Annotated in this window: 56 protein-coding genes (1 of these 56 cut by a window edge); 28 read left to right on the top strand and 28 right to left on the bottom strand. The window is 46.2% G+C overall.

The annotated features are described in order from the left end of the window. The 4 genes from FTU67_RS10160 to acnD all read right to left on the bottom strand — a co-directional run. On the bottom strand, positions 1-155 hold the 5' portion of the coding sequence (locus FTU67_RS10160) for a hypothetical protein (protein ID WP_005175863.1). Its footprint begins 67 nt before the window's first position; the window shows 155 of its 222 coding nt (coding positions 1-155); its start codon is at positions 153-155; the stop codon falls past the left edge of the window. A 286-nt stretch (positions 156-441) separates the two neighbouring features. Next, entirely contained in the window at positions 442-585 is a 144-nt protein-coding gene (locus FTU67_RS10155; RefSeq protein ID WP_075167893.1) for a zinc ribbon-containing protein, read from the bottom strand. Positions 586-710: 125 nt separating this feature from the next. Beyond that, a complete protein-coding gene (locus tag FTU67_RS10150) occupies positions 711-1,865 on the bottom strand; it encodes a DUF3800 domain-containing protein (RefSeq protein WP_104490811.1) in 1,155 nt (384 codons plus the stop codon). Between the two features lie 168 nt (positions 1,866-2,033). Then, on the bottom strand, positions 2,034-4,640 hold the full coding sequence (gene acnD, locus FTU67_RS10145) for a Fe/S-dependent 2-methylisocitrate dehydratase AcnD (RefSeq protein WP_127800825.1): 2,607 nt from the start codon (positions 4,638-4,640) through the stop codon (positions 2,034-2,036). Positions 4,641-4,894: 254 nt separating this feature from the next. Here acnD and FTU67_RS10140 point away from each other — a divergent pair, with 254 nt between their 5' ends. Then, complete coding sequence (locus tag FTU67_RS10140) at positions 4,895-5,620, top strand: folate-binding protein YgfZ (protein ID WP_160241570.1); 726 nt, start codon at positions 4,895-4,897, stop codon at positions 5,618-5,620. Positions 5,621-5,936: 316 nt separating this feature from the next. Beyond that, the gene (locus tag FTU67_RS10135) at positions 5,937-6,749 is read left to right on the top strand and encodes a tetratricopeptide repeat protein (protein WP_005175859.1); all 813 of its coding nucleotides are present in this window, start codon (positions 5,937-5,939) and stop codon (positions 6,747-6,749) included. A gap of 58 nt (positions 6,750-6,807) precedes the next feature. Here FTU67_RS10135 and FTU67_RS10130 read toward each other — a convergent pair whose 3' ends face one another. The 8 genes from FTU67_RS10130 to otsB form a co-directional block, all read right to left on the bottom strand. Beyond that, complete coding sequence (locus FTU67_RS10130) at positions 6,808-7,743, bottom strand: AEC family transporter (RefSeq protein ID WP_016659830.1); 936 nt, start codon at positions 7,741-7,743, stop codon at positions 6,808-6,810. Between the two features lie 59 nt (positions 7,744-7,802). Further along, positions 7,803-8,927 (bottom strand): NADH:flavin oxidoreductase/NADH oxidase, encoded by a 1,125-nt coding sequence (locus tag FTU67_RS10125; RefSeq protein WP_016659829.1) that lies wholly within the window; start codon positions 8,925-8,927, stop codon positions 7,803-7,805. Between the two features lie 173 nt (positions 8,928-9,100). Then, positions 9,101-9,781: a glycosyltransferase family 2 protein gene (locus tag FTU67_RS10120; RefSeq protein ID WP_180006858.1), complete on the bottom strand. Its 681-nt coding sequence runs from the start codon at positions 9,779-9,781 to the stop codon at positions 9,101-9,103. Further along, positions 9,778-10,392: an SAM-dependent methyltransferase gene (locus FTU67_RS10115; RefSeq protein ID WP_087662250.1), complete on the bottom strand. Its 615-nt coding sequence runs from the start codon at positions 10,390-10,392 to the stop codon at positions 9,778-9,780. The genes FTU67_RS10120 and FTU67_RS10115 overlap by 4 nt, the downstream gene beginning before the upstream one ends. Then, on the bottom strand, positions 10,373-11,167 hold the full coding sequence (locus FTU67_RS10110; protein ID WP_005175842.1) for a PIG-L deacetylase family protein: 795 nt from the start codon (positions 11,165-11,167) through the stop codon (positions 10,373-10,375). The genes FTU67_RS10115 and FTU67_RS10110 overlap by 20 nt, the downstream gene beginning before the upstream one ends. Further along, positions 11,155-12,132: a hypothetical protein gene (locus FTU67_RS10105; RefSeq protein ID WP_016659825.1), complete on the bottom strand. Its 978-nt coding sequence runs from the start codon at positions 12,130-12,132 to the stop codon at positions 11,155-11,157. The genes FTU67_RS10110 and FTU67_RS10105 overlap by 13 nt, the downstream gene beginning before the upstream one ends. A 193-nt stretch (positions 12,133-12,325) precedes the next feature. Further along, complete coding sequence (locus FTU67_RS10100; protein ID WP_180006859.1) at positions 12,326-13,756, bottom strand: trehalose-6-phosphate synthase; 1,431 nt, start codon at positions 13,754-13,756, stop codon at positions 12,326-12,328. Continuing rightward, positions 13,707-14,546, bottom strand: a complete 840-nt coding sequence (otsB, locus tag FTU67_RS10095) for a trehalose-phosphatase (protein WP_168398938.1) — start codon at positions 14,544-14,546, stop codon at positions 13,707-13,709. Before otsB ends, FTU67_RS10100 begins: the two co-directional genes overlap by 50 nt. 274 nt (positions 14,547-14,820) lie before the next feature. On the opposite strand from otsB, the gene mutM reads away from it, so the two are divergent. Together mutM and FTU67_RS10085 are read left to right on the top strand one after the other, a co-directional pair. Further along, complete coding sequence (gene mutM, locus FTU67_RS10090; protein ID WP_160241577.1) at positions 14,821-15,681, top strand: bifunctional DNA-formamidopyrimidine glycosylase/DNA-(apurinic or apyrimidinic site) lyase; 861 nt, start codon at positions 14,821-14,823, stop codon at positions 15,679-15,681. Between the two features lie 5 nt (positions 15,682-15,686). After that, entirely contained in the window at positions 15,687-15,971 is a 285-nt protein-coding gene (locus tag FTU67_RS10085) for a peptidylprolyl isomerase (RefSeq protein WP_005175832.1), read from the top strand. 113 nt (positions 15,972-16,084) lie between these two features. On the opposite strand, the gene mscL is transcribed toward FTU67_RS10085, so the two are convergent. Both mscL and typA read right to left on the bottom strand, forming a co-directional pair. Next, positions 16,085-16,522, bottom strand: coding sequence for a large conductance mechanosensitive channel protein MscL (gene mscL, locus FTU67_RS10080; protein ID WP_005175830.1), 438 nt, complete (start codon positions 16,520-16,522; stop codon positions 16,085-16,087). Positions 16,523-16,696: 174 nt separating this feature from the next. Continuing rightward, positions 16,697-18,529, bottom strand: coding sequence for a translational GTPase TypA (typA, locus tag FTU67_RS10075; RefSeq protein ID WP_180006860.1), 1,833 nt, complete (start codon positions 18,527-18,529; stop codon positions 16,697-16,699). A gap of 173 nt (positions 18,530-18,702) precedes the next feature. Here typA and FTU67_RS10070 point away from each other — a divergent pair, with 173 nt between their 5' ends. The 3 genes from FTU67_RS10070 to FTU67_RS10060 all read left to right on the top strand — a co-directional run bounded on the left by FTU67_RS10070 (position 18,703) and on the right by FTU67_RS10060 (position 22,636). Next, the gene (locus tag FTU67_RS10070; protein WP_016659820.1) at positions 18,703-20,073 is read left to right on the top strand and encodes a uracil-xanthine permease family protein; all 1,371 of its coding nucleotides are present in this window, start codon (positions 18,703-18,705) and stop codon (positions 20,071-20,073) included. 65 nt (positions 20,074-20,138) lie between these two features. Beyond that, positions 20,139-21,173 (top strand): class I SAM-dependent methyltransferase, encoded by a 1,035-nt coding sequence (locus FTU67_RS10065; protein ID WP_016659819.1) that lies wholly within the window; start codon positions 20,139-20,141, stop codon positions 21,171-21,173. After that, the gene (locus FTU67_RS10060; protein WP_005175817.1) at positions 21,173-22,636 is read left to right on the top strand and encodes an amino acid permease; all 1,464 of its coding nucleotides are present in this window, start codon (positions 21,173-21,175) and stop codon (positions 22,634-22,636) included. Before FTU67_RS10065 ends, FTU67_RS10060 begins: the two co-directional genes overlap by 1 nt. An 80-nt stretch (positions 22,637-22,716) precedes the next feature. Here the strand turns inward: FTU67_RS10060 and FTU67_RS10055 are convergent, their stop codons facing one another. Next, positions 22,717-23,247: a peptidase C39 gene (locus tag FTU67_RS10055; protein WP_180006861.1), complete on the bottom strand. Its 531-nt coding sequence runs from the start codon at positions 23,245-23,247 to the stop codon at positions 22,717-22,719. A gap of 98 nt (positions 23,248-23,345) precedes the next feature. Continuing rightward, positions 23,346-24,392, bottom strand: coding sequence for an outer membrane protein Omp38 (omp38, locus tag FTU67_RS10050; RefSeq protein ID WP_005175810.1), 1,047 nt, complete (start codon positions 24,390-24,392; stop codon positions 23,346-23,348). 377 nt (positions 24,393-24,769) lie between these two features. On the opposite strand from omp38, the gene FTU67_RS10045 reads away from it, so the two are divergent. Together FTU67_RS10045 and FTU67_RS10040 are read left to right on the top strand one after the other, a co-directional pair. Beyond that, entirely contained in the window at positions 24,770-25,294 is a 525-nt protein-coding gene (locus tag FTU67_RS10045) for a GspH/FimT family protein (RefSeq protein WP_016659816.1), read from the top strand. A gap of 122 nt (positions 25,295-25,416) precedes the next feature. Continuing rightward, positions 25,417-26,592, top strand: coding sequence for an acetyl-CoA C-acyltransferase (locus tag FTU67_RS10040; protein ID WP_104470652.1), 1,176 nt, complete (start codon positions 25,417-25,419; stop codon positions 26,590-26,592). A 209-nt stretch (positions 26,593-26,801) separates the two neighbouring features. On the opposite strand, the gene FTU67_RS10035 is transcribed toward FTU67_RS10040, so the two are convergent. The 4 genes from FTU67_RS10035 to FTU67_RS10020 form a co-directional block, all read right to left on the bottom strand. Continuing rightward, positions 26,802-27,788 carry a diaminopimelate dehydrogenase gene (locus FTU67_RS10035; protein WP_005175800.1) on the bottom strand — a complete coding sequence of 329 codons (987 nt, stop codon included), beginning with the start codon at positions 27,786-27,788 and terminating at the stop codon, positions 26,802-26,804. 242 nt (positions 27,789-28,030) lie between these two features. Next, positions 28,031-28,516 (bottom strand): DUF934 domain-containing protein, encoded by a 486-nt coding sequence (locus FTU67_RS10030; protein WP_168398942.1) that lies wholly within the window; start codon positions 28,514-28,516, stop codon positions 28,031-28,033. Next, complete coding sequence (locus FTU67_RS10025; RefSeq protein WP_016659814.1) at positions 28,509-30,152, bottom strand: nitrite/sulfite reductase; 1,644 nt, start codon at positions 30,150-30,152, stop codon at positions 28,509-28,511. The genes FTU67_RS10030 and FTU67_RS10025 overlap by 8 nt, the downstream gene beginning before the upstream one ends. A 277-nt stretch (positions 30,153-30,429) precedes the next feature. Further along, positions 30,430-31,548 (bottom strand): CaiB/BaiF CoA-transferase family protein, encoded by a 1,119-nt coding sequence (locus FTU67_RS10020; protein ID WP_016659813.1) that lies wholly within the window; start codon positions 31,546-31,548, stop codon positions 30,430-30,432. A gap of 217 nt (positions 31,549-31,765) precedes the next feature. Between FTU67_RS10020 and FTU67_RS10015 the strand changes: the two genes are divergently transcribed. The 4 genes from FTU67_RS10015 to FTU67_RS10000 all read left to right on the top strand — a co-directional run bounded on the left by FTU67_RS10015 (position 31,766) and on the right by FTU67_RS10000 (position 36,816). Further along, the gene (locus FTU67_RS10015) at positions 31,766-32,776 is read left to right on the top strand and encodes an AraC family transcriptional regulator (protein ID WP_034597576.1); all 1,011 of its coding nucleotides are present in this window, start codon (positions 31,766-31,768) and stop codon (positions 32,774-32,776) included. A gap of 181 nt (positions 32,777-32,957) precedes the next feature. Then, positions 32,958-34,163: an acetyl-CoA C-acetyltransferase gene (locus tag FTU67_RS10010; RefSeq protein ID WP_180006863.1), complete on the top strand. Its 1,206-nt coding sequence runs from the start codon at positions 32,958-32,960 to the stop codon at positions 34,161-34,163. A gap of 11 nt (positions 34,164-34,174) precedes the next feature. Further along, the gene (locus FTU67_RS10005) at positions 34,175-36,307 is read left to right on the top strand and encodes a 3-hydroxyacyl-CoA dehydrogenase NAD-binding domain-containing protein (protein WP_180006864.1); all 2,133 of its coding nucleotides are present in this window, start codon (positions 34,175-34,177) and stop codon (positions 36,305-36,307) included. A gap of 176 nt (positions 36,308-36,483) precedes the next feature. After that, positions 36,484-36,816, top strand: coding sequence for a hypothetical protein (locus FTU67_RS10000; RefSeq protein WP_016659810.1), 333 nt, complete (start codon positions 36,484-36,486; stop codon positions 36,814-36,816). Between the two features lie 37 nt (positions 36,817-36,853). Here the strand turns inward: FTU67_RS10000 and FTU67_RS09995 are convergent, their stop codons facing one another. The 3 genes from FTU67_RS09995 to FTU67_RS09985 are packed head-to-tail and all read right to left on the bottom strand — an operon-like array spanning position 36,854 to position 39,248. Next, a complete protein-coding gene (locus FTU67_RS09995; RefSeq protein ID WP_180057406.1) occupies positions 36,854-37,570 on the bottom strand; it encodes an endonuclease/exonuclease/phosphatase family protein in 717 nt (238 codons plus the stop codon). Positions 37,571-37,575: 5 nt separating this feature from the next. Next, positions 37,576-38,004 (bottom strand): GNAT family N-acetyltransferase, encoded by a 429-nt coding sequence (locus tag FTU67_RS09990; RefSeq protein ID WP_180057403.1) that lies wholly within the window; start codon positions 38,002-38,004, stop codon positions 37,576-37,578. A 23-nt stretch (positions 38,005-38,027) separates the two neighbouring features. After that, positions 38,028-39,248, bottom strand: a complete 1,221-nt coding sequence (locus FTU67_RS09985) for an SAM-dependent methyltransferase (RefSeq protein WP_180061711.1) — start codon at positions 39,246-39,248, stop codon at positions 38,028-38,030. A gap of 107 nt (positions 39,249-39,355) precedes the next feature. Between FTU67_RS09985 and FTU67_RS09980 the strand changes: the two genes are divergently transcribed. From FTU67_RS09980 to FTU67_RS09970, 3 genes are all read left to right on the top strand, one after another. Then, on the top strand, positions 39,356-39,997 hold the full coding sequence (locus FTU67_RS09980; protein WP_160241586.1) for a hemolysin III family protein: 642 nt from the start codon (positions 39,356-39,358) through the stop codon (positions 39,995-39,997). Positions 39,998-40,138: 141 nt separating this feature from the next. Then, positions 40,139-41,458 (top strand): MFS transporter, encoded by a 1,320-nt coding sequence (locus FTU67_RS09975; protein WP_075167916.1) that lies wholly within the window; start codon positions 40,139-40,141, stop codon positions 41,456-41,458. A gap of 140 nt (positions 41,459-41,598) precedes the next feature. Further along, positions 41,599-42,003: a hypothetical protein gene (locus FTU67_RS09970; RefSeq protein WP_005175774.1), complete on the top strand. Its 405-nt coding sequence runs from the start codon at positions 41,599-41,601 to the stop codon at positions 42,001-42,003. Positions 42,004-42,020: 17 nt separating this feature from the next. Here the strand turns inward: FTU67_RS09970 and FTU67_RS09965 are convergent, their stop codons facing one another. Further along, a complete protein-coding gene (locus FTU67_RS09965) occupies positions 42,021-43,031 on the bottom strand; it encodes a metallophosphoesterase (protein ID WP_104470660.1) in 1,011 nt (336 codons plus the stop codon). 161 nt (positions 43,032-43,192) lie between these two features. Between FTU67_RS09965 and FTU67_RS09960 the strand changes: the two genes are divergently transcribed. After that, complete coding sequence (locus FTU67_RS09960; RefSeq protein ID WP_168382188.1) at positions 43,193-44,773, top strand: phospholipase D family protein; 1,581 nt, start codon at positions 43,193-43,195, stop codon at positions 44,771-44,773. 21 nt (positions 44,774-44,794) lie between these two features. On the opposite strand, the gene FTU67_RS09955 is transcribed toward FTU67_RS09960, so the two are convergent. Next, positions 44,795-45,610, bottom strand: a complete 816-nt coding sequence (locus FTU67_RS09955) for a 1-acyl-sn-glycerol-3-phosphate acyltransferase (RefSeq protein ID WP_034597361.1) — start codon at positions 45,608-45,610, stop codon at positions 44,795-44,797. 367 nt (positions 45,611-45,977) lie between these two features. On the opposite strand from FTU67_RS09955, the gene hflX reads away from it, so the two are divergent. The 6 genes from hflX (at position 45,978) to FTU67_RS09925 (ending at position 50,164) form a co-directional block, all read left to right on the top strand. After that, on the top strand, positions 45,978-47,336 hold the full coding sequence (gene hflX, locus FTU67_RS09950; protein WP_180061710.1) for a ribosome rescue GTPase HflX: 1,359 nt from the start codon (positions 45,978-45,980) through the stop codon (positions 47,334-47,336). A gap of 35 nt (positions 47,337-47,371) precedes the next feature. Further along, a complete protein-coding gene (locus FTU67_RS09945; protein WP_045794996.1) occupies positions 47,372-47,743 on the top strand; it encodes a hypothetical protein in 372 nt (123 codons plus the stop codon). A gap of 11 nt (positions 47,744-47,754) precedes the next feature. Continuing rightward, positions 47,755-48,429 (top strand): LrgB family protein, encoded by a 675-nt coding sequence (locus tag FTU67_RS09940; RefSeq protein ID WP_016659801.1) that lies wholly within the window; start codon positions 47,755-47,757, stop codon positions 48,427-48,429. A 91-nt stretch (positions 48,430-48,520) separates the two neighbouring features. Next, entirely contained in the window at positions 48,521-48,967 is a 447-nt protein-coding gene (locus FTU67_RS09935; RefSeq protein ID WP_075167922.1) for a DUF2147 domain-containing protein, read from the top strand. A 153-nt stretch (positions 48,968-49,120) separates the two neighbouring features. Next, complete coding sequence (locus tag FTU67_RS09930) at positions 49,121-49,570, top strand: DUF2147 domain-containing protein (RefSeq protein ID WP_016659799.1); 450 nt, start codon at positions 49,121-49,123, stop codon at positions 49,568-49,570. Between the two features lie 144 nt (positions 49,571-49,714). Next, positions 49,715-50,164: a DUF2147 domain-containing protein gene (locus FTU67_RS09925; protein ID WP_016659798.1), complete on the top strand. Its 450-nt coding sequence runs from the start codon at positions 49,715-49,717 to the stop codon at positions 50,162-50,164. 77 nt (positions 50,165-50,241) lie between these two features. Here the strand turns inward: FTU67_RS09925 and FTU67_RS09920 are convergent, their stop codons facing one another. From FTU67_RS09920 to pdxA, 3 genes are read right to left on the bottom strand one after another with little or no spacing between them, the layout of a single operon-like run. Then, positions 50,242-51,084 (bottom strand): symmetrical bis(5'-nucleosyl)-tetraphosphatase, encoded by an 843-nt coding sequence (locus FTU67_RS09920; RefSeq protein WP_160243508.1) that lies wholly within the window; start codon positions 51,082-51,084, stop codon positions 50,242-50,244. A 7-nt stretch (positions 51,085-51,091) separates the two neighbouring features. Next, positions 51,092-51,904: a 16S rRNA (adenine(1518)-N(6)/adenine(1519)-N(6))-dimethyltransferase RsmA gene (gene rsmA / locus FTU67_RS09915; RefSeq protein ID WP_180006868.1), complete on the bottom strand. Its 813-nt coding sequence runs from the start codon at positions 51,902-51,904 to the stop codon at positions 51,092-51,094. Between the two features lie 30 nt (positions 51,905-51,934). Then, positions 51,935-52,903, bottom strand: a complete 969-nt coding sequence (pdxA, locus tag FTU67_RS09910) for a 4-hydroxythreonine-4-phosphate dehydrogenase PdxA (protein ID WP_180006869.1) — start codon at positions 52,901-52,903, stop codon at positions 51,935-51,937. Between the two features lie 330 nt (positions 52,904-53,233). Between pdxA and rplM the strand changes: the two genes are divergently transcribed. From rplM to FTU67_RS09885, 5 genes are all read left to right on the top strand, one after another. Continuing rightward, positions 53,234-53,662, top strand: a complete 429-nt coding sequence (gene rplM, locus FTU67_RS09905; RefSeq protein ID WP_004857442.1) for a 50S ribosomal protein L13 — start codon at positions 53,234-53,236, stop codon at positions 53,660-53,662. A gap of 12 nt (positions 53,663-53,674) precedes the next feature. Continuing rightward, positions 53,675-54,061 carry a 30S ribosomal protein S9 gene (gene rpsI, locus FTU67_RS09900; RefSeq protein WP_004785251.1) on the top strand — a complete coding sequence of 129 codons (387 nt, stop codon included), beginning with the start codon at positions 53,675-53,677 and terminating at the stop codon, positions 54,059-54,061. Between the two features lie 323 nt (positions 54,062-54,384). Continuing rightward, positions 54,385-55,038, top strand: coding sequence for a glutathione S-transferase N-terminal domain-containing protein (locus tag FTU67_RS09895; RefSeq protein ID WP_168384832.1), 654 nt, complete (start codon positions 54,385-54,387; stop codon positions 55,036-55,038). 9 nt (positions 55,039-55,047) lie between these two features. Next, positions 55,048-55,476, top strand: coding sequence for a ClpXP protease specificity-enhancing factor (locus FTU67_RS09890; RefSeq protein WP_005175725.1), 429 nt, complete (start codon positions 55,048-55,050; stop codon positions 55,474-55,476). A gap of 21 nt (positions 55,477-55,497) precedes the next feature. Further along, positions 55,498-56,151 (top strand): hypothetical protein, encoded by a 654-nt coding sequence (locus FTU67_RS09885; protein WP_005175723.1) that lies wholly within the window; start codon positions 55,498-55,500, stop codon positions 56,149-56,151. The last annotated feature ends 1,054 nt before the right edge of the window (positions 56,152-57,205 follow it).

Genomic DNA, 57,205 nt, shown 5'->3' with positions numbered 1-57,205 from the left:
AGCTGTTTCATATTCTCGACATGCTGCACACCGGCGCTGGCATAGCTATAAGTATAGACCCTGCTATTTTTACGGAACTGAACCCGAATAAACTCTTGACCAATTTCATAATTGGCCACACCAGAGTCATGGTTAAGATCAAGATAATGTTGCAAAGACTGCACCTGAAATATGCTATATGTCTTATTCAACATGGGGATTAATGGCTAATTTTTAAACAGATTCAAGTAATAAACACCTTAATTTTTATTATTCATTTTCAATAAGATAGAGCCTTAAATCCAACCAATTTGTATCTCGATTTTGTGCTTTCTTTTTGTAGGGCTTCAACTGTTCTAACACCCTGAAAATTCAGCATATTTTTATTGATCCCATTAAAAAGCCCTATCGTGTGATAGGGCTTTCATTCAAAACAGAGGGTAACTGTTTGAGTGCTGTTGCTTAGGCATTCTTATTGTTAAATTGATTGCCTTGGCATTTGGTACACGGGGGTAAACGGTCTGTACCAATTTCTAAGTAAACGCGATGTCCGCATTGGACACAAAAATAGAAGCCTGTTCCTGGCTTGTCGCCTGCAGTTACCATCTTTGTTCTCCGTATGATTTAGAAATGGTCTATTCAGTATAACCAATCTGTGATGATTGTCTATTGTCCATTTCGACGAGTGATGATGGCGTTTGGGCGAAGAGTACTAATTTATAACCAATACTTTAATTTAAATCATTAATAGGTAATGATTTATAATATTCTTCAACATGTTTTTTCCTCATCAACTCTTCTTTTTGTTTCATTTGCTTTGCCATCAACTCTTGCTCGTATGTAATATTAGGCAACTCTTGCATCCAAGTAGCAAAACGCTCTGTAGTAGCCTCAATAGATACTTCATCACAATAAACTTTATTTGCCTGAGATTTTACAAAATCAATTAGCAAAGAGTTAGATAAGTTACCTTCCAAATATCTTTTAAATAGCCATAAATAAATATCAACTATTTCTAAACCAACCGATTTTTTTGAGCTTTGAAATTTTGGGATAATCGTAGGTATATCTCTAAAATCCATACCACCTAAACCGAAATCATGTTTATAGTAAAAACCTTCAGCATTTCTATAAATCTGCAATAAATAATCTTGTGTGGTATTAAACTGATCTTGTTGATCTACGATTATTCCCAATACTTTTTTATTTTTCTTCTTTGCCCTCTTAGTTATTCCCCAATAAACGGATTGAAATCCAATAAGATTAGGAGAAATAAATTTTTTATCCCTTTTTGATTTAGCATTAAAAATTAACTGTCTCACATTATTTTTAGCCCAAACCAAAACATCTAAAAATAACTCTCGTGATCTAGAGTCATCTAACCGTCCCAAACGAGTTATTAACTGCTCACAAATATATATAACTTTTGTATCAGCCTCCTTATCCCTTGAACACAACCTAGCTTCCCACGCTAATTTTTTTAGTTCCCTACTAAAAAGGAAATTCAATTTTGCCAATAGTACATATCTTAATGGCGTCCAATATCCAGACCATGTCATCGCTGGATTTATTCCTTGATCAAATACTTGATCAAAAAAACATATAACAGGATAGTCGTCTTTTTTTACTCGATAAAAGTCAAAAGTTAAAGAAAATTTCTTTGATAATTTTTTAAAATCTGCAACTAAATCAATTAACTTGTATTCTCCCAATTCTGCTGCATGCAAGCGATCAACATCAAAAATTTTTCTTATTTTTGAAATCTCTTCTTTAGCTAAAATATCCAAATTAACTGTAGAACCAATAACACCATAATACAAATATGGCTGGGTTATATCGAATAAGTTATTACCCGTATGACCACTTTCATCAACATAAAAGAACATTAAATATCCAAAACAAAAACACCCTACTTCACAGTAGGGTGTTTTTTAAACAATATCAATAACTTTAATCCCCCTTACGAAGCAATGCTTCTCACCTTTAAAAAAGGAGGGAGTTCCCCTCTTTTCTAAAGAGGGGCTAGGGGATATTTATACGAGCAACTAGAAAAGTTAAGCCACATTCCCTTCCAAGAAGTCCTGCGCAAAGCGTTGTAATACCCCACCCGCTTCATACACAGAAACTTCTTCTTCAGTATCCAGTCGGCAGGTTACTGGCACTTCCAGAATCTGGTTTTTACCATCAGCCGTGGAACGCTCAATCACAAGTGTTAAAGTCGAACGAGGTGCAATATTACCAATCACGCTATAAAGTTCAGTACCATCCAAACCTAGAGTTTTACGGTCTGTGCCCGGCTTAAACTCAAGCGGCAATACACCCATCCCAACCAGGTTAGTCCGGTGAATACGCTCAAAACCTTCTGCCACAATCGCTTCAACACCAGCAAGGCGTACACCTTTAGCCGCCCAGTCACGGCTTGAGCCTTGGCCGTAGTCTTTACCGGCAACAATAATCAGCGGCTGTTTACGATTCATGTAGGTTTCAATCGCTTCCCACATCCGCATTACTTCGCCTTCAGGCTCGACACGCGCTTTGGAACCTTGCTTAATGGTACCGTCAGAACGTACCACCATTTCATTAAACAATTTCGGGTTGGCCAGCGTTGCACGTTGTGCCGTCAAGTGATCACCCCGGTGGGTGGCATAGGAGTTGAAATCTTCCTCAGGCAAGCCCATTTTCGCCAGATATTCACCTGCCGCCGAATCCAGAATAATTGCATTCGATGGTGATAAATGGTCAGTGGTAATGTTATCGCCCAAAATTGCCAGCGGACGCATATTGGCTAATGTACGCGGTGCAGCCAGCGCGCCTTCCCAATATGGTGGACGGCGAATATAAGTACTTTGCGGACGCCAGTCATATAGCGGACTTGCCGCCTGCTCCACTTCGCCCAAGTCAAACATTGGAATATAGACTTTCTGGAACTGCTCAGGCTTCACCGAGGTTTTCACTAATGCATCAATTTCTTCATCCGACGGCCAAATGTCTTTCAGATAAATTGGATTACCGTTCTGGTCGGTGCCCAACGCATCTTTTTCGATGTCAAAACGGATGGTACCGGCAATTGCATAGGCAACCACGAGTGGCGGAGATGCCAGGAAAGCCTGTTTTGCATACGGATGGATACGACCATCGAAGTTACGGTTGCCCGACAGCACCGCAGTCGCATACAGGTCACGGTCAATAATTTCCTGCTGAATCTTTGGATCAAGCGCGCCTGACATCCCGTTACAAGTCGTACATGCATAAGCGACGATGCCAAAACCGAGTTTTTCTAAGTCTTTCAGTACACCCGCTTCTTCCAAATACAGCGCAGCTGCTTTAGACCCCGGTGCAAATGACGATTTCACCCAAGGTTTACGCACAAGACCGAGCTCATTGGCTTTACGTGCCAGCAAACCTGCCGCAACGGTATTACGTGGGTTTGAGGTATTGGTACATGAGGTAATCGCGGCAATGATGATGGCACCATCTGGCATCAAACCATCGGTACGCTGTTCAACAATACCGGCAATGCCTTTTTCTTTTAAGTCACTTGTGGATACACGTGCATGTGGGTTCGACGGCCCTGCAATATTACGGGTTACCGTTGATAAGTCGAAACGCAGCACACGTGGATATTCCGCCTGTGTCATGTCAGATGCCCAAAGCCCAATTTCTTTGGCATAGGTTTCAACCAGTTTGACTTGTTCAGGCTCACGACCGGTCAGGGTTAAATAGTCGATGGTGTTCTGATCAATATAGAACATCGCAGCGGTTGCACCATATTCAGGGGTCATATTGGAGATGGTGGCACGATCACCCACTGACATGCTGTCCGCACCTTCACCAAAGAACTCTAAATAGGCACCGACCACACGCTCTTTACGCAGGAATTCAGTTAACGCCAAGACGATGTCCGTCGCAGTAATGCCCGGCTGACGCTGACCAACCAATTCTACCCCAATAATGTCCGGCAGACGCATCCAAGATGCACGACCCAGCATCACATTTTCAGCTTCAAGACCACCCACACCGACTGAAATCACGCCTAGCGCATCGGTATGCGGGGTATGCGAGTCTGTACCCACGCAGGTATCTGGGAATGCTACGCCATCACGGTTTTGAATTACCGGTGACATTTTTTCCAGGTTAATTTGATGCATGATGCCGTTGCCTGCCGGAATTACATCGACATTTTTAAAGGCTGTTTTGGTCCATTCAATAAAATGGAAACGGTCTTCATTACGACGGTCTTCGACTGCACGGTTTTTCTCAAATGCATCCGGATCAAATCCACCGTATTCCACCGCCAGTGAGTGATCGACAATCAGCTGGGTTGGCACCACCGGATTGACTTTGGATGGATCACCGCCCTGATCGGCAATGGCATCACGCAGACCGGCAAGATCGACCAGTGCCGTTTGCCCCAAAATATCATGACAGACTACACGTGCTGGATACCATGGAAAATCATGCTCCTGCTTGCGTTCAATCAGCTGGCGTAAGGACTGCTCTAAAATGGCTGGATCACAACGACGCACCAACTGCTCGGCCAGCACTTTGGAGGTATAAGGAAGTTTGGCATATGCGCCTGGCTGAATATCTTCAACGGCTTGTCGCACATCATAATATTCTAGCGGGGTGCCTTGCAGCGGTTTACGGTAGTTGTTATTCATAGCGTACCTGCCTTGTTCTGACTTCTTCTTTCAAAGTTTTGTTGTTTAACATTCATGCTGCTTGGCATTGTACGCTGCCCGAAGCCTATTTCCCAAATTTCATATATTTCATAAACTTAAGTTTAAAATAATACATTTTTGAAAAATTTGGTTACATCTAATAGAAAATTCTGGCCAGAAATATGATTTTTTATGAAAAATAGCGCAAAATTAACCTCATTCTTTAGTATTAGATACGGTTTCGAGATTAGAACATGAGTAATCTGACTTTCTCTGCATTCACTTTAAACGGTGTAGATGCGCAAAAATTCTTACAAGGTCAAGTCACGGTAGATGTCGAAAAACTGCCGCAAACCGAAACCCGTTATACTGCAATTTGTAGCCTGAAAGGCCGTATTCTGTTTGGTTTATGGCTGACCAAACAGAATGCTGAACAGTTTGAAATTGTAGTAACGGCCGATCAAGCTGAAGACTTTGCCAAACACATTAAAAAGTTTGGTGCTTTCTCGAAAATGAAACTGGAAGAAGCCGGTCAGGTTTATCCGGTCGTAAACGGTCTAAACACCCAGTTCACAAGTACTGAACAGGATATTCAAGCATGGCAATTAAAGGCGCTTGAAAGTGGTCAGGCCTGGATTCAGGCCAGCACCGCGGAACTGTTCCAGCCACAGGAACTGCGCCTGCATCAGCGTGAAGGCATTCATTATGACAAAGGCTGTTATTTGGGTCAGGAAGTGATTGCCCGTTTATGGTTTAAAGCCAAGCCAAAACACTGGCTGCATCTGATTCAGGGTACAGGCGATGCTCCGGCTATCGCCAGCAAACTGAACAATGATGTAGAAGTAGTGAATAGCCTGGCTATTGATAGCGGTTATCAAGCTTTGGTGGTAGCAAAACCGGATGCCTTAGCCGAGATGGATGTAACGGTTCTGGATTTACCTGAAGCTTTAAGCGGTGATGTGGCGCGGCCGCAAAATTAAGCGTGTCACTAGCAGATCTATGAAAAACAGCCCAAGTGACACGTGTAACTTGGGTTGTTTTTTTATCCGTCAAAAAAACCACCTTAGAGTGAAGATTTTCATCTAAATACGCAAAAAACGAGACTGATTTACAAATTGAAGCAATCCTTAAATTCAGGATTTTTTTATTATTGTTCCTACGTGGTTTGAAAAAATTACCGGATTCCGATACATCTATATTTACATTCTTTGATTTCATCTTATGATGATGAGTGACAATTTATTCCCCACACATAAATGGAATTATGTGGTTATTGATACAAGGTTTTATACAACGATGAAAAAACTGATTTTGGCAAGTCTGGTTGCCCTTTCGACACAATTTACCCTCGCCAACAGCAATAACAGTATTCCGACCGATCCGGCTTTCGCCAAAATTGAAGCCATGGTCAAAGCCAACAACCTGAGCGGTGCCTATCAGGAATTAGACAAACTGGCCAAAACCGGTAATCCGCAAGCGATTTATAATCTGGGTTATTTGACCCAAACCGGCCAAGGTACGGCCAAAAATGAAAAGAAAGCCATCGAGCTATATGAGCAGGCCGCGAAAAAAGGCTATCCGGTGGCGAATTATGTACTCGGTAAAAACCATCTGACCGGCACTTTGGGTCTAAAACAGGATACCAATAAAGCCAAACAGTATTTGCAAAAAGCTTCATCACAAGGCTTTCATGATGCCACCATTGATTTAGCGGTGGTGTATTTCTCTGAAAACAAAGCCGATTCAGATAAAAAAGGCCTGCAATTACTGGAACCCCTCATTAAAAAAGGCAACAATCAGGCCATTCATGCCAAAGCCTTATATGACATTAGCCTGGGCTTTAAAAACAAAAATGAAGCACCCATTCAGCAAGGCTTAAAGAGCATTCAGGATTTAGCACAAAAAGGCTATATTCCAGCGCTGATGGCGGTCGGCAATATGTTTACCAATGGCAACATCGTGCCACAAAACCTGCCGGAAGCGAAAAAGATTTTCTCTGCCCTAGCCAAGGAAAATGTCCCGCAAGCCAAAGAATCGCTGGCTGTGGTGGACAAGATGATTGCCGATCAAGCCAAGAATCCACCAAAAGCAGCAGCCAAGAAAAGCTAATGCGGCTGACCGAAAAAAGCCCGATGACCGGGCTTTTTTATTTGGGATACATAAAGATTTAAAGAAAATGCGATGACTGACTTAACCAGAAAGCCACCCCGATTAAACCCAGGACCGTACTCATAATTAAAGGCTGGAGTGCCTGTTCATTCAGGCCATAATTCTGGCCAAAAATCCCAAAGGCCACAGGCATCGGCAATGCCGCCAGCAACGTACCAACAAACAGCATTTCTGAGCTGACATTGGGCAAACTCCACAACAAGGTGAAAATAACCAGCGGCATCAGCAGGACTTTCATCCCGACCAGCAGCACACTTTGCAGATTGACCGAATGCAGGCGCATTCCGACCAGACTGCCGCCAATCACAAATAAAGCCAACGGCGAGGCAGTTTTGCCGAGCATCTCCAGAATCTGATTGATGCTGTCCGGTAGTTTTAAATTGAGCAAGACACAGGCCATCCCGGCAATAATCGACAGAATCACCGGATTTTTTAGCAAACTTTTTAAGGTTTTCAGATATAACGCCGAAAGATGATGGTTTTGCTTTTGCAAACCGGCTTCGGCCAGAAACAGCACCATCGCCACAATAATCAGGTTTTCAATAATTAGAGTTAATGACAGATAAATGGCGGAATGACTGCCAATCAGCAGGGTTAAAATAGCCGTGCCAATAAAGCCGGTATTGGACATCGACGCGCCCATCGACAGCACACTGGCGTGGGTCAGGCTATGCCGGAAATAGGTTTTATAAATGACTAACGCCAGAAAAAACAGGATCAGCGAGCCCAGTCCATAACCAATAAAATAACCGGGATGCCAGATTTCGGCCAGGTCTTTACTGGCCAGGGCATACAGTAAAAAGGCTGGCAGTGAAACCTTCATCACAAACTGGCTCAGGGCCTGAATATGCGTGGCCGCCAGAAAATTGGTACGTACGCTGCTATAGCCCAGCGCCAGTACTGCCACCAAGGGCAGTAAAATATTCAGCAACAAAAGTGCCTTCCTTCTCTAGAACGAGATCTAAAATGCATCATCCCTGATGCTGCTGTTGCTTATTCCTGAACAGGAAATGGATGGAACAAATCTTTCAAGCCATGCGGCTGACAGCGCAAGTATTGCGGCGCGATGGCAATCTGCCCGCCCAGTTCAGCGGCGGCATGCCACGGCCAACGTGGATCATAAAGCATCGCTCGTGCCAGACCAATGGCATCTGCATACTGATTTTGCAGAATTTCTTCAGCCTGCACCGCTTCGGTAATCAGGCCCACAGAAATCACCGGAATACGATGCACCGCCTGTTTAATGGCATGAGCAAAAGGCACCTGATAGCTTGGCCCGATCTCGATACTCTGCTGGGCATGCAGACCGGCACTGGACACATGAATATAAGCCGCACCCAACTGTTCCAGCGCTTTAGCCACCCCAACCGTAGACTGGATATTCCAGCCGCCCTGCGCATCCATCCAGTCGGTAGCAGACAGACGCACCCCAATCGGATAACCTTCTGGCACCACCTGTTTCATGGCCTGGAATACCTCCAGGGTTAAACGAATCCGGTTTTCAAAACTGCCGCCATATTCATCATCGCGGACATTGGATAACGGCGACATAAACTGATGCAACAGATAGCCATGGGCAGCATGGATTTCAATTAAATCAAAGCCGGCATCCACTGCACGTACCGCAGCACTGGCAAAGTCGGCAATCACCTGTTCAATTTCATTCAGACTTAGTGCATGAGGGGCATGATCGGTCGGGTTAAACGGCAAATTACTGGCCGATACGGTTTGCCAGCCCTGGGCATGATCCGGCGCAAACTGGTCCTTGCCCAGCCACGGTTTATCGGTAGATGCCTTACGTCCGGCATGTGCCAGCTGCACCGCAAATGGCATTGGTGACAAGGTTTTGACTTTGGCCAGCAAGGCTTTCATCTGCGCACGCTGCAAATCATTCCAGAGGCCTAAATCGGCATAGCTGATCCGCCCTTCTGGCTGCACCGCCGTGGCTTCAATAATACATAAACCGGCACCCGACAAGGCATAGTTGGCCCACTGCTGCTCATGCCAATAGCTGAGCTCGCCTTTGTCATTAGCCGAATATTGGCACATGGGGGCAATAATAATTCTGTTGTCTAATTCAAGCGTGCCAAAATGGATAGGTTCAAATAATAATGCCATGGGGCGATCCTGCCTTATGATTTTCATGAAAATTATTCTAACCGAGATAGACGGCCGAATTGGCTAAAAGCTGTTTATTTTTACCGCTTTATGTAACTGAATTAAACTGTGGCGTTGATCAAAATACGCTGCGTTTTTGTCAGGCCGATGACAGCCATTTTTTGCACGATCGCTCACACTTCAGACGCAGCGCGACAAGCCTGTTCCAGCCGGTTCAAATAGGCGGCAAAACCATCACTGACCCGGCTGTCCAGACGACTGCTGGTGGTGACCCGTACCTGGTTGCTCCAGACAATCGGCAGGTTTAAGCACTGCATCTGCTCGACCAGCTGCACATCTTCATGACAGCTGCTGGCCTGAAAACCACCGGCTTTTAAATAGGCCGCAGCAGAAAAACTGAGATTGGCCCCATGCACATGCCGATGGTCCATTTTATCCTGATAATGGCGCAGATATTTCTGCCGGGCGGCCGCAGATAAAGGCGACCAGTCTTTAATTTCAACCACGCCACAAATCAGTGCTGCCGGCTGATGGGCATATTGTGCAGATAACCACTGCGCATCAACCTGGGTATCGGCATCGGTACAGGCAATCCAGTCAGCACCTTTGGCAATCATGGCGCGCACGCCCAAATCCCGTGCCTTACCAACACAGCGTACTTCACAACACAAGTAGTCGATTCCGGCCTGTTGTACAATTTCAACAGACTGATCATCACAACTGTCCAGCACCACCAGCACCTTGACTTCAGACACAACGGGCGGTAATTGTGCAATGGCGTGCTGAATAGCCGCCAGACAGGCGCCCAGCGTTTCGGCTTCGTTATAGGCAGGCACCACCACCGCCATCCTCATATCAGTCCCTCCCGCGCAGCCACAGATTGTGCATCTTGAGTCCAGAGATCGAGCAGAAAATCCGGATCATTCATCTGCAAATAATGATGCAGCACCAAGTGTTGCCTTAAACAGGCATGTACCTGATCGCCATTCAGCTCAAAGCCTGCAATCGGGTAACGCCAGTGACAGGCCAGCAGCGTACCGTCTGCACTTAAACACTGCTGCAGCTGCTGCATTAGCTGCACTAATTCGGCCGGACGCAGGTAATAGGCCACTTCACTGAGAATAATCAGATCAAATAGACTATCATTTTCCAGCGCCAGATGGGTTTCAGGGACACGTTGTTGCCTCACCTGCACATGCGCAAACCTCGCCAGACGGGCCTGTGCCAGTTCAACCGCACGACGGTTGGCATCTACACAGATGAGCTGCTGACAACGCGGAGCCAGCAATTCACTGAAGATGCCATTGCTACAGCCAATTTCCAGTACCCGCTGAAACCGCGCCTGCGGCAAGGCCGCCAGACACAGCTGCCGTTTACGCTGCTCATACCAGCGCTGCTGATAGTGCCAGGGATCATCATTGTCCTGATACAGCTGGTCAAAATAGTCATCCGTGTTCAGTCGCATCAATATAGACCTCGTACGGGATTAAGAGTCGTGAAATGGTTTTTGCCGATAAAATTGGCGGCTGGTGAATAGTGTCATCAGCCTCGATCTGAGTTTTAAAACACTGAATCGCCTGCTGTTTTAAAGCCAGCTGCTGTGCAGTTAAACGGAGTTTTCGTGCCTGCGCCCAGGGAATCCGTGCATCTGCCGGTATGGCCCAATGCCAGGCCCAAATCAGCACCTGATAACAGCGCTGCCGGTGCTGTCTAGCCCAATGCTGCACCACCCGTCCGGTGGCTTCATGATCGGGATGGCCATCTTGAGCGAAGGTGGTCACCAGAATATCCTCAGGCTGCACCCAGTTTTGTAGCTGCTGCAACAGTTCGGATTCAGCCTGCATCACCTGGCCATCTGCAATGTTCAGGGCAATGCGCTGGACCTTATGTTCCAGTCCCAGCACCGCCAAGGCATTCAGACTTTCTTGTGGCCGCAGCACATTCAGCTGCTCAACGCTATAACGTTTTGACCGAGGATGGCTGCCGGTACCATTGGTTACTGCAACCAGCAGCAGTTCACGCCCTGCCGCGGCCAGTTGCTGCATCAGACCCGCACAACCGAGAATTTCATCATCGGGATGTGGCGCGAAAATTAGTACCCGGCCACGCTCAGGAAAGTGCTGCGTCAGATTCAAATCCGGCAGCCCGGTCAGTCCGGACCAATTGAGCCACTGCGCCTGATCGGTACCGCTACCATAGATTTTCCGGTCACCGACTACCGGATCGATCAGAGTTGCCATGTTTGCCCCTCCTGTAGCGATAAGCGGCCAATTGCAGCCAGATCAAAAGCAGCATGACTCTGGCGCAAAAATACCGGCAAGTCGGCAGCCAACCGGGCAAAATGTGCCTGCTCGCAAAAAGGTCGTGCGCCTAGCGCTTTTCCGACCTTTTCCAGTACCAATAGCGCAGTATCCTCAACTTGGGCGCGTAACATCCGGATGATCAGTTCATGGCTGTGTGCCGGCGCTGCATCTATCTGGGCAGCCACATGGGTAAAAAACTGTCGTGTCACGGCCAGTCGGGTACTGACTTCGCCCAAGTACAATTCATGATAGGCATGGGTTTTCTGCTGCACATGCTGCTGTAAATATTCAGCCAGACGTACTGTAGCACCATACCAGCAGGCCGCAACACCGGCTGCACCATGCCAGAAGCCCGACCGATTCAGATAATCTCCGGGTTGTGCAATGCGTGTGGCTGGAGTGTGCTGAAAATGAACAGTTGCTGTGGCCGTCTGCTGCATACCGATGGCTTGCCAACTGCTATCATCTACTTGGATTGAAGGCTGCTGCATCTCGACCATCAATAATTGTGACTGGCCATCTGCACCGCGATAAGTCATTAAACCAAAATCCACCGCATATGCCGCCGAGCACCAAGCCTTATAACCGGAACAATAGCCCTGCTCATACTGTACAGGTTGTGGATGGCCTTCCGCGGCCCAGACTGCCCACCAGCCCGCCGGAACGGACTGAATCTGTAGTTCGTTTAAAATACTCAGCGCATCGAAATGTGATTCCAGCCATTTCACCAAAGTTAAATCGGTGGCCGCAACTTTGGCCAGCAGTTGCCAGCGCAGCAGGGTTTGCCCCCTGCCCGGATGAGGAAATTCAGGTGATACTGCCAGCAAACGGCGTAGTGTGGTGACGTAATCTTCGGCGGTAGGCGCTGTCTGCTGTTCAAATTCAGCCAGAATCTGGTCCATAGTGGTTCTATATTCCAAATATATAATTGTTCTCAATCTATCCGGTTGTCATCATTGCCAGCACAGTGACCACAAGCGGGCATGAGTAGCCAAACTTGCAGTCACAGTACGGCGATGTTGATGTTTTTAACTGATGACCCTGTTTAGATTTAGCACGTGGCTGGGCAGATAAATATTGAAAATTGTTAACGTATTAGTGAATCACCGGCGAGACCTGGGCGCGAAGCGGCATCTTGTAGTGATACAGGAAGCTGTTATGGCGCAGATCATTTAAGAAAGTAGTATGCCAGTCGGCAATATCAAATTTTTTCAGACCATCCATTAAGCGACTGTAACGCTGTATCCGCTCTGCTCGCGGCATCTCCAGTGCCTGTTTCAGGGCTCGCGTCATGGCCTCGCGGTCATGTGGATTCACAATCAGCGCATCCGGCATCTGGTCTGCAGCACCAGCTTTATCGGACAAAATCAGCACGCCCGGATCATTGGCATCCTGAGCGGCAATATATTCTTTGGCCACCAAATTCATACCGTCTTTTAAAGAAGTGACCCAGCAAATATCCGACTGGCGGTAAATTTTCATCAGCACTTCATGTGCCAAGGTCTGATGACTGCAATTCACCGGCAACCAGTCTGCTGTAGCATATTGGCTGTTAATGGCGGCAATCTGGTCTTCTAAACGCTGGTACAGGCGCTGATAGGCGGGAATATCCATGCGGCATGGACAGGCAATTTGCAGGTCCACCACCTGCTGGTGATATTCAGGATAAGAAGCCAGGAAATGGGCAAAAGCATCAAAACGTTCTAGCAGCCCTTTGGAATAATCAATCCGGTCAACGCCGATAATAGTTTTTTGTTGGGCCAGGGAGTCAAAATCAAAGATATCTTGGGTGCTCGTTAAGGGCTGAGCGGCCGCGTGCTGGATGAGGTCTGGATTCACCCCAATGGGGTAACTCTTCATCATGGTCAGCTTATTCTGATAACGTAGGATATAAGGATGAATTTCCTCACCACTGAGCATGGTCTGGCAAATGCGCATACATTGCTGCTGATCGCGCTGGGTTTGCAGTCCAACTACATCATATTCACAGAGGTCTTGCAGTAAACGTGATGCCACCGGAATTTCCCGCCACACCGCTTCATGGGCAAAAGGAATATGCAGGAAAAAACCAATCTTGTTATGCATGCCTAACTGGCGGCAATGCCGGGCGATACTGAAAAAATGATAATCATGCACCCAGATCACATCATCCGGCTCAGCAATCGCCTGTAGCTGTTCGGCAAACATGCGATTGACTTCCTGATAAGTCAGATATTCGTCTGTGGAGTATTCAATTAAATCGCTGCGATCATGCATGGCCGGCCACAAGGCATTGTTGGCAAAGCCACAGTAATATTGCTGGTACTGCTGTTCAGTTAAGGGGCTGGTCAGATATTCCACCCCCTGATGCTGCACCGAGTCGAATTTCAGCTGGGAAAATTGCTCGACTCTTTCACCATTCCAGCCCACCCAGACCCCGCCAATATCATGCAGTGCATCTTGCATGGCCACCGCCAGACCACCTGCGGCTTTTTTTTCAGGATTCGGTAAACTGACCCGATTGGATAACACGATTAGCTTTGACATTTTTACCCTCACATCCTCTTTTGATGGTCATTGCTCCTGTTTCGCAATGTATTTTTATTAAATGCAGCAACTCCGCCACCGCTTGGGTATTGGCCAGCCGATAGCGGGCCAGTGTCTCGCCTTCACCAACTTTAATACTCAAACCCTGATGCTGATTGACCACGGCAAATCCATCTTCATCCGTCACATCATCACCAATAAAAATGGGAAAAGTGCTGTTTTCTGGCATTGCTTCCAGTAAGCGACTAATTGCAAAACCTTTACTCGCTTGCTGAGGCAAAAGCTCGACCACACACTTGCCCTGCTTGAGCTTAAGTTGAGGATAACGCACTTGCAGCACCGCCATAATCTGCTGTGCAACCGGCGCAAGCTCTGGATATTCCCGGTAGTGCAGGGCTACCGAAAACTGCTTATCCTCAATACGTAAATTCGGGTAGGCGCGACAGGCCTGACTCAGGTCTGCCCGGAGCTGCTTATAATTAATATGACTTAAATCAAGTTGTAATTTCTTTGTACTATTCCACCAAATTTGTAATCCATGTAACTCAGCAATCGGCAGCGGTAACTGCTGTAACAGCTGTCTGGCCATCTCAATGGAACGGCCAGTAACCACACTCACCGGAATCCCCAACTGCAATAATTCGGCCAGGGTGTTTAAAGTCGAGGTAGGAATAAAACTGTGCTGCGGGTCAAGCTGAAAATCGGCCAGAGTGCCGTCTAAATCGAGAAACAGACTTAATTGACGTTGCTGCTGCTGACAGATCTCGATGATGTGTTGCGGCGTATGCATGTTGCTCCTCATCTGGATAACTCATTTTTGTTTTGCCCTATCTTGGCGTTTTTTTGTGGGCGGCATGTGATTTTCAACATTAATGATGTGCAGGCTTACATTTTTTTACCTGGACGCTGAATCGCTTTTATTTTTCTGTGAATGTTCAGTTTGAGCCGCAAGACTGATCCGGCTGCGCGGTACGGCAATTCACTTTATAATGCAGCCTTGCTCTGTCTTGTATTTTTCAAGATTCAACCCGATATTAGCTGCATCCTCATGCCGAAGCCTGTCCATGCCTGAATTACCTGAAGTTGAAACCACCAAAACCAGTTTATTGCCGCTGCTAGAACAGCGCGTGCATTCCGTGCAGGTACGCCAGTCCAGCTTACGCTGGCCAATTCCAGACGATCTACAAAAACTGGTCGGGCAAAAACTGCTGAACCTGACCCGTCGCTCCAAATATATTCTGGCCCAGTTTGAACAGGACAGCATGCTGTGGCATCTGGGCATGTCCGGCAGCTTCCGCCTATGTGAACCCGAGGCCGAACTGCGCAAACATGACCATCTGATTATCCAGTTTGATGATATTCAGTTGCGCTACCACGACCCGCGCCGTTTTGGCTGCATTCTCTGGCTAGATGAAAACTCGCAAAGCAAACTGATTGATACGCTCGGGCCTGAACCTTTAAGTGATGCTTTCAATGCTCACTATCTGGCCGATAAACTGAAAAACAAAAATGTCGGCATTAAAATTGCAATCATGGATAACCATGTGGTGGTGGGCGTGGGCAATATTTACGCCACAGAAAGTCTGTTTAATCTGGGCATTCACCCGGCACAACCGGCGTCGAGCTTAAGTCTGGAACAGATTGAGCAGCTGACCCTGGAGATCAAACGGATTTTAAAACAGGCCATTGATTTGGGTGGATCGACCTTACGCGACTATAGCAATGCCATGGGTGAAAATGGCTATTTTCAGCAAACCCTGCTGGCCTATGGTCGTGCCGGTGAAATGTGTGTCAACTGTGAAACCACACTGGAAAACCTCAAGCTTGGTCAGCGCGCCTCAGTGTTTTGCCCGGAGTGCCAACCGCTGAAGAAAGTCAAACTGGCTCGTCCTAAAACCAGCAAGCCAAAACATACAGCGAGGTAATACCCATGAAAACGGCCATCGTCCGTCATATTCTGGTGAAAGATAAAGATACTGCCGAGCAGCTAAAAAAGAAGCTGCAAGCGGGAGCAGACTTTGCCAAAATTGCCAAACAGTATTCCACTTGCAACTCAGCCAAACGTGGCGGTGAACTCGGTGAAGTGAAAAAAGGCCAACTGGTCCCAGTGATTGATAAACTGGTCTTTACGGCTGCTGAACGGGTGTTGCATGGCCCGGTCAAAAGCCAGTTTGGTTTTCATTTGGTGGAAATTAAATTCCGGATGGATTTTTAATCCCTCTAAATCCCCCTTTAGCAAAGAGGGACTTCTCCTCTCTTTATTAAAGGGAGGTTGGGAGGGATTCTATAAAAAAACGGCGCCTTTGCGCCGTTTTCTTTTGCTTTCAATTACGCCTGCGGACGTTTTTTCAATTCGTCACGAATTTCACGCAGTAATTCAATATCTTCTGGAGTTGCTGCCGGTTCTGGCTCTGCTTCCTGCTTACGGCGCATTTTGTTCATCAGTTTCACCAACCAGAACACCACCCAGGCCAATAACAGGAAGTTAATGAAGATGGTCAGGAAATTACCATAATGGAAAATGTTCAGACCGGCTTCCTGGGCAGCAGCCAAGGTTTGGACATTGTTCGGGTTATCACCCAGAATCAGGAATTTATTGGTGAAATCGACATCACCACCTAAAATCCATGAAATCAGCGGCATGATCACATCTTTTACCAGTGAATCAATAATCTTACCGAATGCACCACCAATGATGACACCGACTGCCAGGTCCATCATGTTGCCTTTAATGGCAAACTCTCTAAATTCTTTTAAAATGCTCATATGCGCTCCAGAATATATCTTTATTTATGTGATGAAGTATACATAATTACTAGGATTTGATTTCTGCTTAATGTACGCTTTTTTCAATTATTTCCAAGTAGTTTTAGAACATTTAATACAAAAAAAACCGCCAAGTGGACCTGGCGGTTTCTTTTTTCTTCTTAATTTTAAAAATTAAGATTTGTTACGCTTACGTTCGTTTTCAGTCAGGTAACGCTTACGGATACGGATTGACTTCGGCGTTACTTCAACCAGCTCATCATCTTCAATGAATTCAAGTGCTTGTTCAAGTGTGAATTCAATTGCAGGAACCAGAGTTAACGCATCATCCGTACCAGATGCACGTACGTTGGTTAACTGTTTCGCTTTGGTTGGGTTCACCACCATATCGTCTGAACGAGAGTTAATACCCACGATCATACCTTCGTAAACTTCTAACTGAGGTTTAGCGAATAGACGGCCACGGTCTTGCAAGCTGAACAGTGCATAGCCCAAGCAAGTCCCTTGAACCATAGAAATCAGTACACCGTTTTGACGTTTTGCTACAGAACCCTGTTTCATTGGACCGTAGTGCGAGAAGCTAGAGGTCATGATACCGGTACCAGACGTCATGGTCATGAATTCAGAACGGAAACCAATCAGGCCACGTGAAGGAACAGTTGCTTCAATACGGATACGGCCTTTACCGTCCACTTCCATATTGGTCATCTCACCTTTACGGTTACCCATTTGTTCCATCACAGCGCCTTGGTGCTGTTCTTCAACGTCAAACGTTACGTTTTCGTACGGTTCTTGCATTTCGCCGTCAATCTCTTTCAAGATCACTTGCGGACGAGATACACCCATCTCGAAACCTTCACGACGCATGTTTTCAATCAGAACTGAAAGATGAAGTTCACCACGGCCAGACACTTTGAAACGGTCAGGACTGTCAGTATCTTCAACGCGCAGTGCAACGTTGTGAATCAATTCGCGGTCTAGACGTTCACGGATGTTACGTGAGGTCACGAACTTACCTTCTTTACCCGCGAACGGCGAGTTGTTGACCTGGAATGTCATAGACACGGTTGGTTCGTCTACAGAAAGCGGTGGTAATGCTTCAACATTTTTCGGATCACAGATAGTGTCAGAAATATGCAGCTCGTCCATACCGGTTACACATACGATGTCACCCGCAGATGCAGAATCTACATCAATACGCTCTAAACCGTGGTAACCCATGATTTTTAAGATACGGCCGTTACGTGTTTTACCGTCTTTGTCGATGACAGTTACAGGTGTGTTCAGTTTTACAGAACCACGCTGGATACGACCAACACCGATTACACCCACGAAGCTGTTATAGTCCAGTGAAGACACTTGCATCTGGAATGGACCATCAACGTCAACTGCTGGTGGTTCAACGATGTCTACGATGGTTTCAAACAACGGTGTCATATCTTCAGCCAGTTCTTCTGGAGATGGACCAGCCACACCACGTAAACCAGACGCATATACCACCGGGAAGTCTAGCTGCTCGTCAGTACCACCCAGGTTGTCGAACAAATCGAATACCTGGTCAATCACCCAGTCAGGACGCGCGTTTGGCTTGTCGACCTTGTTGATGATCACGATTGGCTTCAAACCACGTGCGAACGCTTTTTGTGTTACGAAACGGGTTTGTGGCATTGGACCTTCTTGTGAGTCAACCAGAAGAAGTACGCAATCCACCATCGACATGACACGTTCAACTTCACCACCGAAGTCGGCGTGTCCCGGGGTATCCACGATGTTGATACGGTATTCAGTATAGGTACGTTTATCTAACCATTTGATTGCAGTGTTTTTTGCAAGAATGGTAATACCACGTTCACTTTCAATAGCGCCTGAATCCATGACACGCTCAATCTCGCCCGCTCGTTCACCGAGAGCACCTGATTGTTGTAAAAGTTTATCTACAAGAGTGGTTTTACCGTGGTCAACGTGCGCGATAATCGCGATGTTGCGGAGAGTTTTAATATCTGACATGTAAATTCGATACGCTTTAAATTTGAGGGCAAATTATACAGAAAAATACTCTCATTTAGTAGTGACACTTTATTGACAATCGAACTTTTTTCGACAGAAGCGACGATTTAAAGTTTGTAAAGACGTGTAACTCGATTAGAATACCGCCACCTAGCCTAATTTGCTTTTGACTTATGTCTGAATTTAATTCATCTCCTGATCAAAAACCGCAACTGGATTTGGTCTATGGTCTGAATGACCGTCCTAAACCGTTTATTGCTTTTCTTGCTGCCTTCCAACACTTATTGGCCATTATTGTCCCGATTGTGACACCAGGTCTGTTGATCTGTCTGGCCTTGGGTGTTTCCAAAGAAGACACCAACATGATTTTATCGATGTCTTTGGTGATTTCGGGGATTGCAACCTTCCTGCAAGCTAAAAAAGTAGGTCCTTTTGGTGCCGGACTGTTAATTGTTCAGGGCACCAGCTTTAACTTTATTGGCCCAATCATCGGGATTGGTTCTGCAATGGTCGCAGCAGGTACACCAGTTGAGTCGGTTATGGCTGCTATTTTTGGTGTGGTGATTGCCGGTTCATTTATCGAGATGGGTGTTTCACAAATTCTGCCATGGGTTAAAAAACTGATTACCCCGCTGGTGACCGGGATTGTGGTCCTGCTGATTGGTTTAACCTTAATTAAAGAAGGTTTAATCAGTATGGGCGGTGGCTATCAGGCCATGTCGGACAAGACTTTCGCCAATGCCGATAACCTGATCATGTCTTGTACCGTTTTAGCGTTAATCATTATCCTGAACCGGATTAATGTGACCTGGATTAAAAGCTCCGCCATCCTGATTGCCCTGATCGTGGGTTATATTGTGGCTGGTTTTATGGGTCATCTGGACTTCTCTGGTCTGCAGGAAGCGCCACTGGTACAAGTGCCAACTCCAATGCACTTTGGTCTGGAATTCTCCTGGAGCCTGTTCATTCCAATGGCCTTTATTTACCTGGTCACGTCTTTAGAAGCGATTGGTGACATCACTGCAACCTCAAAACTGTCGAACCAGCCCGTGGATGGTCCAAAATGGATGGAGCGTATTAAAGGTGGTGTGCTGGTCAATGGTGCCAACTCATTCCTGGCCGGTATCTTCAACACCTTCCCAAGTTCGGTATTTGCACAAAACAACGGTGTGATTCAGTTAACCGGTGTGGCTAGCCGTTATGTCGGAATCTGGATTGCCGCGATGCTGGTGATTTTAGGTTTATTACCGGCTGTTGCGGGCGTGATTCAGGCTGTGCCTCAAGCCGTTCTGGGTGGTGCAGTGATGGTTATGTTTGGTGCGGTAGCCGCATCGGGAATTAACATTTTATCGGGTATTCATCTGGACCGTCGTGCCCTGCTGATCATTGCCATTTCTCTGGCACTGGGTTTAGGGGTTGCACAAGTGCCACAAATTCTGGAACATCTGCCAGAATTATTCCGTAATATCTTTAGCTCAGGTGTTGCGACCGGCGGTATTGCAGCGCTGATTCTGAATATTGTATTACCTGAAACCAAGAAGTAATTTCATGTCCAGAAAACACTGTCTGAGCCGGACTTGGACAGTGTTTTTCTATTGGAGAGCGACTCATGGATGCTAAAAGCGAAGTGCTATTACGACAATATGATTATTTATCAGGTCGTGTGTTACTGATCAATGCGCCTACAGACCAGCTGTTCGCTGAATTCGGTGAATCGGTCCAGCCTTTTTTCTGGACATGGAATTTTAACGATTACCACTATTTTCAGAACCAGACTGCCCCCGTTCATTTTGGTGCCGACTTTCCAGAAGGCGAATTTGATCAGGCGGTTATTTTTGTGCCGAAATCCAAAGAACTGCTGAATTATGTGCTGCACAATGTTGCCGCCCATCTGCAAACCGGCAGCAGTGTTTTTCTGGTCGGTGAGAAAAAAGGCGGCGTCGAACGTGCGGCCAAACAGCTACAGCCTTATGGTAAAGCCTTAAAACTCGACAGTGCCCGTCATTGCCAACTCTGGCAATTAACACTAGACTGCAGCGTCGAGAAAAAAGCACTGGCCGACTGGGCGCAGCGTTATACTGTAGCGACGCCGAAAGGCGATCTACAGATTTGTGCCCTGCCAGGTGTGTTCAGCCAGAACCGGCTTGATATCGGTACAGCGGTCTTCCTACCTTATTTAAGCCAAGTGCCATCGGGTAAAATTGCCGATTTTGGTTGTGGCGCCGGCATTATCAGTGCCTATCTGGCCAAGCTGAATCCAGATAACCGTATCTTCGCGCTGGATGTAGATGCTTTTGCACTTGCTTCAACCCAAATGACTTTTGAGCACAACCAGCTCAATCCGCAGCAGCTTGAGATTAAAGCCGTCAGTGGCATTGAAGATGCACCGCTGTTTTTGCATGCCATTGTCAGCAATCCGCCTTTTCATCAGGGGATTCAGACCGACTATGATGCCAGCGAAAAACTGTGTAAAACTGCGCGCCGCCACCTGAAATCGGGTGGTGAACTGTGGATTGTGGCCAACCGCTTTTTAAATTATCCCCTGTTGATTGAACAGAGTTTTGGCCAGTGTACGGTCAAGGCAGATCAACAAGGTTTTAAAGTGCTGTTCGCGAGCACTCAAAAAAATGTTAAGGAAGTATGATGAGCGAAACTCAACACAGCCGACAGCTGCAGCGTAAGCTCGGTGCTCGCCACTTAAATATGATCGCCATTGGCGGATCGATCGGGACCGGTTTATTCCTGGCCTCCGGTGCGACCATTGCCAATGCCGGTCCGGGTGGTGCATTACTGGCCTATGCCCTGATTGGCGTCATGATCTATTTCTTGATGACCAGCTTGGGCGAATTGGCGACCCACAATCCGACCTCAGGTGCATTCTTTACCTATGGCAGCAAATATGTTGAAGGTGGTTTTGGTTTCGCGCTAGGCTGGAACTACTGGTATAACTGGGCCATTACCGTGGCATTTGAACTGGTTGCGGTACAGTTCATCATGAAGTTCTGGTTCCCGGATATTCCCGGTTTCTACTGGAGTGCCCTGTTCCTGACCGTGGTGTTTGCGATTAATGCCCTGACAGTCAAAGGCTTTGGTGAGTCCGAGTTCTTCTTCTCTTTAGTCAAAGTGCTTGCGATTATCATCTTTATTATTATTGGTCTGGTCATGATCGCCAAGATCATGATGACCCCGGATGTTGCAACTTTTGGTAACTGGAGCCAAGGTGAAGCACCTTTTGTCGGTGGTTTATCAGCCCTGATTGGTGTGGCGATGATTGCCGGTTTCTCCTTCCAGGGCACAGAAATGGTCGGCGTGGCTGCAGGTGAATCCAAAGATCCACAGAAAACTATTCCGATTGCAATCAAACAGATTTTCTGGCGTATCCTGTTGTTCTATATCGTGTGTATTTTCATTATCGGCACCCTGATTGCTTATGATGATCCACGATTACTCCAGGCCGCTGCAACAGATGATGTGGCACTGTCACCGTTTACCTTACTGTATGAACAGGCCGGTTTTGCCTTTGCAGCCAGCGTCATGAATGCAGTCATTCTAACGGCGATCCTGTCTGCGGGTAACTCAGGCATGTATTCATCTACGCGTATGCTGTTTGATATGGCACGTAAAGGCAGTGCACCAAAAGCCTTTGCCCGCCTTGATCCACGTGGCGTACCGATGAATGCGCTGTATGCCACTACAGCCATTGCTGCATTATGTTTCTTGACCACCTTTATTGGTGAAGAACAGGTCTTTAACTGGCTACTAAATATGTCAGGCATGTGTGGCTTTATTGTCTGGCTGGGTATTGCGGTTTCTCATTATCGTTTCCGCAAAGGCTATCTTGCTCAGGGCTATAAACTTGAAGATCTGGCGTATCGTGCCAAGTTCTTCCCGTTCGCACCATGGTTTGCCTTCACTTTATGTGCGATTGTGGTCTTGGGCCAGAACTATCAGGCGGTACTTGATGGTGAGTGGCTGGCTGTGCTTTCCACCTATATCGGGATTTTATTGTTCCTGGCCATCTGGTTAGGCTATAAATGGAAATACAAAACCAAGCTGATTCCTTATCAGCAGATGGATGTCCAGCCGATGAAGATCGACCGTGAATAATTGATTCAGCTTTCTTTAAAAGCACTCAACAAAAAAGCAGTCCAAGTGACTGCTTTTTTTATGATCTCGATAAATGTGGCTTAGCTATAACGCATCACAAAATTTCGGTCATCAATCACAATGGCCTGACGGCAAATGCCCTCTACCTGACGCTGCTGCTCGAAAACCTGTGCTGGCATTGCATCAAAGCTGTCAAAGAAACAGACCTCTTCTGCATCCATCGAATAGATTAAGGAATGATTCCCCACGCCTTCTAGTGTGTCATAGAACACTATCACAAAGCGGCCCTGCTCAACACATGTCTGCAAAGCGCTATAGCTGAGTGCCGGCTGTAGCGGAATCTGTAATTGCTGCGCTTCCTGATAACACAGCACTTCCGTCGGGTGCTGGTGCGGATCAGGATCGGTATGAAAGCTCACCTCAAGCCCCAGCTTTTTCAACCCCACTGCTAGCGCAATTCCGAAAGTGCCATCTTCATTATTATGCCGGCACAGCTGGACCAGATCGGCAATTTCCAGATCAATCCCATAGTGCTGAAAAATCTTCCAAATAGCAAAAATACCACCATTGGCTTCAAGTTGAAGGAGTTGATCCGGAATTTCTGTGCTCATAATCCATCTTACCCAGACTGCGGGATTTTTAAGGCAATAAAATTCCATTATAAAAAAAAACGACTCCGAAGAGTCGTTTTTTCTAAGGTCTACTCAAATTATTGAGCAGCTGCTTCTGGTTGTACAGTAACTGTACGGCTACCAGTGATTGTCGCGAATACACGACGGTTCATAGCACGACCTTCTTTGGTGTTGTTGTCAGCAATCGGTTGATCCCAAGCGAAACCTTGAGTTGACAGACGAGCTGGGTCAACGTTGTATTCGTTTACAAGTGAAGATTTCACAGAGTTCGCACGAGCTAAAGATAAACGTTCGTTCAGTGCACGTGGACCAGTGTTGTCTGTGTGACCTTCGATACGCGCTGTTGCGTTTGGATACTCAACCAGTTTTTCAGCAACTTTAGCGATTTCTGGCTTGTATTGATCTTTGATGTTTGATTTGTTGGTATCAAAGAATACGCGAAGTTCCATGTTCAGGTCTTCAGTCAACTCTTGTGGAGCTGGTTGAACTGGAGCAACTGGCTCAACTGGAGCAACTTCTACCACTGGAGCAGCTGGTTTTAAACGGCCGCCAAGAACAACGTTCAGACCCGCTAAAGCAGTGTAGTTCCAGAAGTCTTCATCGATGTTATAAGTAGCACGTGCTTCAGTACGCAGCGCTAATGCATCGTTTAAGTGCCAGAATGCACCTAGACCCGCATTACCTAAAGTACCTTCTTCTTTAAGACCACGACCTTCACGACCTAAATCGTTGTCAAACTCGTATTTGTAGTGACCAGCACCTAACAATACATATGGCTTAACTTTGCTGTCATAGTTTTTAGTGATCAAATCAGAAGTCGCATAGAAGTTACCATTGATTTGAGTTTGCTTATATTCAGCGCCAGCTTGTTCAGCCATATCACCTTTCACTTGGTTATATTCAGCTTCAAAACCTAACCAAGGAGTCAGTTCAACACCCAATGCAGCACCAACAAATAAATCATCTTCCATTTCAGCAGATGAAGTTAGGTGTTCAGAACCATTGTTGTGTTTAGTGTCTTGGAAAGTGTAACCAAGCATTAATGGAGTAACAGTTACGCCTGCGTTTGCAGCTGCTAAAGGCGCAGCTACGAGCATTGCCAATGCAATACGACTCATTTTCATGGATTTATCCTCCAGAGATAACAAATTGTTGTTCAAGCTCAAGCCTAAAGTTTTGGCTATCCTGAGATAGGCTTTTTTTACCCCAGTTTTCTTTTTAAGCTAGTCACTTTGAATCATACAAACACTTTATTCTTTTTCCAAGTGCTTGATAATTTTAATCAAGTAAATTATTGACAAAATTACTTACAATTTCCGTTGTAATTCGGTAAATTTTTACTCAATTTTTTGTTGTGGATAGCTTATTGTCACTTCCACTTTATTTTAGCAGCTTTATAGAAAGATGCGTAAAAATAATGACAACCTAGAAAAATATTACAAAACAATATTTTGTATTACAGAAACATAATAAAAATATAAAAATTATAGGTCTACTTAGTATGTACCCGATCAAATCTCACACTTCAGGCTTTAGTCTGTTTGAACTCATTGTAGTGATGGCAATTATTGGCATCATCAGTGCGATTGCTTTGCCCCATTTTCAGCAATATCTGGCCCAGCAAGAAGCCAAGCGTATCCGTTATTTACTGCAATATAGTATTAACCTGGCCAAATCCCAAGCGCTCACCTATCGCGCCAATATTGTAATTTGCCCCAGTGCCGATCTGCAGCAATGTCAGAATAATCAATGGAACAGCGGTTTTATTATTTTTATCGATCATAACCGCAACCGAAGCCTCGATTCAGGTGAATCTATTGTCTTAACTGAAAAGACCCGCCTGAAATACGGTAACCTGGAATGGAAAGGCGCCCTGTCTCTGCCCAGTCTCAGATTTAACGCCCAGCAGGGTTTACCTTTAGGCTCTAATGGCAGTTTTTATTATTGTTCAGGTTTTACCCCCAATCAGCGTATTTTCCTCAGTAATCGTGGTTTTCTACGCATAGAATTTCCCAATAGCTGCTAAAACTTATGCGTCTAAAGATGTATGAAAATTACGCTTTATTCTGTGGATTTTTCCCCTATACTGCTAGGGCTTAAGCTCAAAATAAATATTGAATTGATTAGAAACAGATTGGAGATACAACGATGACGGATATCGTAATTGTTAATGGTGCACGGACAGCAATGGGTGGTTTTCAGGGTAGTCTTGCCAGTTTAACCGCACCCGACTTAGGTGCAGCCACCATTCAAGCCGCTATTTCTCGTGCTGGCTTACAACCGACCGATATCGAAGAAGTCATTATGGGCTGTGTTTTACCGGCCGGCTTAAAACAGGGTCCTGCACGTCAAGCCATGCGTAAGGCAGGCTTACCGGATTCAACCGGTGCTGTAACCATTAACAAACTGTGTGGTTCAGGCATGAAAGCGGTCATGCAAGCCGCAGATATGATTAAAGCCGGTTCAGCAACTTACGTGGTTGCAGGTGGTATGGAATCAATGACCAATGCGCCGTATATCCTGCCAAAAGCACGCGGCGGTTTCCGTATGGGCCATGGTGAAGTCAAAGACCATATGTTCCTAGATGGCCTTGAAGATGCAGAAACCGGCCGTTTAATGGGTTCTTTTGCACAGGACATGGCCAATACCAAAGGTTATACCCGCGAACAAATGGATGACTTTGCTATTCGTTCATTAAAACGTGCACAAACTGCAGTGAATGAAGGTTATTTTACCGATGAAATCGTGCCTGTAACGGTGTCTACCCGTAAAGGCGATGTCGTGGTCGATAAAGATGAACAACCATTCAACGCCAATATTGAAAAAATTCCAACACTACGCCCAGCGTTTGCTAAAGATGGCACCATTACTGCGGCCAATGCCAGCTCTATTTCGGATGGTGCATCTGCACTTGTATTAACCTCAGCAGACAACGCTGCAGCAAAAGGTTTACAACCGCTAGCCAAGCTGATTGCCTATGCTTCGAATTCACAGCATCCATCTGAATTTACCATTGCGCCAGTCGGTGCAATTCAAAAAGTTCTGGATAAAACCGGCTGGACGGTTGCAGATGTGGATCTGTGGGAAATCAATGAAGCTTTTGCCATGGTGACCATGTGTCCAATGGACGAGTTCAAACTGGACCCAGAAAAAGTCAACATCAATGGCGGTGCCTGTGCACTTGGTCACCCAGTTGGTTCGACCGGTTCACGTATTATTTTAACCCTGATTCATGCCCTGAAACGTACCGGTGGCAAGCGTGGTATCGCCGCCCTATGTATCGGTGGCGGTGAAGCAACTGCTGTGGCGATTGAGTTGCTTTAATTGAAAGTCTCCCTTTCTTAAAGGGGAGACTTAGAGGGATTCAATCAATCATTCCCAATCCTCTCCTACAAGGAGAGGGCCAGGGAGAGATCTACCCTCTCTCTAACTCTCTCCCAAAGGGAGAGAGAACTACTAGGAAGGAAAATAAAAAGCCTCCACTTGGAGGCTTTTTATCATCACAATTAAAGTAACCGTTTAAATTTTAATACTTAAAGAATTTCTTTACGCAGTTGTTCCGGTGACTTCATCGACAATAAACCTGGTGCAACATCAAATGCGGTTTTCGCACCGTACTGACCCATCTGGTTCATGCGGTAACACGCACGTGCATAAGCCACCAATACGCTTGCCGTAAACTCAGGATTACTCTCCAGTTTCAAAGAGAATTCCATGACTTGATTATGGGCATCGCTGGTATTGCCACTACGAATCACGAATCCACCATGTGGCATACGATTGTGTTCATTACGAAGAGTTTCTTCATCAATGAAGTTTACCGTTGTATTGTAGTCCGCAAAATAATCCGGCATGGTCACAATGGCCTGTTCAACCTTGGCTGCGTCTGCACCCCCTTCAAGTACCACATAGCACTCACGCGTATGCTTATCTCGGGTGCTTAACTCTGGACGTGAACCACTACGCACCTTGTCCATCGCATCGGTGGAGGGAATGGTATATTGCACACCCGCTTTCACACCCTCAACACGACGAATCGCATCTGAGTGACCTTGACTCAAACCTTTACCCCAGAAGGTATAGGTTTCACCGTCTGGAAGTAATGCTTCACCGAACAAACGATTGATAGAGAACATACCCGGGTCCCAGCCAATCGAAATCATGGCTGTTTTCTTGTTCGCAAGTGCTGGCGCATTTACAGCATCAAAGAACTCTGGAATACGTGCGTGTGTATCAAAGCTGTCGACAGTATTAAATTTACTTGCTAATTCAGGGGTCTGTTTAGGCAAATCATCTTTCGATCCACCACATAAAATCAGTACATCAATCTGATTCTGGAAGTCAACCAATGCATCCATATGAAAAACTTTGGTTTCAGTAAAGCAGGGTGAAACAGTTTCAGGCGCACGGCGAGTAAAAATACCCACAAGCTGTAAATCCGGATTCTTTTGAATGGCAGTTTCCACACCACGTCCTAAATTGCCATAACCAGCAATACCAATACGAATAGAATGTTGCATACAGACAAGTCACTTCAAGCTAATAGTTAAACTTTTCCAAATCAGATTCATAAAACGAAGATGATTGGGTGCTTCTTCTGTGGATTCAAGCCATGATTCAGCCTGCTCACAGAATGCACCATATTGTGCCACAATGTTGTATTCGCACCAAATTAAAGCAAAACCAGATGACGATGCTGATCTAAATCTATCGCACAAAAACAAAAAAACCTCCTGACGGAGGTTTTTCGCAACGGGTGAAATTAAGCACCCGTTTGATAACGTGCCTGAGCCACGGCCGTCGAAGCCTGATAAGGATGGGTAAAATCACCCAGACCGACTGCCGCTTCCTGAATATCTTTACCTTCTTTAATCACGAAGGTATCGAAACCGGAACGCTTCATATAGTTCAGTACATCTTTAAATACATCACCTGTGGCACGGAGTTCGCCTTCAAAACCCTGACGGCGAAGCAGTGCTGCAAATGAATAACCACGACCATCGTTAAAGCCTGCAAACTCAATAAAAATGGCATCGAGTTGATCTAACGGAAACTCATTGGTTTCAGGCGAAGCATCTACGGTTAAGTACAGCGCTTTTTTACCTGAAACATTAGCAAGTTGATCGAGCTGCTCAACCGTTAAAACCACATCACCTTGTGGTAACACGCCATCTTCACCAATAATTTGGTAAGTATTGTCTGCAATCGTGCCATCTTTAGAGAGCACTTGTAGTGCGGTATTAAGCATATGCACGCTCCTTAAATGGTTGAATGCCAACACGGCGATAGGTATCAATAAACTCTTCACCTTCCTGGCGCAGGTCAAGATAAGTATTTAAAATTTCTTCCACCACATCTGGCACTTTTTCCGCAGCAAATGATGGCCCTAAGATGTCACCGATTGAGGCATCATGATCAGCATTACCACCCAGGGTAATCTGGTAGAATTCCGCGCCTTTTTTATCAACACCTAAAATCCCGATGTTGCCGACATGGTGATGACCACAAGCATTCATACAACCGGAAATGTTCAGATCCAGTTTACCCAGGTTGTAAATGGTATCAAGGTCATCAAAACGGCGTGAAATCGCTTCAGAAATTGGAATTGATTTGGCATTGGCCAGCGAGCAGAAATCACCACCTGGACAGCAAATAATATCAGTCAAGAAACCAATGTGCGCACGCGCTAGGTTGTGTTGATCCAGGGTTTGCCATAAGGCAAACAGGTCTTTTTGTGGTACATCTACCAGCGCAATATTCTGCTCGTGTGTAGTACGTAATTCACCGAAAGTGTACTGATCAGCCAGGTCAGCAATCAGATTCATTTCTTCCGTGGTGACATCACCCGGGGCAATACCGGCACGTTTCAGTGAAATGGTGACAATACGGTAGCCTTTCACTTTGTGTGCATTGGTATTGATGTTAAACCATTGCTTGAACTTTGGATATTGTGCAAACAGCGCGGTGAAGTCCTCATCTGCATAGTCCTGATAATCGAATGGCGTGAAGTTCTCATCCATTTTTTTCAGGGTGTCTGCATCGACTTTTAAGGTTTTCACCGTATGTGCAAATTCAGCTTCAACTTTCTCGGCAAATACTTCTGGCGTGAGTGCTTTTACCAGAATCTTGATACGTGCTTTATATTTGTTATCACGACGGCCGTGCAGGTTATAGACACGCAGCACTGCTTCCAAGTAAGCAATTAAGTCTTCACGTGGCAGCCATTCTTTAATCACTGCACCGATGATTGGGGTACGACCCAAACCACCGCCAACCATGATTTTATAGCCCATTTCGCCGGCTGCATTGCGTACAATATACACACCAATATCATGGAAAGCAGTTGCCGCACGGTCAATTTCTTCAAGTGCAGATACCGCAATCTTGAATTTACGTGGCAAGAAGGCAAATTCTGGATGGAAAGTCGACCATTGACGGATCAGCTCACAGGTCGGACGCGGATCGGCAATTTCACCAGCGACCACACCGGCATACTGGTCCGTGGTGGTATTCCGGATACAGTTACCTGAGGTTTGAATCGCGTGCATCTGAACTGTGGCCAGTTCAGCCAGCATATCTGGCACGTTTTCTAGTGCAGGCCAGTTAAACTGAATATTTTGACGTGTTGAAACGTGGGCATAACCACGGTCATAGGCCTTGGCCAAGGCAGCGACTTTACGCAGCTGGGTTGAGCTCATTAAACCATAAGGCACGGCAATACGTAACATTGGCGCATAGCGCTGTACATATAAACCATTTTGGAGACGAAGTGGACGATATTCATCTTCTGTCAATTTGCCCGCTAAATAACGTTCCGTCTGGTCACGGAACTGCGCAACACGTTCATTAATCAGTTGCTGATCGAAATCAGTATATAAATACATGGCGTACAGCTAGTAGTTTCATTATAACGACCGACAGGATAGCGACATTTTATCTATCAACAAAATGCGTTTTTTACATATTTCATAGCGATTTTATTGATAAGTCAGCTGGACTTGCGCTGTAAGCAAGCCTTTGCAGCCATTCATTATTATTTTCTGGATCTTTCATTATTTTTTGCGTTATTTAGCATTTTTTTTCATAAGATGTTTATCCTCACTTTTGGGTCTGGATAAACATCTTATATTGGCTGATAAACCTCTTTTATAGACCGGCGCGTTACCAGTTCCCCTGCCCCAAACCTTGGCCACGGAAATCATAACGAGCTTTGGAGCGCGAGAATTTAATCGGGCAGGCCAACTGCGCTTCAGTGTCTGGGCTGTCCTGTTCCAGTGGCACTTGAACCACCCATTCGCGTTGCTGGGCCAGTGGTGAATGTAGTGCTTCTTCTAAATACAGCACCGGTTCGACACAAACATCCTGCTCGGCAAATATTTGCTGCCATTCTACCCAGCTTTTGGATTGAATTTTATTGCCAATGGCCTGTTTCACCGCCTGCCGGTCGTCTGAATCAAAAGAACTTCCTTTTTCCACAATTAGTGGCAACTCCAGGACCGCGGCCAGACCTTGCATAAATTGTGGCTCCAAACCACCGATCGAAAGATAGCGGCCATCTGAGGTACGATAATAGTCATAAAAAATCGCGCCATTTAAATGGCCAGCTTCGGGACGCTGCTGTTCCTGTCCGGCCAGGCTGGCTGCCGCAGCCATATTGTTTAAGGCCGCCACACAGTCAGTCATGGAAATATCAATATATTGTCCCTGTCCGCTGCTTTGCCGTTCAATGACGGCGGCCAATATACCGACCAGCGCATGTAGTGAGCCACCTGCAACATCAGCAATCTGAATGCCCATTGGCGGTGGCCCAGACTGTGCCCGGCCACTATGCCCGGCAATACCGGAAAGCGCTAAATAATTGATATCATGTCCAGCCTTGGCCTGATAAGGACCGCTTTGTCCATAGCCGGTAATGGAACAATAAATCAGTCCGGGATGAATTTCTGCCAATGTGGCATAATCCAGCCCCAAACGCTGCATTACCCCAGGGCGAAACTGCTCAACCACAATATCGTAATCTTTAATTTTGGCTTTAATTTGTGCAATGCTGTCCGGGTCTTTTAAATCCAGCGTCACCGACTGTTTATTGCGGTTCAGGTAACTGTGCGAAGTCGCCTGGCCATTGGCATAGGGCGGAAATAGCCGGACCAGATCGGGACGGTTCGGTGATTCAATATGCACCACTTCTGCGCCTAAATCGGCCAGATAAAGCGTGGCAAATGGTCCGGGTAACAAGGTGGAAAAATCTAAAACTTTGAGTCCATTTAAAGCGTATGACATTGGAGTTTTTACTCTATTTGTGTTGATTTTTTCATCATCTTAGAAATATAAAAGCATAAACACAATGTCATGTTCAGCCATTTACCTTGATCATTTCGGCAATTTAATATGTGAAAATGGCAAAACAACTCAAGTAAATTGCCAAAAACTTTATTTTTAATGTCATTTAGGTCAAACATACGTGATTACCAAAGACAAAGAGTCAGAAGGCTTTAATATGAGCCGCGATACCATCAGTATCCACTTCGTAAATGCGGCTCTAACCGGTGTCAAACGCCTTGGCATGGACGTCGAGACCTTATTATCACACGTGGGTATTGAGGCCGAGCTGTTACGCCAGCCCAAAGCGCGAATCTCGCCAGAACAATATACCCGTTTTATTAAAATGCTGTGGATGGTGACTCAGGACGAGCACATCGGCTTTGATGTTCAAGGCCGCCGCTTAGGTACTTTTGCCATCATGTGCCAGCTGATCATCCATGCCAAAACCTTGGGTGATGCCTTAGAACTGTCCTCCCAGTTCTATAAACTGTTTGGCGATGAATGGTCGGTGACGCTGGAACGTGACAAACACGAAGCCCGTCTGGTGCCGTTAATTCCTAAGAGCATGGACCCGGACCACTTTATTACTGAAAGTATGCTGATGATCTGGCATGGTCTGGCATCGTGGTTAATTGAACGCCGTCTGCCGCTGGAACGTGTCCACTTTGGTTATGAGCGCCCTGCCCATGCCGATGAATATGATGCGCTGTTCTTCGCCCCAGTGATGCAGTTTGATATGCCGCGTACCGAAATTACCTTTGCGGCCGACTATCTGGACTTGCCAATTCGCCAGAATGAAGAAACCCTGGAAGAATTCCTGAAAGCGGCACCGGCACAGTTATTAGTGAAATTCAAAAATACCAACTCTTTAACTTCACGAATTCGTGATGTCCTGAAGAGCCAGATTGGCGAAGAAATGCCAACCTTGAATGATGTTGCCTCAATGCTGTATCTGTCGCCGCAAACCCTGCGCCGCCGTCTGGCAGCCGAAGGTAAAAGCTATCAGGGCGTCAAAGATGCCTTACGTCGTGATGCCGCGATTCACCTGTTGCTGAATCCGGAACTGACGCTAGAAGATGTAGCGCAACAGGTCGGCTTTAGTGAAACCAGTACCTTCCACCGTGCCTTTAAAAAATGGACTGGAGTGACACCAGGGCTATATCGCCAGCTACACGGTTATCACTAAACATTTTTTAGACAACGTCTTTTCAGGTTTGATCTTCCTCTCCGCCCTCACCGCCAAGTGAGGGCTTTTTTTATTGGCGAAAAGCATCATCTGACCTCGCCCGTTCTCGTCATTGCACTTCATCAATTAATCATTACACTCAAAAAGCATAACAATTTAAAACTCATCAAAGGGATAGCACATGAGCGAGGCTTATATTATTGATGCCATTCGCACACCACGCGGAAAAGGAAAAAAAGATGGTTCACTCTATGAAGTGAAACCAATCAGTCTGGTCACCACCCTGTTGCGTGAATTAGAACAGCGCCATCAGCTGGATACTTCACAGGTCGATGATATTGTGCTGGGCTGCGTCACACCGGTCGGTGATCAGGGTGCCGATATTGCCAAAACAGCAGCGATTGCTGCCGGCTGGAACAATGATGTGGCAGGTGTGCAGATCAACCGTTTCTGTGCCTCAGGTCTAGAAGCCGTGAACTTGGCCGCGCAAAAAGTCCGCTCTGGCTGGGAAGATCTGGTCGTCGCCGGTGGAGTGGAGTCAATGTCCCGCGTACCAATGGGTTCAGATGGCGGCCCGTGGGCGCTGGACCCGGAAACCAACATGGCCTCGAAATTTGTCCCGCAAGGCATTGGTGCCGATTTAATTGCCAGCATTGATGGCTATAGCCGTGCCGATGTCGATGCCTTTGCCGAGCAGTCACAAAAGAAAGCCGCGGCTGCGCAGGCCAATGGTCATTTTGAGCGTTCAATTGTGCCGGTCAAGGACAAAGCCGGTGTTGTAATTCTAGCCAAAGATGAATTTATTAAGCCGAATACCACCGCGGAAGGCCTGGCCAAACTCAATCCAAGTTTTGAAATGATGGGACAGATGGGTTTTGATGCCATCGCCCTGCAAAAATATCCTGAAGTCGAGAAAATTCAGCATGTGCATCATGCCGGTAACTCCTCCGGTATTGTCGATGGTGCCGCGCTGGTGTTATTGGCCTCGAAAAAAGCCGTACAGGAACAGGGTTTAAAACCGCGCGCCAAAGTGCTGGCCACGGCACTGGTTGGTGCTGACCCGACCATCATGCTCACCGGTCCTGCACCGGCAGCCCGTAAAGCTCTGGCCAAAGCTGGCTTAAGCATTGAGGACATTGACCTGTTTGAAGTCAATGAAGCTTTTGCGGCGGTGGTGATGCGGTTTATTAACGAGATGCAGGTCGATCCGGCCAAAGTCAATGTCAACGGCGGTGCAATTGCCATGGGTCATCCACTCGGGGCCACCGGTGCCATGATTTTAGGCACCCTGCTGGATGAGCTGGAACGTCAGGGCAAAAAACGTGGTCTGGCCACCTTATGTGTCGGTGGCGGTATGGGTATTGCCACCATTATTGAACTGGTTTAAGGAGGAGCCGCATGAGCGCTATTCAATTCGAAAAAAACGCCGACAATATTGTAATCTTAACGCTAGACTCGCCAAACCAGTCCACCAACACCATGAATGCAGATTTCCGTGCCGCTTTGGCGGAAACCGTGGAAAAACTCAAAGCCGATGAACAGATTGCCGGAATTATCTTCCGTTCGGCCAAAAAAACCTTCTTTGCCGGCGGTGATCTCGATGAACTGATTCAGGCTCAACCGGAACAGGCCAGCGATTTTTTCCAGATGGTGGAAGGCATGAAAGCCCAGCTGCGTTATATCGAAACGCGTGGTATTCCGGTGGTGGCTGCCTTAAATGGCACAGCTCTTGGCGGTGGCTGGGAACTGGCGCTGGGCTGCCATCACCGCATTGCCTTGAATGACCCCAAAACCAGATTCGGTTTACCGGAAGTGACTTTGGGCCTGCTACCAGGTGGCGGCGGCATCGTGCGAATGGTACGTCTGCTCGGCCTGCAAACCGCTTTTCCATTTTTAATCGAAGGCAAACAGTTTGGGGTAGAAAAAGCTCTGTCTTTGGGCTTGATCCATGACACGGCCGACTCAGCAGATGAAATGCTGCAAAAAGCCATCGACTGGATTCAAACACATACGAAATCACAACAACCGTTTGATGTAAAAGGCTATAAAATTCCGGGTGGTGATCCGAAACATCCAGCCGTGGCGCAGATGCTGGCGATTGCTCCGGCGATTTTACGTGACAAGACCAAAGGCTGTTATCCAGCACCGGAAGCAATTATGTCGGCTGCGGTCGAAGGTGCACAGGTTGATGTCGATACCGCACTGACCATTGAATCACGTTATTTTACCTATCTGGCGACCGGTCAGGTCTCTAAAAATATGATTGGCACCTTCTGGCATGGCCTGAATGCCATTAAATCCGGTGCCAGCCGCCCACAGGATATTCCGCAGTGGCAGGCGAAAAAAGTCGGTATTTTAGGTGCCGGAATGATGGGTGCCGGAATTGCCTATGCTGCAGCCATTAAAGGTATTGCGGTTATCCTGAAAGATGTTGCTATAGAAAATGCAGAAAAAGGCAAAGCCTACAGCCAGAAACTGCTGGATAAAAAAGTTGCTCAAGGGCGGATGACTGCGGAAAAACACGACCAGATTCTGGCACGCATTACCCCAACGGCCTCAGCGGCAGATCTGGCTAGCTGCGACCTGATCATTGAAGCGGTGTTTGAAAATCAGCAATTAAAAGCACAGGTGACCCAGGAAGCCGAAAGCTATCTGGCTGCCGATGGCGTGATGGCCTCTAATACTTCGACCCTGCCCATTAGCGGTCTGGCACAAGCTGCGAAAGATCAAAGCCGTTTTATTGGCCTGCATTTCTTTAGTCCGGTCGATAAGATGCAACTGGTTGAAATTATTAAAGGCCAGAACACCAATCGTGAAACCGTGGCCAAGGCCTATGACTTTGTCCAGCAGATTGGCAAGACGCCTATTGTGGTCAATGACAGTCGTGGTTTCTTTACCAGCCGTGTGTTTGGTACCTTTGTGCAGGAAGGTCTGCGTATGCTGGCAGAGGGCATCCATCCGGCCAAAATTGAAATGGCCGCGCTCAAAGCCGGGATGCCTGTTGGACCGCTGGCGATTCAGGATGAAGTCTCGCTGACCTTATCCGAGCATGTCGCGGCAGAAACCCGCAAAGCCTTGCAGGCGGAAGGCAAAGAACGCCCACGCTCAGGTGCAGATGAAGTCATTGAAACCATGATCCATCAGTTTAACCGTAAAGGTAAAGCAGCCGGCGCCGGGTTCTATGACTATCCTGAAGGTGGCAAAAAATCGCTCTGGGAAGGCCTCAGTTACTGGAAAAAAGAGCAGACTGTCGATGAGCAGGAACTGATTGACCGCTTCCTGTTTGTCCAATCGCTGGATACTTTGCGCTGTCTGGAAGAAGGCGTGCTGGAATCGGTGGTAGATGGTAACGTCGGCTCGATTTTCGGGATTGGTTTTGCCCCGTGGACAGGTGGTGCCCTGCAGTTCCTGAATCAATATGGACTAAAAGATGCGTTAAACCGAGCACAAGCTCTGGAACAACGCTATGGTGAGCGTTTTGCCCCACCGCAGTTATTGAAAGATAAAGTCGCGCAAGGCGAACAAATTTAAACCCATCCATCTGGGTAGCATTCAAGAGGCCTTTAGGGCCTCTTGTCTGTTCTGGCGACAGTATTGAGCCGCGCCTCGGCGCAAGGAAAGCATTTTCTTGGCTTGGACTTTGAAATAATTATGTTATAAAGTTTCAACAGATTCAGTTTTCTTTTTATCCAATTGGGCAGTTTGTTATGACCGACCACTCATCTCCAGAAAAATCTCCTTGGGGTTGGAAAGCACTTATTATTTTCTCGGTTTTAGGTGCGTTATTTCTTGGCCTGTTCTATCTTGCCGTGAGCAATGAACCGGACTATATGCCAAGCCAGCAGAATAAACACAACACCCAGCAACATGCATTTAAAAATGCGCCTGCCATGTCTGAAGAGGCTTTGGCCAAAGCTCAGGCTGACCGCGAAGCGCGTGAAGCTCGTGCGGCTGCCAGCGCAGAACAGCATCAGATGACCGAAGCGGAACACGCTGCCATGGATGAAAGCCATGAGCAAGCACCTGCACATGGGCACTAATTAAATACCATTTGAAAATAGACTCTACTCTTAGGGTCTATTTTTCAAACTTGGGTGCTAGATCAAAATATAGTGGTAAATGATCACTCAAACTTAGCCAAGGTGTTTGATCTCCCACCTGCATGCTAGCTTGATCTATTTTCCAAAATTGCTCAGAAGCAAACATATAATCAATATGATATGCCTTCGCTAAATTTCGCTGTAAAAAGAATGTTGCTTGACTTTCCTGCCCTTGTTTCTCATTAGAAATGTGATGGTAAAGACTCTTTATTTTTAGATCATTAAATATACGTATGACATCGGAGTGATTCCACCACCGATCCCAAACATCCCACTGTGAGTTGCTGTTAAAATCTCCACCAATAATGAGCGGAATATTTTGCATTTTTAGTTGATGTAACTGTAAATATTTCCAAATTTGACCAATATATGCAAAAGTTGGAAAGTTTGCATGTTTTGCCCATACAGCAAGGAGCGTAAAGGATTGATTAACTTGAATAGGTAAAAATAGTTCTAGTTTGTTGTCTTGCCAATCTAATACTTCTAGTGATAAAGCATCTTTTGTAAAAACACCTATGCCTTTATTCTTATTATTTCCTTTCCAAACAAAATTAGAAAAATATTGTCGATAAATTTTCTTTGCCTGTTCCGTATGCTCACATTCCTGAATAATATAAATATCGGCATCAAATTGAAGAATAGGCTCAATTTTATTTCTAAAAGCACCATTACAATTCCATGTCACAATCTTCATTGTATTCAACTTTCAAACACTAAATGCATGTCTACATGCGCAATACCACAATCTAAATACGATTCACCCTCCACCTGAAAACCCAAGCTTTGATAAAACGGAATCGCGTGTTCCTGCGCAGACAACTTGACCCACGGACGTTGCTGCTGCTTTGCCATCTGAATAATATGCTGCATTAGAACACGTCCCACACCTAAACCACGCTGTGACTTCAGTACCGCGACCCGCCCAATACTGTGATTTTCCAATAAGCGTGCTGTTGCAATCGCCTGCTTTGCTATATAAACCACAAAATGCAAGGCAACTGCATCCTGTGCATCCCATTCATCTTCAGGGGCAATCTGCTGTTCCTGAATAAAGACTTGCTCACGAATAGATTTGGCCTCTGTCGCAAACTGTCCCCAAGTGCCCGATTGAATTTCATAATTTTGCATCTTTTTATCCTGATCCATCTTGCTTAGCACTTCGAACCAATGCCCTGTTGATCCCATTGATCGTTCAACAACAACTCCAAAGAATGTCTTTGAATACCGTACATGGTTTTTAAATCACGAATTTGTGCCAAAATTGCTTGATCAGGTTCACTCCAATTTTGGCGTTTGGTTGCCAAAATCATTTTGTTCTTACTGGTATGTTCCAAAGAGACAAACTCAAAAACTTTGGTGTCATAACCATAAGCTTTGAGCAATAACGCACGAATGGTATCGGTCAACATTTCTGCTTGTTGTCCTGCATGAATGCCAAATTGTAGCATCGGTTGCAGCACTTTGGGTGCCTGTAACTGCGGACGTAACTCTTTATGACAACACGGCGCACACATAATCATTTGTGCATTCAGGCGAATGCCGGTGTGAATGGCAAAGTCGGTGGCGACATCACAGGCACGCAAGGCAATCATCACATCGAGCTGTTCCGGTGCATAGGTACGGACATCGCCCTGGAAAAAGTCCAGTTGCTGAAAGCCGGAATCTTGCGCCACCTGCTGGCAGAACGCGACCATTTTCGGATTCAGTTCCACACCGGTCACATACGGCGTCTGCTGATGCTTGGCCAGATAGTCATACAGGGCAAAAGTTAAATAGCCTTTGCCAGAACCAAAATCGACAATATGCAAGGGCTGATCTTGAGTGTTGAGTTGCTCCACCGCCCCGGAGAAAATTTCCACAAATTTATTAATCTGTTTCCATTTTCGCGCCATGCTCGGAATGATCTGGCCATGCTGATCGGTAATGCTTAAATGCTGCAAAAATGGGCTGTCCTGTTCGACATAACGCTGTTTGCTGCGGTCATGACCTTGCGCGACACTTGCCGGTGCAGTCTCAGCTTTTTTCTTGTTCACCATCAGCATGGCTTTTTTCTTGTTCTTTTTCAGCTGCAGGTCTTCATCTAAGGTCAATAAATTGGCCTGTTTGCAGCAGCCTAGCAGTGCGCTGACCTGAGCCACTGCCTCAGTGAGCGGATAGTTTTTGGTGACATCCTGGGTTTTATATCGGTACACACAGTTCAGTACAGCTTCATTTTGCAAAGAAATGACCCGGAAGGTCATTTTTTCCAGCTGTTCAAGTTCACCTTTGTACTGACTCAGAATTAAACGCTCAAAACGCTGTGTTTCAATGGCTTGCTGAAACGCATCTAGAAATTGTTGTTCCGGATTGGGAGAAGTCGCCAATTGAGACATGAGTAAAACCTGAAATGAATTGCAGCTAAAGTGTAAAGCGTCTTACGCGAAATGCAAAATTGAATTACTATACATTCGTATATTTTAATTATAACGATCCCACGCTTATGAATGCACCCTTGGCACCCGACTACGATCCGGTTGAAGAACGAATGAACTTCATCAGCCATGCCATAGGCGCAGCTTTGGCGCTGGTGGCCGGTATTTTTTTAGTGATTAAAGGCAGTTATTTAACTATCGGACCCTGGATCGGGCTGTGGGTCTATGCGCTGAGTATGTTCCTATTGTTTTCGGCGTCCAGTCTGTACCATTATGCCGACAGTCCGCAGCGCCGCGGCTGGTATAAAAAGCTCGATCACACCGCCATCTATTATTTAATTGCTGGCACCTATACCCCTTTTCTGTCTATCGCCATTCCTACTGCCAAAGCGCAATATCTGTTAATTGCACTGTGGATTATTGCCCTGATTGGCACTGTATTTAAGCTGGTTTTCATCAACCGGTTTCAGAAAATTTCACTGATTGCCTATCTGGTGATGGGCTGGTTAGCACTTCTGGTGATTGATGATATGCAACGCTTTTTAAGTCCACCTGCGCTAACTTTTTTATTGATTGGTGGAATTTCTTATACGATTGGTGCATTGTTTTATGCGTTAAAACGGGTAAGATACACACACGCTATCTGGCATATTTTTGTATTGATCGGGGCAGGATCACATTTTCTGTCTATCTATCTGTACGTGATTTAATTGTTTTGATTCTCCATTTCAGTGACCCTGAGCGCGTTGAATCGAAACGATTGCCGTTGTTTTTTTAAGAAATTACGCCTTTTTTAAAAAGATTACGCTTGTAAAACTAATTTTTTATTTTTAATAAGTGTAAGGTCATTCATGGCGTCATCAACTTCTGCTGCAATCAATGAAGAAGCAGCACCAACGAACTCAAAATTTCGTGTCCTCACCGCGAGTCTGGTAGGCACTACCATCGAATTCTTCGATTTTTATATTTATGCGACTGCTGCGGTCATTATTTTCCCGTACCTGTTCTTCCCGACCAGTACCGATCCAATGACCGCCACCATTCAGTCTCTGGCCACCTTTGCCATTGCCTTTATTGCCCGCCCGATTGGCGCGGCACTGTTTGGTCACCTCGGTGACCGTATTGGGCGTAAAGCCACCCTGGTCGCTGCGCTGCTGACCATGGGGATTTCCACTGTAGCCATTGGCCTGTTACCCACCTATGCACAAATCGGCATTGCCGCACCGTTACTGCTGGCCCTGTGCCGTTTAGGTCAGGGGCTGGGCTTGGGCGGTGAATGGTCAGGTGCGGTTTTACTGGCCACCGAAAATGCACCGGAAGGCAAACGTGCTTGGTACGGCATGTTCCCGCAACTGGGGGCTCCAATTGGTTTTATTCTGGCCACCGGTTCCTTCCTGTTGTTAGGCGCGTTCATGAGCGAAGAAGCATTCATGAGCTGGGGCTGGCGTATTCCCTTTATTTCCAGTGCTTTACTGGTGATTGTTGGTCTGTGGATTCGTTTAAAACTGCATGAGACACCGGCTTTCCAGAATGTTTTAAACAAACAGAAAGAAGTGAATGTACCGTTTAAAGAAGTCATGACCAAACATTGGGGCATGCTGATTTTAGGCACCATTGCCGCGATCTGTACGTTCGTGGTGTTCTATCTGACCACGGTATTCGCGCTCAACTGGGGCACCACCCAGCTCGGTTATAGCCGCGCCGACTTCCTGGAATTACAGCTGATTGCTACCCTGTGCTTTGCAGCGTTTATTCCACTCTCAGCGATTTTGGCAGAAAAATTTGGCCGTAAAGCCACGTCTATTGGTGTGTGTGTTGTATCGGCGCTCTTTGGTCTGGTTTTTGCCAGTATGCTGGAATCCGGTAATACCTTGGTGGTGTTCCTGTTCCTGTGTATTGGTCTGGCGATTATGGGACTGACCTATGGTCCAATTGGGACCGTTCTGTCAGAGATTTTCCCGACTTCGGTACGTTATACCGGGTCTGCGCTGACCTTTAACCTGGCCGGTATTTTCGGTGCCTCTTTTGCACCGCTGATTGCCACCAAACTGGCGACCGAATATGGTCTGGCTGCCGTGGGTTATTACCTGACAGCTGCATCTATCTTGTCACTTCTGGCCTTCTTGGCGATTCGTGAAACCAAGCATGATGATGTCAACAGCCAGATTTAAAATGTTCATCTGACTGAAAAAAACCAGTGTAGATAACGCTGGTTTTTTTATCTGTGATGCAAAATCATACACAAACACACTATTGCATCTGGCCAAGTTTAGAAACAATAAAAGCTTATCCCCCACCAGCAGGTCATTGTATGGATCGTCTGATTGAAACCCTTCGGGAAGAACAACTGGTGAAAGTTATTTTGTTGCTGGATGATGGCAAACGCCATGAAGCGGTGCAGTACCTCAGAACAGACAGTCATTTGACTGAAGCAGAAGCCCAGCAGCTGATTGATGAACTGATTCGCCAGCACGGTCTGGCCATGGATGCCTCCAAGGGTGAATGTGCCCCCAAACCGATAGACGACATCAGCACACCTTATTTTGATACTGAAGATCCACCGCGCCCGCAGCTACATACCGAAGCACAAGCCCCGGTCGAAACAGCGGCAAATGGCATTGAAGATTTAAACCGGAACAATCACCGCCTGAATATCGGGGTATTGGTCTTGATTGGCGTCGTGATTCTGATCGCCTTGCTGTGGTGGGTCTTTTAAAATGCCCCCCTTTGGCATTAGCAGAGTTCAATAATATCAATGGTCGGTGGTACCCGGAAACGAAATGGCACACCCACCATTCCGGTACCAACAGTGACAAACACATCGGCATGTTCATGCCGGTACAGGCCTTTTTTATGACCAACAATAGATACGCGTTTCATCACATAATCGGTCAGCCACGGCAATTCCACCTGACCGCCATGGGTATGTCCCGACAGCATTAAGGGATGAGTTGGCAATTTCGGCACCATATCGACCGTATCAGGGTTATGCGACAAAATCAGCCACGGCTTGTCTTGCGGTAAATCTGGCATATAGCGCATATCGGTACGGCCGGACCATAAATCGCCAATCCCAATCAGGCGGAACTCGTCAAACTCGACAATCTGCCCTTCAATATCAATCACATGATTAACCTCAAGCGCATGTTTGAGCAGTTCCTGAATCGGCGGACCAGGATACTGTTCATCATGATTGCCGGTCACAGAATAAATTGGCGCTTTAATCTCTTTTAGTATTGCCAGCTCATCGGCCAGTTTATTTTCCGGCTCATAGGTCCAGTCACCTGCCACCAGCACCATTTCCGGTTCTTCCTGGTTAATCTTGGCGACAATCTGCTTGAGCTGGCGTTCATGCCCGGAAAATAGACCTATATGCAGGTCGGCAATCAGGGCAATTCGGACTGGGCGTTGTAGCGGCTGATCGGGCAGCATCTGATAGCGGGTGGTTTTCACCAAAATCAGATGCGGTTCAATAAAACGCGCATAGACCAGCACACCACTGACCAGCCCGATAAAAATGGCTTCATGCAAGGAGTAATAGCCAATCCAGCCGGCATAAATACTAAAGAAGAACAGCGGAATTAATAAATAGGATAGATAAAAGGCCAGCAGATGCACAAAGGCTTTAAAGGGATGAATCGTTTCTGTATTGGCCTGACTGCGCCACGCCTGTGACACGGCCCAAACTGCCAGTATGGCCAAGCCGATATAGAAATACAGTATAATTGATTGGCTATCCCACATAGTTATGCCCGACTCTCCCCCGGCGACTAAATTCGTCCGTTCTTATATTTATCTTTTCACAGCTGGCAATTATACTCAAACCAAATTTTGGACTTGTTTTAGACAATATGATACATCCTGACAAATTTAATTTGCAATCAAATACATACGCGAGAAGTTCTATGTCTTCTTCTACCGCGGCCATGCTGTTGAGTTGCAGTTTAGTGTTGGGAGTCAGTGGCTGTTCAACCCTGCCCAAACAGATTGAACATCCGGTTCAAATGGCTTTTGAAACGCCAACCGAGCATACCCATCTGGCCCAGATTGTATTGCCGCTGCGTGAAAAAAATCCGCAGCTGACCGGTTATCGGGTGCTGTACGATCCGCTGGAAGCCCTGTCAGCACGCTTGTATTTAATTGATAAGGCAGAAGAAACCCTAGACCTGCAATATTATATCTGGGACAACGACAAAATCGGGGCGCTGGCACTACATTCAATTATTCGCGCAGCTGATCGCGGCGTGAAAGTGCGCTTGCTGGTCGATGATAACAATGCCAAGAAAATGGAAGGTATTTATCTGGCGCTGGACCAGCACAGCAATATCGACGTCAAGCTATACAATCCGTACCGCTTCCGTAAATACCGCGCCATGGACATGGTGCTAGATTTAAAACGTATCAACCGGCGCATGCACAATAAAAGCTTTATTGCCGATAACCAGATTGCCCTGATTGGCGGGCGCAATATGAGTAACCAGTATTATAACGTCAGCGACAGCTATCAGTTTTCCGATGTCGATGTGATGCTGGTCGGTTCTGCCTCCGATGAAATCATTCACTCCTTTGATGAATACTGGAATGATGATTATGCCTATTCGGTCAAGCAGCTGGTCAATCCACAGCAGCATCATCTGCGTTATGAAAGCCTGAAACAGCAGCTCGAAGACCATTCTGCAGAAGTGGCGGTACAAAATTATCTTGATTTAGCCACACGCTCCCAAGCCATTGAACAGTGGTTTAACCACAAAATCCAGTTTGACTGGGTCAAAGCAGAAGTGGTGAAAGACTCGCCAAGCAAGATTAAAGACCGCGCACCCAAAGAAGAATTACTGAATTTCCAGCTGCTCAGTCATCTGGAAAAACCGACTGAAAGTGTGGATATTATTTCGGCCTATTTTGTGCCGGAAGAATCCGGGGCTGACCGCTTAAAACAGCTGGCCAATGACGGCGTACAGGTGCGGGTACTGACCAATTCCTATAAGGCCAATGACGTTCCGCTGGTACACGCGTTTTATGCCAAATACCGTCAGGACTTACTGGAAAATGATGTCGAGCTGTATGAGTTTTTATATGCACCCGAGGCCGAGCATCTGAACAGCAATACCGAAGAACTGTCGAAAAAAGCCAAAGTCAGCTTAAAAGGCCTGAGCCGTTCCAGCCTGCATGCCAAACTGATGGCACTGGATGAAAAACAGGTCTTTATTGGCTCTTTTAATTTTGATCCGCGCTCAGCCTATTTAAACAGTGAAATTGGGGTATTGCTCAACAGTCCGACGCTGGCGAAATCGGTGCATCAGACCATGGATGCCAATTTATCCAAATATGCCTACCGTCTGGTGCTGGATGCACAAAACAACATTAACTGGCGCGTCGTGAACAGCAAAGGCGAAGAACGCGTATTTGTTAAAGAACCGAAAATGAAATGGTATGAAAAAGCAGCCATGAAAATCATTTCCTGGCTGCCAATTGAAGGCTTTATGTAAGCCTGCTACACAGGTTAAAGCTTAAGCACTGGCCTGCTGAATCAGGACTTTTTGATGCAGCTGCTCCAAGCCCTCAATCATCTTGTTTTGAACCAGCGAGGTCAGGCTTTCCACCGTATGCCCTTCTACCGAAATCGGATTTAAAGCCATTAAATGTGCGGTGACTTTCGGCATCTCCAGCACATTTTTAACATGCTCAATAAAGGTCATTTCATTGATAAACGGCGCTACGGTATCCAGCTCGCCCTGCTGGTTGATATAACAGATCAGGCAGATTTGCACCGGACGCTGCGCTTCAATTGCCGCGCCCAATAAACGGCCATGTACTTTTTTAATTTTAGTCCCATCCGAAGTCGTGGCCTCCGGGAAAAACAGTACCGGCACATCCTGTTTTAAAAACTGGGTAATCTGGTCGCGGATTTTAATTGAATCGCCCGAACCGCGTTTAATAAATAAGGTCCCGCCACCTTTGGCCAACTTTCCAAACACCGGCCATTGCTCAATTTCAGCTTTGGCCAGAAAAAATACCCGCGCACCTGAACCGAGCACCGGCACATCCAGCCACGACACATGGTTGCTGACCCATAAGGCCGGCTGGGTGGGAATTTCTCCATGCACTTCGACTTCAATATTGAACACCTTGCACAACTGACGGCAAAAATGCTGCACATAACGGGTATTCTGCGGATTATTCGGCTGCTTATACAAGCTGTGACGATACACCAGATAAAAGCCTTCGCTCACCGCTGCCAGACCGGCAGTGATTTTTTTAGAATAGAGAAAAAATTTGGACAAACTATTCATTGAAGCGGATGAAGATAAAGAAACTTGAGACATAGCATAATCGTGAATTGCGAAAATCACAGCAAGAATTGTTCAGAGAACTGTATTCTATCTTGAAGCAATTGACCAGACATTGATCATAAGCATCGAAAAACTGTCCAGATCGCTCAATTGAAATGCGCTATGCCAATTCTTCTACAGTCTTGCTGCAATGGATAAATCCACAGCAAATCCCTTGATGTAATGATCATCCTGATGGATCAGAGGCAACGATCAAACTGCCCATTCCTCTATCTCACGAAATGATGATACAGCCTCCAAACTGGGGATTGTGAGGATTCGCCTGCTTTTTGTCATGCTGCTGTAATCATCTTCATCTAGTTCACGCAGCTGGCGCTTTTTGCTCTAGAATAGAATTTTCATGAGGAGAAATGCCCAGGTGCCAGATTACCAGCAACATCAAGGTGGTGAACGCGTTGTGCTCGTGAGCGTCAGCGTACAGATTTTAGAAGACCTTGATGCAGAAGAATTTCATCTGCTTGCAAAGTCTGCAGGCGCTAAAGTTTTGCAGCATGTGTTTGCCCAGCGGATTAAACCCGATGCCAAGTTATTTATCGGTTCTGGTAAAGCGGACGAAATTGCTGCGCTGGTTGCAGAACTCAAGGCTGAACTGGTGATTTTCGATCATGCGTTGACGCCGGCACAGGCACGTAATCTTGAAACAATCATGAAATGCCGTGTGGTCGACCGGACCGAGCTGATTCTGGATATTTTCGCCCAGCGCGCCCGGACCTATGAAGGGAAATTGCAGGTCGAGCTGGCACAATTGCATCACCTCTCCTCACGCCTGATTCGTAGCCGCGGCAATCTGGACAGTCAAAAAGGCGGGATTGGTTTACGTGGTCCGGGTGAAACCTTGCTGGAAACCGACCGCCGCCTGTTAAGAATTCGTATGGGCCAGCTGAAAGCCAAACTGGATAAAGTCCGCCAGACCCGTATGCAGGGTCGTGTGGCCCGTCAAAAAGCCGCCGTTCCTACCGTATCACTGGTTGGCTATACCAATGCCGGCAAATCGACGCTGTTTAATATTCTGGCCAATAGCGATGTCTACGCCGCCGATCAGCTCTTTGCTACGCTCGACCCGACCTTACGCCGGCTGGAATGGGATGGGATTGGTACGCTGGTGCTGGCCGATACCGTGGGTTTTGTCCGTAATCTCTCGCACTCGCTGGTGGAATCATTTAAGGCCACGCTGGAAGAAACTCTGGAAGCGACCTTGTTGCTGCATGTGATTGATTCCAGCAGTCCGGACATGCTGGAACAGATTGAAGCAGTTGAGCGCGTCCTGAAAGAAATTGGCGCAGATGTTCCGGTGCTCAGGGTTTATAACAAAATCGACTGCACCGGCGAGCAAGCCAAAATTGTCTATGCCAAGCCACATCAGCCGGAGCGGGTTTATATTTCTGCGCATTCCGGTCAGGGACTGGAGCTGTTACGTCAGGCCGTGCATGAATGTCTGATGGGCCAGATTCAAAGTTTTGATGTGGTGTTAAAACCGGCCTATGGCAAATTACGCAACCAGTTTTATGAACTGAATGTAATCCAGTCCGAGCACTATGATGAGCAGGGACAACTGAATCTGCGCGTAAATATGGCCCCGGCCAAACTGGAACAGATGATCCGTCAGGCGCACTTGCCGCTGGACGAAATTCTGGGTGCCAAGGCTCAGCAATTTAAACGGCCTTTAGAAGAATTTGAAATTGATGATGAGATCAGTTAAAACTTGAACAGTAAAATATGACCGACTGATAAAAAATGAACAGGCTTAAACGTATCGACTGGCCAGCTTGGATTGGCACACTGCTCTTAATTATTGTATTTCGTGAAACAGCCGTCTGGATTGCGACCTATTTCAACCATCCTGAACTGGGCAACCTGATGGGTTTACTCAGCCTGCTGGTGGTGCTTTTCCTGTGGCGCCGACTGCATAAAATTCCAGCCCGGATTGTCGATACCAACAATAAAATCATGAAAGAAAGTGCGTTTGCCTTTTTACCGATTAGTGCCGGCTCACTGCTGATGCTGACCCATATGGGCAATAAAATTCCGGCTTTTCTGGTGGTGCTGTTTCTCAGCACCCTACTGCCGTTATGGCTGTATGCCAAAATGGCCAAACGCTGGCTCTAGGAGATTAAAACATGCTCGCAATTGTTTATGGCTTTTTAATCACCCTGGTGGCCTATCTGCTTGCCAAACCCTGTAACCAGAAACTGCCGCAAATTCCGGTCATTGTCTTTGGCATGATTTTTATTGTGCTACTGCTGTATGTATTTGGCATTCCCTATGAAGATTATATGGCACAGGTCAATCCGCTGTTTAACCATCTGCTGGGTTATGTGACCGTGGCACTGGCGATTCCGCTGGCGGCCATGCGCTATGATGATCTGCCGCTCAAAGCCATTCTGGGCATTTTGCTGTTTGCCAGCATCAGTGCCGTAGCCTTGCCAATGGGACTGGCCTATCTCTTACATATGGCCGGCGATGACATCATGGCATTTGCCACCCGTGCCGTGACCACACCAATTGCCATTAATATTGCCACCCTACTGGAAGCACCGGTCAGTCTGGCCATTCTGATTGTGATTTTATCTGGGGTGATTGGTGCCGCTTTCTCGCCGCTGCTGCTGCGTCATATTAATGATGAGCGCGCCTCAGGACTGGCCTTAGGCCTTGCTGCGCATGCAATTGGCACAGCGCAAGCCTGGCAACGCGGTAGTGTGGCCGGACGTTATGCTGCATTTGGAATGGCGGTGAATGCCGTGTTTACCGCAGTCTGGCTGCCAACATTTATACTCTTTATTCAAAAAATGTGACTCAAGAATCAATATTCACATCTTGTGTTGATGAAAAAATATTCTTAAGATGAAAATTGAATTTTTTGAAGTGTATTAAAGGGATAGAAACATGGGGAAATTTAAATATACAGTGGCACTTCTGGCAGCCACATTCAGTGCCGGCATTTTCGCGGAAGATCTCTCCGGTACCTGGCGCAATATTGATGATAAAACCGGTTCATCCAAAGCCATTTTAGAGATTCGTCAAGAAGCCAATGGCACCTATACCGCTAAAATTGTCAAAATTACACCGCGTCCGGGTTATACCCCGAAAACCACCTGTGTGGACTGCCCTGCACCCTATACCAATCAGCCAATTTTAGGCATGGATGTACTAAAAGGACTGGCGTATAAAGGCAAACTCAACTATAGCGGCGGCAAGATTATTGATCCGCTGTCTGGCAATATTTACAGCACCAAAGCCAAACTGAGCAGCAACGGTAAACGTCTAACCCTCAGAGGTTATGTCGGCGTATCTGCGCTTGGCCGTAGCCAAACCTGGATTAAAGCAGACTAAGCTACATGCGAACATGCCACAGGAGGTGGCATGTTCTACTAATATATTGAAAAATAGAAATTTATAAAAATAAGGGTTGACTCTCTGCGCCGCAGGTCTTATACCTGAAAACAGGGATAAAAAATAAAAGTTGTACCCGGTAAAGGAATTGAAATGAAAAAGAATATTTTACTCACCGCATTCACTAGCCTGCTATTCTCAACTGCAGCATTCGCCAATGACCTAAGTGGTGTTTGGCAACAAATTGATGATAAAACCGGCTCTGCCAAAGCAATTATTGAAATACGCAAAGAAGCCAACAATACCTATACCGGTAAAATCATTAAAGTGACTCCGCGTCCGGGCTATACGCCACGTGAAACCTGTAATAACTGCCCTGCGCCGTATACCAACCAGCCAATTCTGGGCATGGAAATCTTAAAAGGCCTGAAGCATGTTGAAGGCACCAACAATTATGAAAAAGGCCGGGTTATCGATCCGCTGGCAGGAAAAATCTATAACGCCAGAATCCGGATGAATTCAACTGGCAAGCGTCTGACCCTGCGCGGCTATATCGGCGTATCGGCACTTGGCCGTAGCCAGACCTGGATTCGTATGGAATAAGTCCGTTTTTAATCTGTTAACGAAGCCACATTTGTGGCTTTGTTTTTGCGCTAATCCCAGTTCTGGTAAGGCTTTTATTGACTCCTGGAGTAATTAACCTAATATAGCAGCCTCTAAAAACAAGGGGATGCAACAGGGTTAATTATGTTGAAGAAATTATTGCTGACAATGGCGACCGGAACGCTCTTGAGCAGCAATGTCTGGGCCGATGATCTGTCTGGTACCTGGCAGCAGATTGATGATAAAACCGGTGCGGCCAAAGCCATTATCCAGATTCGCCAGGAAGCCGATAAAAGTTATAGCGGCACTATTGTGAAAGTCACACCTCGTCCCGGCTATCAGGCACGCGAACTCTGCCAGAACTGCCCTGCACCGTTTACCAACCAGCCCATTTTAGGGATGAAAATCCTGCAAGGCCTTAAGCATGTTGCAGGCACCGGCACCTATAACCACGGACGTGTTATCGATCCGCTGGCTGGCAAAATCTATAATGCCAAAATCCGTTTAAACAGCAGTAAAAGACGCCTGACTTTAAGAGCCAATCTTGGGGTGTCTGTGCTGGGACGCAATCAGACCTGGATTCGTATCGACTAAGCTGCACATCGACAAAGACCAATCAGTACAGACAAAAAAAGCCACATCATAATGTGGCTTTTTTATGGCGATTGTAGTTAGAAATCAGCCAGCGGGTTATCAACCTGAAAAATCGTGTCATCTTCCAGACGGTAAGCCACCAGTTGATGCCCCCAGACACAGCCTCCATCAACATTCTGAATCTGGGCGGAAATGGTTTTGCCTTGCAGCGCGGCCCAGTGCCCAAAAATAATCTTATGCGTTTCAGCCGCAGCCGAAGCATATTCAAACCACGGTTTAAACCCGGCCGGCATCGGATCATCCAGACTGTCTTTAAAACTGAACTCCAGGCGTCCTTCTGCATCAGTCAGGCGCATGCGGGTTAAATAGTTGACGATACAGCGTAAGCGTTCATTGCCTTGCAAATCATCTGACCAGAGGGCCGGCTCTTTGCCAAACATCTCGGCCAGAAAATGATCCATTACCGCAAAATCGTCATGCTGAATCACCGCTTCAACTTCTTTGGCCAGCGCCTGAGTTTTTTCCGCGCTCCACAAATGCGGAATACCGGCATGGGTAATGATGGTCGATTCATTCGGACAGACACATAACGGCTGCTTGCGTAACCAGTCAATCAATTCATCGCTATCGATGGCATCAATCACATCGCGGGTCTGGTCTTTGTCTTTAATCTCTTTCAGGCCACGTGCACCAGCCAGCAAAGTCAGGTCATGATTGCCCAGCACTGTGGTCGCAACACCACGATCAGCCAGCTTTTTCACAAAGCGCAATACGCCAAGCGAGTTTTCACCACGTGCCACCAGATCACCGGCAAACCAGATAAAGTCCTGATCCGGATCAAAGCGGATTTCCTTGAGCAAGGCTTTCAGGGCTTCAAAACAGCCCTGTACATCGCCAATCACATAGTTATAACGTGCCATCGTTGTTTTACACCACCATTTGATCTGCCAAAGCCACAAATTCGGCCAGGGTCAGGGTTTCCGGACGTGCCATCGGATCGACACCGGCTTTTTCAAAACCATCTTCTGCCAGCATGCCTTTTAAGCTATTGCGCAAGGTTTTACGACGCTGGGTAAACACATGCGAAACCAGACGCGATAAAGCCTTTTCATTTTTTGCCACAATCGGTTTCACCTCATACGGCTCTAAACGAAACACCGCAGAAGTCACTTTTGGTGGTGGGTTAAAAGAGCCCGGTGGCACTTCAAACAGGAAAGTTGGTTTGCAGTAATACTGAATCATCACCGACAAACGGCCGTATTCTTTGGTATTTGGCTCAGCAGTAATCCGGTCGACCACTTCTTTTTGCAGCATGAAGTGCATGTCTTTGACTTTGTCACCAAATTCCAGGAGATGGAACAACAGTGGGGTCGAAATGTTATACGGCAGGTTACCCACCACACGGAGTGGACGGTCATCTTCAAACAGATTGCTAAAATCATATTTCAGCGCATCGGTTTCAATAATGGTTAAACGTTCCGGATGTGGCACACGCCCCGGCAAACCGGCAGCCAGATCACGGTCCAGTTCCACCACGGTCAAGGCATCACATTCACCAATTAATGGTGAAGTTAAGGCCGCCAGACCCGGGCCAATTTCAACAATATTATCGCCCGGACGCGGATTGACCGAGCGTACAATTTTCGCAATCACACGTTGGTCATGTAAAAAGTTTTGACCAAAACGCTTGCGCGTGTGGTGCCCTTCATCTTTCGGGTTTAAGGCATTAATCTGATACATAAAGATTTCCAACGTGTAATAAAGACAAGATCAGTGACGCGCTAAATCCAGCGCCAAATCAACAGCCACATTCAGGCTTGAGCTTTTCGCAAGACCGCTGCCTGCGAGGGAGAGTGCTGTGCCATGATCAACTGAAGTGCGAATAAACGGCAAGCCCAAAGTAATATTGATGGCTTCACCAAAGCCTTGCGATTTTAGCACAGGTAAGCCCTGATCGTGATACATCGCCAGAACCGCATCGGCATCTTTTAGGTTTTCCGGAGTAAATAAGGTATCAGCCGGCAGGCTTAAACTTATCTGGATGCCCTGCGCGCGATAGCTTTCCAGCACCGGATTAATCACCTCAATTTCTTCCATGCCCAAATAACCGCCCTCACCGGCATGCGGATTTAAACCACAGACCAGAATATTCGGCTGCTCAATTTTAAATTTGGATTTTAAATCGTGGATGAGAATATCAATCACCTGATGCAGACGTTCAGCGGTAATCGCATCAGCCACTGCACGCAGCGGTAAATGCGTAGTGGCCAGGGCCACTCTTAGGGTTTTGGTGGCCAGCATCATCACCACGCGCGGCACGCCCGCAAACTCCTGGTAATATTCGGTATGGCCACTAAAGGCTATACCAGCGTCATTGATGACTGACTTCTGTACCGGCGCAGTCGCTACCCCGACACTTTTGCCTGACATGGCATAATCGGCCGAACGACGTAGCTGTTCCAACACATAAGCGGCATTTTGCGGATTCAGCTCGCCCATCACCACAGCTTGCTGTAAAGGCACATGCTCGACATAGAGCTGCCCTTTTTCTGAAGAAGCAGTTTGCCCGCTGTATTCAATCAGTTCTACCGGCATCTTCAACACTTGCGCACGCTGGGCCAGCATGGCCAGATCGGCCAGAACCACAACGGGACGCTCATCTACACGGTCAGCAAGATGCAGACAAATATCCGGGCCAATGCCGGCAGGTTCACCACTGGTCACATATAAAGGCAGCATGATTGATCCTAAACAATAAGGCATCTCCCATTATAAGCAGACTTTGACCGCAGCGGCCGTGAATTCTGCTGAAGATTCGGGCAGATTGGCCGGTTTTGGGGCAATCTAAACTGCTTTTGAAGGCGGATATTTAGCTGAAAGTTGATCAGTACTAGGCACGGCAGATGGATGTTCTTGGCAAGTCTTTTCTTTTCTCAGGATTTTGATTAAAATACAGCGCTTGAAATTTTATATTTTCATTGTGGTTCTCGACAATTTCGTTTAGAATCTCGTCTCCTTTTTGTTTGGACTGATTCACCGTCCAAACCAACTATAATAGGTAGTGGTTTAATGAAAACTCTCAGCGCTAAGCCAGCTGAAGTTCAACACGACTGGTACGTTGTTGATGCTTCTGGCAAAACTTTAGGTCGTCTTGCGACTGAAATCGCTCGTCGTTTACGCGGTAAGCATAAGACTTCTTATACTCCTCACGTTGACACTGGTGACTACATCGTTGTTATCAACGCTGAACAAGTTCAAGTAACTGGTAACAAGTCACTTGACAAAAAATACTATCGCCACACTGAATTCCCAGGCGGTTTAAAAGAAACTAACTTTGAAAAGTTAGTTGCTCACAAACCTGAAGAAATCTTCCAACGCGCTGTGAAAGGCATGTTGCCAAAAGGTCCTCTTGGTTATGCAATGATCAAGAAAATGAAAGTGTACGCTGGTAGCGAGCATCCTCATACTGCTCAACAGCCACAAGTTTTGGATATCTAAGGGATACAGCACATGGCTACTAACTATGGTACAGGTCGCCGTAAGACCGCAACTGCACGTGTTTTCTTATCTGCTGGTACTGGTAAACTCGTGATCAACAACCGTTCATTAGAGCAATATTTCGGTCGTGAAACTGCTCGTATGGTTGTTCGTCAACCTTTAGAGCTTCTTGAAGCAACTGAAAAATATGACCTTTACATCACTGTTGCTGGTGGTGGTATCGGTGGTCAAGCAGGCGCGATCCGTCACGGTATTACTCGTGCATTAATCGCTTCTGACGAGACTTTAAAACCTGCTCTTCGTCAAGCTGGTTTCGTTACTCGTGACGCTCGTGAAGTTGAACGTAAGAAACTTGGTTTACGTAAAGCACGTAAACGTCCTCAATTCTCTAAACGTTAATTCGTTTACCGAGTTGGACAAAAAGCCTTGGTTTATCCAAGGCTTTTTTATTGGCTGTTATTTTAAAGATAAAGGAATTTATTGTTCAGGTACATCTTTACCCCAACTGCCCTCATGCAGCCAGAAGGCCTTGCTGAAATAATAGTTCACTACCCCAATTCCTAAGCAGAACATCAGAAACACAAGTTTTATCATCATACTGCGCCGCTCCTGTTATTTTTTTATAATCTAACCCATTTTCACCCGATTCATCCTTTTTCGCTTCGTGCTTTTTAGGTTGAATTTTAGTATCCTAACTGATTCATTTTGCTGCTTACTGATTTATGTCCTTGGAAAATACACCGCTACAGGGAATTACACTATACAGTCATGCAGACGATTTCCGCTCGCACTGGATTCGCCTGGTACTGGCTGAGAAGAATATTAAATATCATCTGGTCCTGGTCGACCATGAAGATGAAGATTTAGCCAGCCTGAATCCTTATAATCGCCTACCCATGCTGGTAGAGCAAGATTTAAAACTGTTCCATGCCCCAATTATTTCCGAATATATCGATGACCGCTACCGGCAAAACAGGCTCTATGCCGATGCACCAGCACCCCGTGCAGAGCAGCGCCAATACATCTGGCGTTTTGAGCAGGACTGGCTAAAGCTGGCCGATATCCTGCTTTGCCATGAAGATACCCTGAATAGCGCAGCACAGGCCAAGGCACAAAAGCAGCTTCGTGATACACTGGTCTCACTCACACCATTATTTCAGCATTTCCCTTATTTTATGGCGGAAAACTTTGGCATCCTGGATTGTATGTTGGCCCCAATTTTCCTGCGCTTGAAAGCCATGGGCATTGAACTGCCAAAACAGCATTGCCGCCCGATTCATTTATATTGCCAGCGAATTTTTAGTCGCCCTGCATTTGTAAAATCCTTAACCGTGCAGGAAAAAAACCGCTATAGCGAATTTTTAATAAATAAGTAGAGAGTAGATATGTCTGAACAGGAACTCAACTTAAGCCCAACCCGTCCCTATCTGGTGCGTGCCATTTATGAATGGATTTGCGACAACCAGCTTACACCACATATTCTGGTCGATGCTACCCAACCGAACACCATGGTGCCAGAGCAGTTTATTCAGGATGGCCAGATTGTGTTAAATATCGTGCCACATGCAGTCCATGGCTTGCACATCTCCAATGATGCGATCAGCTTCTCAGCGCGCTTTGGTGGCGTAGCACGCGATATTTATGTACCCATTGCTGCAGTTTTGGGAATTTATGCCCGTGAAAATGGCCAGGGTTTATTCTTTGATCCAAGTGAATATGAACATATCCAAAATGATCCAAATGCTTTAAAATCAAGCACAGAGGAACAAACTGAAACACCAAAGAAAAAACCAAGCCTAAGATTATTAGATTAAAAAAGAAATAGGAGTAAATGCATGGCTTTTGATTTAGTACAATACTTTAGCGATCAGGTTAAAATTCAAAAGCCTCAGCTTTTGCAGCAGTACGATGCTGATAGCCGCAATGCATATATCCAGGAACTCAATGCGCTAACTCTAGGCAAACTGATTCGTCTGTGGCGCGAAGATGACAATAAGCTCTATCAGGAAATCAAGACCCTCGATCCGCTGTATATTCAGGAAGTGTCCCGTCATCTGACCACTTCGGTACACAACCAGTCTGAACTGCCTAAACCTGAACTCGAACACGGTATTAGTGAAATTTTAAGCCTGCAACTGACCGAATTAAAACAGTTAGATGAAACCGGTAACTTCGGCAGCAATGGCTTAAAAGAGCTACTACAGGGTCAAATTGAACATCTGTCAGGTCAGGCAGATGATTGGGTTTGGTCAACAAACGAGCTAACAGAGTTAAAGGGCTCTAAACCCCTTCCCCAAGAAGAGCTATCATTAGATGATACGATGAAGGAGTTTAATCAAATGTTACATCAACAAGCCGATCATGCGCCGGTAGAAAGCACAGTAGCAGCAGAACCGACTGTTCCAGGCTGGGCCAAAGTTTTGGAACCTGTCGTAGCAATTGCGATTCTATGGATTCTATATTGCGCAGCAAGCCAAATGTTTGCTTAAGCAGTCTGATTCCAAACCGCCTGACATAGGCGGTTTTTTATGGCTGAAATTTTCCAATAAATAGTTCAGTCTCCTTGTACGTTTTGGCTTACATTGAATGAAGATAATTGAGGCTAGGCGTACACACAGAATTTTCGTATTCTAAATTCATCAGGAAACAGGATGTTTCCCAAACGGAAAACAACAATAATAAGTTTGTACACCAGGATCGTGAGGTACGACAGGAGTTATACCTAAAGCACGAAATACGAAGAAACCCCGTCAGGATGATGGGTTTTCTTTTTATCTATTCTTTATTTTCTACAGCAACTCTACCATTACACCCACTACGAAAATAAATACCGTTCAACTTGCTAGATGGTGAAGGTATGATCTTGAGATGAGATTCTTACTTACCCCCTATCTCCCCTTTGAAGAAGACTTAAAGGACGTATTAAAGCATGCTGCTACGGCAGTTCAATGAGCCTTAGAGATGGTTTAGGGAGCATACTAAAAACTCATACTCCCTGCAGATAAACCTGCAATAAACGCATACTCAACATAAAACTCTGTCATGTTGAATACATATAACACGGTACACACCAAGCCAAAGACCACTAATCCAGACATTACGGGTGCTGCCTTATACTCTGCATGCTTATATATTGGGGTTTGTACAATAGAATAATATAATTTTTTTCGATTAATATAAAAGCGATTAAAAACCGGTAAACGGATAATCAATATATGCATCAGCACAATTCCGAGAATCCAATGTATTACCACCATCCAGTAGTTCAATAACACATGATCAGGATACATACCAATAGCCAAAAAAATAACTGAAATACAGAGATTTAACAGCAAATAGCTGGGATAAAATTTTCTATACATGGATTATTTTTTAATAATTTTATTTATATTGAAGTACTATAACTTTATTAAAAGCATAAAAAAATCCCCCTGCTGTTTAAGCTAGGGGGATTTTGAATTAATGAGCTGGCGATGACTTACTCTCACATGGGTAACCCCACACTACCATCAGCGCTAAGAGGTTTCACTTCTGAGTTCGGGA

The organism is Acinetobacter sp. YH12132, from assembly GCF_013418645.1.
GTDB lineage: Bacteria > Pseudomonadota > Gammaproteobacteria > Pseudomonadales > Moraxellaceae > Acinetobacter > Acinetobacter indicus.
Note: the sequence above shows the minus strand (reverse complement) of the source record. Positions and strands in the feature narration are given on the sequence as shown.

Excerpts from the sequence above, each read along its gene's own strand:
- FTU67_RS10155 (WP_075167893.1), bottom strand. The coding sequence starts at position 585 with ATGGTAACTGCAGGCGACAAGCCAGGAACAGGCTTCTATTTTTGTGTC.
- FTU67_RS10150 (WP_104490811.1), bottom strand. The coding sequence starts at position 1,865 with ATGTTCTTTTATGTTGATGAAAGTGGTCATACGGGTAATAACTTATTC.
- acnD (WP_127800825.1), bottom strand. The coding sequence starts at position 4,640 with ATGAATAACAACTACCGTAAACCGCTGCAAGGCACCCCGCTAGAATAT.
- FTU67_RS10140 (WP_160241570.1), top strand. The coding sequence starts at position 4,895 with ATGAGTAATCTGACTTTCTCTGCATTCACTTTAAACGGTGTAGATGCG.
- FTU67_RS10135 (WP_005175859.1), top strand. The coding sequence starts at position 5,937 with ATGAAAAAACTGATTTTGGCAAGTCTGGTTGCCCTTTCGACACAATTT.
- FTU67_RS10125 (WP_016659829.1), bottom strand. The coding sequence starts at position 8,927 with ATGGCATTATTATTTGAACCTATCCATTTTGGCACGCTTGAATTAGAC.
- FTU67_RS10120 (WP_180006858.1), bottom strand. The coding sequence starts at position 9,781 with ATGAGGATGGCGGTGGTGGTGCCTGCCTATAACGAAGCCGAAACGCTG.
- FTU67_RS10115 (WP_087662250.1), bottom strand. The coding sequence starts at position 10,392 with ATGCGACTGAACACGGATGACTATTTTGACCAGCTGTATCAGGACAAT.
- FTU67_RS10110 (WP_005175842.1), bottom strand. The coding sequence starts at position 11,167 with ATGGCAACTCTGATCGATCCGGTAGTCGGTGACCGGAAAATCTATGGT.
- FTU67_RS10105 (WP_016659825.1), bottom strand. The coding sequence starts at position 12,132 with ATGGACCAGATTCTGGCTGAATTTGAACAGCAGACAGCGCCTACCGCC.
- FTU67_RS10100 (WP_180006859.1), bottom strand. The coding sequence starts at position 13,756 with ATGTCAAAGCTAATCGTGTTATCCAATCGGGTCAGTTTACCGAATCCT.
- otsB (WP_168398938.1), bottom strand. The coding sequence starts at position 14,546 with ATGCATACGCCGCAACACATCATCGAGATCTGTCAGCAGCAGCAACGT.
- mutM (WP_160241577.1), top strand. The coding sequence starts at position 14,821 with ATGCCTGAATTACCTGAAGTTGAAACCACCAAAACCAGTTTATTGCCG.
- FTU67_RS10085 (WP_005175832.1), top strand. The coding sequence starts at position 15,687 with ATGAAAACGGCCATCGTCCGTCATATTCTGGTGAAAGATAAAGATACT.
- mscL (WP_005175830.1), bottom strand. The coding sequence starts at position 16,522 with ATGAGCATTTTAAAAGAATTTAGAGAGTTTGCCATTAAAGGCAACATG.
- typA (WP_180006860.1), bottom strand. The coding sequence starts at position 18,529 with ATGTCAGATATTAAAACTCTCCGCAACATCGCGATTATCGCGCACGTT.
- FTU67_RS10070 (WP_016659820.1), top strand. The coding sequence starts at position 18,703 with ATGTCTGAATTTAATTCATCTCCTGATCAAAAACCGCAACTGGATTTG.
- FTU67_RS10065 (WP_016659819.1), top strand. The coding sequence starts at position 20,139 with ATGGATGCTAAAAGCGAAGTGCTATTACGACAATATGATTATTTATCA.
- FTU67_RS10060 (WP_005175817.1), top strand. The coding sequence starts at position 21,173 with ATGAGCGAAACTCAACACAGCCGACAGCTGCAGCGTAAGCTCGGTGCT.
- FTU67_RS10055 (WP_180006861.1), bottom strand. The coding sequence starts at position 23,247 with ATGAGCACAGAAATTCCGGATCAACTCCTTCAACTTGAAGCCAATGGT.
- omp38 (WP_005175810.1), bottom strand. The coding sequence starts at position 24,392 with ATGAAAATGAGTCGTATTGCATTGGCAATGCTCGTAGCTGCGCCTTTA.
- FTU67_RS10045 (WP_016659816.1), top strand. The coding sequence starts at position 24,770 with ATGTACCCGATCAAATCTCACACTTCAGGCTTTAGTCTGTTTGAACTC.
- FTU67_RS10040 (WP_104470652.1), top strand. The coding sequence starts at position 25,417 with ATGACGGATATCGTAATTGTTAATGGTGCACGGACAGCAATGGGTGGT.
- FTU67_RS10035 (WP_005175800.1), bottom strand. The coding sequence starts at position 27,788 with ATGCAACATTCTATTCGTATTGGTATTGCTGGTTATGGCAATTTAGGA.
- FTU67_RS10030 (WP_168398942.1), bottom strand. The coding sequence starts at position 28,516 with ATGCTTAATACCGCACTACAAGTGCTCTCTAAAGATGGCACGATTGCA.
- FTU67_RS10025 (WP_016659814.1), bottom strand. The coding sequence starts at position 30,152 with ATGTATTTATATACTGATTTCGATCAGCAACTGATTAATGAACGTGTT.
- FTU67_RS10020 (WP_016659813.1), bottom strand. The coding sequence starts at position 31,548 with ATGTCATACGCTTTAAATGGACTCAAAGTTTTAGATTTTTCCACCTTG.
- FTU67_RS10015 (WP_034597576.1), top strand. The coding sequence starts at position 31,766 with ATGAGCCGCGATACCATCAGTATCCACTTCGTAAATGCGGCTCTAACC.
- FTU67_RS10010 (WP_180006863.1), top strand. The coding sequence starts at position 32,958 with ATGAGCGAGGCTTATATTATTGATGCCATTCGCACACCACGCGGAAAA.
- FTU67_RS10005 (WP_180006864.1), top strand. The coding sequence starts at position 34,175 with ATGAGCGCTATTCAATTCGAAAAAAACGCCGACAATATTGTAATCTTA.
- FTU67_RS10000 (WP_016659810.1), top strand. The coding sequence starts at position 36,484 with ATGACCGACCACTCATCTCCAGAAAAATCTCCTTGGGGTTGGAAAGCA.
- FTU67_RS09995 (WP_180057406.1), bottom strand. The coding sequence starts at position 37,570 with ATGAAGATTGTGACATGGAATTGTAATGGTGCTTTTAGAAATAAAATT.
- FTU67_RS09990 (WP_180057403.1), bottom strand. The coding sequence starts at position 38,004 with ATGCAAAATTATGAAATTCAATCGGGCACTTGGGGACAGTTTGCGACA.
- FTU67_RS09985 (WP_180061711.1), bottom strand. The coding sequence starts at position 39,248 with ATGTCTCAATTGGCGACTTCTCCCAATCCGGAACAACAATTTCTAGAT.
- FTU67_RS09980 (WP_160241586.1), top strand. The coding sequence starts at position 39,356 with ATGAATGCACCCTTGGCACCCGACTACGATCCGGTTGAAGAACGAATG.
- FTU67_RS09975 (WP_075167916.1), top strand. The coding sequence starts at position 40,139 with ATGGCGTCATCAACTTCTGCTGCAATCAATGAAGAAGCAGCACCAACG.
- FTU67_RS09970 (WP_005175774.1), top strand. The coding sequence starts at position 41,599 with ATGGATCGTCTGATTGAAACCCTTCGGGAAGAACAACTGGTGAAAGTT.
- FTU67_RS09965 (WP_104470660.1), bottom strand. The coding sequence starts at position 43,031 with ATGTGGGATAGCCAATCAATTATACTGTATTTCTATATCGGCTTGGCC.
- FTU67_RS09960 (WP_168382188.1), top strand. The coding sequence starts at position 43,193 with ATGTCTTCTTCTACCGCGGCCATGCTGTTGAGTTGCAGTTTAGTGTTG.
- FTU67_RS09955 (WP_034597361.1), bottom strand. The coding sequence starts at position 45,610 with ATGTCTCAAGTTTCTTTATCTTCATCCGCTTCAATGAATAGTTTGTCC.
- hflX (WP_180061710.1), top strand. The coding sequence starts at position 45,978 with ATGAGGAGAAATGCCCAGGTGCCAGATTACCAGCAACATCAAGGTGGT.
- FTU67_RS09945 (WP_045794996.1), top strand. The coding sequence starts at position 47,372 with ATGAACAGGCTTAAACGTATCGACTGGCCAGCTTGGATTGGCACACTG.
- FTU67_RS09940 (WP_016659801.1), top strand. The coding sequence starts at position 47,755 with ATGCTCGCAATTGTTTATGGCTTTTTAATCACCCTGGTGGCCTATCTG.
- FTU67_RS09935 (WP_075167922.1), top strand. The coding sequence starts at position 48,521 with ATGGGGAAATTTAAATATACAGTGGCACTTCTGGCAGCCACATTCAGT.
- FTU67_RS09930 (WP_016659799.1), top strand. The coding sequence starts at position 49,121 with ATGAAAAAGAATATTTTACTCACCGCATTCACTAGCCTGCTATTCTCA.
- FTU67_RS09925 (WP_016659798.1), top strand. The coding sequence starts at position 49,715 with ATGTTGAAGAAATTATTGCTGACAATGGCGACCGGAACGCTCTTGAGC.
- FTU67_RS09920 (WP_160243508.1), bottom strand. The coding sequence starts at position 51,084 with ATGGCACGTTATAACTATGTGATTGGCGATGTACAGGGCTGTTTTGAA.
- rsmA (WP_180006868.1), bottom strand. The coding sequence starts at position 51,904 with ATGTATCAGATTAATGCCTTAAACCCGAAAGATGAAGGGCACCACACG.
- pdxA (WP_180006869.1), bottom strand. The coding sequence starts at position 52,903 with ATGCTGCCTTTATATGTGACCAGTGGTGAACCTGCCGGCATTGGCCCG.
- rplM (WP_004857442.1), top strand. The coding sequence starts at position 53,234 with ATGAAAACTCTCAGCGCTAAGCCAGCTGAAGTTCAACACGACTGGTAC.
- rpsI (WP_004785251.1), top strand. The coding sequence starts at position 53,675 with ATGGCTACTAACTATGGTACAGGTCGCCGTAAGACCGCAACTGCACGT.
- FTU67_RS09895 (WP_168384832.1), top strand. The coding sequence starts at position 54,385 with ATGTCCTTGGAAAATACACCGCTACAGGGAATTACACTATACAGTCAT.
- FTU67_RS09890 (WP_005175725.1), top strand. The coding sequence starts at position 55,048 with ATGTCTGAACAGGAACTCAACTTAAGCCCAACCCGTCCCTATCTGGTG.
- FTU67_RS09885 (WP_005175723.1), top strand. The coding sequence starts at position 55,498 with ATGGCTTTTGATTTAGTACAATACTTTAGCGATCAGGTTAAAATTCAA.